52 protein-coding genes and 1 tRNA gene (2 of these 53 only partly in view) are annotated in these 56,565 nt (G+C 74.9%); 22 read left to right on the top strand and 31 right to left on the bottom strand.

Annotation, left to right across the window (positions count from 1 at the left end; translation table 11 throughout):
* Positions 1-433 carry the 5' end (the start) of a sugar transferase gene (locus ACH436_RS07225; protein ID WP_430559514.1) on the bottom strand. 1,076 nt of this gene lie to the left of the window's left edge, so the window shows 433 of its 1,509 coding nt (coding positions 1-433); the start codon lies at positions 431-433; its stop codon lies off the left edge, out of view.
* A gap of 244 nt (positions 434-677) precedes the next feature.
* Between ACH436_RS07225 and ACH436_RS07220 the strand changes: the two genes are divergently transcribed.
* Positions 678-935 (top strand): DUF2530 domain-containing protein, encoded by a 258-nt coding sequence (locus ACH436_RS07220; protein ID WP_430559513.1) that lies wholly within the window; start codon positions 678-680, stop codon positions 933-935.
* Between the two features lie 62 nt (positions 936-997).
* Here the strand turns inward: ACH436_RS07220 and ACH436_RS07215 are convergent, their stop codons facing one another.
* The 6 genes from ACH436_RS07215 to ACH436_RS07190 all read right to left on the bottom strand — a co-directional run bounded on the left by ACH436_RS07215 (position 998) and on the right by ACH436_RS07190 (position 8,492).
* Entirely contained in the window at positions 998-1,828 is an 831-nt protein-coding gene (locus ACH436_RS07215; RefSeq protein ID WP_430559512.1) for a GSU2403 family nucleotidyltransferase fold protein, read from the bottom strand.
* Complete coding sequence (locus ACH436_RS07210) at positions 1,806-2,885, bottom strand: hypothetical protein (protein WP_430559511.1); 1,080 nt, start codon at positions 2,883-2,885, stop codon at positions 1,806-1,808. The genes ACH436_RS07215 and ACH436_RS07210 overlap by 23 nt, the downstream gene beginning before the upstream one ends.
* 54 nt (positions 2,886-2,939) lie before the next feature.
* On the bottom strand, positions 2,940-6,164 hold the full coding sequence (locus ACH436_RS07205) for a sacsin N-terminal ATP-binding-like domain-containing protein (RefSeq protein ID WP_430559510.1): 3,225 nt from the start codon (positions 6,162-6,164) through the stop codon (positions 2,940-2,942).
* Complete coding sequence (locus tag ACH436_RS07200) at positions 6,161-7,066, bottom strand: DUF3027 domain-containing protein (RefSeq protein WP_430559509.1); 906 nt, start codon at positions 7,064-7,066, stop codon at positions 6,161-6,163. Before ACH436_RS07200 ends, ACH436_RS07205 begins: the two co-directional genes overlap by 4 nt.
* Positions 7,067-7,138: 72 nt before the next feature.
* Positions 7,139-7,522: a cold-shock protein gene (locus ACH436_RS07195; RefSeq protein WP_430559508.1), complete on the bottom strand. Its 384-nt coding sequence runs from the start codon at positions 7,520-7,522 to the stop codon at positions 7,139-7,141.
* Positions 7,523-7,778: 256 nt separating this feature from the next.
* Positions 7,779-8,492, bottom strand: a complete 714-nt coding sequence (locus tag ACH436_RS07190; protein WP_430559507.1) for a TetR/AcrR family transcriptional regulator — start codon at positions 8,490-8,492, stop codon at positions 7,779-7,781.
* A 122-nt stretch (positions 8,493-8,614) separates the two neighbouring features.
* Here ACH436_RS07190 and ACH436_RS07185 point away from each other — a divergent pair, with 122 nt between their 5' ends.
* The 4 genes from ACH436_RS07185 (at position 8,615) to ACH436_RS07170 (ending at position 14,999) form a co-directional block, all read left to right on the top strand.
* On the top strand, positions 8,615-9,538 hold the full coding sequence (locus ACH436_RS07185; protein WP_430559506.1) for an NAD-dependent epimerase/dehydratase family protein: 924 nt from the start codon (positions 8,615-8,617) through the stop codon (positions 9,536-9,538).
* A 120-nt stretch (positions 9,539-9,658) separates the two neighbouring features.
* The gene (locus ACH436_RS07180) at positions 9,659-12,190 is read left to right on the top strand and encodes a helicase-associated domain-containing protein (RefSeq protein ID WP_430559505.1); all 2,532 of its coding nucleotides are present in this window, start codon (positions 9,659-9,661) and stop codon (positions 12,188-12,190) included.
* Positions 12,191-12,271: 81 nt separating this feature from the next.
* On the top strand, positions 12,272-13,957 hold the full coding sequence (locus tag ACH436_RS07175; protein ID WP_430559504.1) for a DNA repair helicase XPB: 1,686 nt from the start codon (positions 12,272-12,274) through the stop codon (positions 13,955-13,957).
* 46 nt (positions 13,958-14,003) lie between these two features.
* On the top strand, positions 14,004-14,999 hold the full coding sequence (locus ACH436_RS07170; RefSeq protein ID WP_430559503.1) for a TIGR03557 family F420-dependent LLM class oxidoreductase: 996 nt from the start codon (positions 14,004-14,006) through the stop codon (positions 14,997-14,999).
* A gap of 55 nt (positions 15,000-15,054) precedes the next feature.
* Here the strand turns inward: ACH436_RS07170 and ACH436_RS07165 are convergent, their stop codons facing one another.
* A complete protein-coding gene (locus ACH436_RS07165) occupies positions 15,055-15,984 on the bottom strand; it encodes a formylglycine-generating enzyme family protein (protein ID WP_430559502.1) in 930 nt (309 codons plus the stop codon).
* A 74-nt stretch (positions 15,985-16,058) separates the two neighbouring features.
* Between ACH436_RS07165 and ACH436_RS07160 the strand changes: the two genes are divergently transcribed.
* Positions 16,059-18,140, top strand: a complete 2,082-nt coding sequence (locus tag ACH436_RS07160; RefSeq protein ID WP_430559501.1) for a TPM domain-containing protein — start codon at positions 16,059-16,061, stop codon at positions 18,138-18,140.
* A gap of 93 nt (positions 18,141-18,233) precedes the next feature.
* Complete coding sequence (locus ACH436_RS07155) at positions 18,234-18,986, top strand: PspA/IM30 family protein (RefSeq protein WP_430559500.1); 753 nt, start codon at positions 18,234-18,236, stop codon at positions 18,984-18,986.
* A gap of 100 nt (positions 18,987-19,086) precedes the next feature.
* On the opposite strand, the gene ACH436_RS07150 is transcribed toward ACH436_RS07155, so the two are convergent.
* Complete coding sequence (locus ACH436_RS07150; protein ID WP_430559499.1) at positions 19,087-20,160, bottom strand: lytic polysaccharide monooxygenase; 1,074 nt, start codon at positions 20,158-20,160, stop codon at positions 19,087-19,089.
* 149 nt (positions 20,161-20,309) lie between these two features.
* On the opposite strand from ACH436_RS07150, the gene ACH436_RS07145 reads away from it, so the two are divergent.
* Entirely contained in the window at positions 20,310-20,924 is a 615-nt protein-coding gene (locus ACH436_RS07145) for an NYN domain-containing protein (protein ID WP_430559498.1), read from the top strand.
* A gap of 75 nt (positions 20,925-20,999) precedes the next feature.
* On the opposite strand, the gene ACH436_RS07140 is transcribed toward ACH436_RS07145, so the two are convergent.
* A complete protein-coding gene (locus ACH436_RS07140) occupies positions 21,000-22,250 on the bottom strand; it encodes a winged helix DNA-binding domain-containing protein (RefSeq protein WP_430559497.1) in 1,251 nt (416 codons plus the stop codon).
* 102 nt (positions 22,251-22,352) lie between these two features.
* Between ACH436_RS07140 and ACH436_RS07135 the strand changes: the two genes are divergently transcribed.
* From ACH436_RS07135 to ACH436_RS07120, 4 genes are all read left to right on the top strand, one after another.
* Complete coding sequence (locus ACH436_RS07135; protein ID WP_430559496.1) at positions 22,353-23,090, top strand: response regulator transcription factor; 738 nt, start codon at positions 22,353-22,355, stop codon at positions 23,088-23,090.
* The gene (locus ACH436_RS07130; RefSeq protein WP_430559495.1) at positions 23,087-24,724 is read left to right on the top strand and encodes a sensor histidine kinase; all 1,638 of its coding nucleotides are present in this window, start codon (positions 23,087-23,089) and stop codon (positions 24,722-24,724) included. The genes ACH436_RS07135 and ACH436_RS07130 overlap by 4 nt, the downstream gene beginning before the upstream one ends.
* A 111-nt stretch (positions 24,725-24,835) precedes the next feature.
* A complete protein-coding gene (locus tag ACH436_RS07125) occupies positions 24,836-25,540 on the top strand; it encodes a hypothetical protein (protein ID WP_430559494.1) in 705 nt (234 codons plus the stop codon).
* Positions 25,541-25,655: 115 nt separating this feature from the next.
* Positions 25,656-25,946 carry a WXG100 family type VII secretion target gene (locus ACH436_RS07120; RefSeq protein ID WP_430559493.1) on the top strand — a complete coding sequence of 97 codons (291 nt, stop codon included), beginning with the start codon at positions 25,656-25,658 and terminating at the stop codon, positions 25,944-25,946.
* A gap of 89 nt (positions 25,947-26,035) precedes the next feature.
* Here ACH436_RS07120 and groL read toward each other — a convergent pair whose 3' ends face one another.
* From groL to ACH436_RS07100, 4 genes are all read right to left on the bottom strand, one after another.
* Complete coding sequence (groL, locus tag ACH436_RS07115) at positions 26,036-27,661, bottom strand: chaperonin GroEL (RefSeq protein WP_430559492.1); 1,626 nt, start codon at positions 27,659-27,661, stop codon at positions 26,036-26,038.
* A 351-nt stretch (positions 27,662-28,012) separates the two neighbouring features.
* Positions 28,013-28,216, bottom strand: coding sequence for a cold-shock protein (locus tag ACH436_RS07110; protein ID WP_416344544.1), 204 nt, complete (start codon positions 28,214-28,216; stop codon positions 28,013-28,015).
* A gap of 142 nt (positions 28,217-28,358) precedes the next feature.
* On the bottom strand, positions 28,359-29,048 hold the full coding sequence (locus ACH436_RS07105; protein WP_430559491.1) for a LytR C-terminal domain-containing protein: 690 nt from the start codon (positions 29,046-29,048) through the stop codon (positions 28,359-28,361).
* Positions 29,049-29,154: 106 nt separating this feature from the next.
* The gene (locus ACH436_RS07100; protein ID WP_430559490.1) at positions 29,155-29,508 is read right to left on the bottom strand and encodes a DUF3263 domain-containing protein; all 354 of its coding nucleotides are present in this window, start codon (positions 29,506-29,508) and stop codon (positions 29,155-29,157) included.
* A 226-nt stretch (positions 29,509-29,734) separates the two neighbouring features.
* On the opposite strand from ACH436_RS07100, the gene ACH436_RS07095 reads away from it, so the two are divergent.
* Together ACH436_RS07095 and ACH436_RS07090 are read left to right on the top strand one after the other, a co-directional pair.
* Complete coding sequence (locus ACH436_RS07095; RefSeq protein WP_430559882.1) at positions 29,735-30,385, top strand: uracil-DNA glycosylase; 651 nt, start codon at positions 29,735-29,737, stop codon at positions 30,383-30,385.
* 79 nt (positions 30,386-30,464) lie between these two features.
* Positions 30,465-31,367 (top strand): SGNH/GDSL hydrolase family protein, encoded by a 903-nt coding sequence (locus tag ACH436_RS07090; protein ID WP_430559489.1) that lies wholly within the window; start codon positions 30,465-30,467, stop codon positions 31,365-31,367.
* Between the two features lie 63 nt (positions 31,368-31,430).
* On the opposite strand, the gene ACH436_RS07085 is transcribed toward ACH436_RS07090, so the two are convergent.
* From ACH436_RS07085 to ACH436_RS07075, 3 genes are all read right to left on the bottom strand, one after another.
* Positions 31,431-31,506, bottom strand: a tRNA-Thr gene (locus tag ACH436_RS07085).
* A 50-nt stretch (positions 31,507-31,556) separates the two neighbouring features.
* Entirely contained in the window at positions 31,557-32,393 is an 837-nt protein-coding gene (locus tag ACH436_RS07080) for a DsbA family protein (protein WP_430559488.1), read from the bottom strand.
* Between the two features lie 124 nt (positions 32,394-32,517).
* Positions 32,518-34,308, bottom strand: a complete 1,791-nt coding sequence (locus tag ACH436_RS07075) for a serine/threonine-protein kinase (protein ID WP_430559487.1) — start codon at positions 34,306-34,308, stop codon at positions 32,518-32,520.
* Positions 34,309-34,876: 568 nt separating this feature from the next.
* Here ACH436_RS07075 and ACH436_RS07070 point away from each other — a divergent pair.
* The 4 genes from ACH436_RS07070 to ACH436_RS07055 all read left to right on the top strand — a co-directional run bounded on the left by ACH436_RS07070 (position 34,877) and on the right by ACH436_RS07055 (position 40,029).
* Positions 34,877-36,343 carry a trehalose-6-phosphate synthase gene (locus tag ACH436_RS07070; protein WP_430559486.1) on the top strand — a complete coding sequence of 489 codons (1,467 nt, stop codon included), beginning with the start codon at positions 34,877-34,879 and terminating at the stop codon, positions 36,341-36,343.
* On the top strand, positions 36,340-37,215 hold the full coding sequence (otsB, locus tag ACH436_RS07065; protein ID WP_430559485.1) for a trehalose-phosphatase: 876 nt from the start codon (positions 36,340-36,342) through the stop codon (positions 37,213-37,215). Before ACH436_RS07070 ends, otsB begins: the two co-directional genes overlap by 4 nt.
* Positions 37,216-37,441: 226 nt before the next feature.
* Positions 37,442-38,566, top strand: a complete 1,125-nt coding sequence (locus tag ACH436_RS07060) for an ABC transporter ATP-binding protein (protein WP_430559484.1) — start codon at positions 37,442-37,444, stop codon at positions 38,564-38,566.
* A 95-nt stretch (positions 38,567-38,661) separates the two neighbouring features.
* Entirely contained in the window at positions 38,662-40,029 is a 1,368-nt protein-coding gene (locus tag ACH436_RS07055) for a DUF4032 domain-containing protein (RefSeq protein WP_430559483.1), read from the top strand.
* A gap of 134 nt (positions 40,030-40,163) precedes the next feature.
* Here ACH436_RS07055 and rlmB read toward each other — a convergent pair whose 3' ends face one another.
* From rlmB to ACH436_RS07040, 3 genes are read right to left on the bottom strand one after another with little or no spacing between them, the layout of a single operon-like run.
* Positions 40,164-41,153, bottom strand: coding sequence for a 23S rRNA (guanosine(2251)-2'-O)-methyltransferase RlmB (rlmB, locus tag ACH436_RS07050; RefSeq protein WP_430559482.1), 990 nt, complete (start codon positions 41,151-41,153; stop codon positions 40,164-40,166).
* A 28-nt stretch (positions 41,154-41,181) separates the two neighbouring features.
* Positions 41,182-42,606, bottom strand: coding sequence for a cysteine--tRNA ligase (gene cysS, locus ACH436_RS07045; protein WP_430559481.1), 1,425 nt, complete (start codon positions 42,604-42,606; stop codon positions 41,182-41,184).
* Positions 42,607-42,630: 24 nt separating this feature from the next.
* On the bottom strand, positions 42,631-43,830 hold the full coding sequence (locus ACH436_RS07040; RefSeq protein ID WP_430559480.1) for an alanine racemase: 1,200 nt from the start codon (positions 43,828-43,830) through the stop codon (positions 42,631-42,633).
* A gap of 136 nt (positions 43,831-43,966) precedes the next feature.
* On the opposite strand from ACH436_RS07040, the gene ACH436_RS07035 reads away from it, so the two are divergent.
* On the top strand, positions 43,967-45,391 hold the full coding sequence (locus ACH436_RS07035; protein WP_430559479.1) for a D-arabinono-1,4-lactone oxidase: 1,425 nt from the start codon (positions 43,967-43,969) through the stop codon (positions 45,389-45,391).
* Positions 45,392-45,418: 27 nt separating this feature from the next.
* Here ACH436_RS07035 and ACH436_RS07030 read toward each other — a convergent pair whose 3' ends face one another.
* Together ACH436_RS07030 and ACH436_RS07025 are read right to left on the bottom strand one after the other, a co-directional pair.
* Entirely contained in the window at positions 45,419-46,549 is a 1,131-nt protein-coding gene (locus ACH436_RS07030; protein WP_430559478.1) for a sensor histidine kinase, read from the bottom strand.
* Positions 46,542-47,252 (bottom strand): response regulator transcription factor, encoded by a 711-nt coding sequence (locus tag ACH436_RS07025; RefSeq protein WP_430559477.1) that lies wholly within the window; start codon positions 47,250-47,252, stop codon positions 46,542-46,544. Before ACH436_RS07025 ends, ACH436_RS07030 begins: the two co-directional genes overlap by 8 nt.
* An 87-nt stretch (positions 47,253-47,339) precedes the next feature.
* Between ACH436_RS07025 and ACH436_RS07020 the strand changes: the two genes are divergently transcribed.
* Positions 47,340-47,975 (top strand): D-alanyl-D-alanine carboxypeptidase family protein, encoded by a 636-nt coding sequence (locus tag ACH436_RS07020; protein ID WP_430559476.1) that lies wholly within the window; start codon positions 47,340-47,342, stop codon positions 47,973-47,975.
* A 28-nt stretch (positions 47,976-48,003) separates the two neighbouring features.
* Here the strand turns inward: ACH436_RS07020 and ispF are convergent, their stop codons facing one another.
* The 3 genes from ispF to ACH436_RS07005 form a co-directional block, all read right to left on the bottom strand.
* Positions 48,004-48,504 (bottom strand): 2-C-methyl-D-erythritol 2,4-cyclodiphosphate synthase, encoded by a 501-nt coding sequence (ispF, locus tag ACH436_RS07015; RefSeq protein ID WP_430559475.1) that lies wholly within the window; start codon positions 48,502-48,504, stop codon positions 48,004-48,006.
* On the bottom strand, positions 48,501-49,229 hold the full coding sequence (gene ispD / locus ACH436_RS07010) for a 2-C-methyl-D-erythritol 4-phosphate cytidylyltransferase (protein WP_430559474.1): 729 nt from the start codon (positions 49,227-49,229) through the stop codon (positions 48,501-48,503). The genes ispF and ispD overlap by 4 nt, the downstream gene beginning before the upstream one ends.
* A gap of 79 nt (positions 49,230-49,308) precedes the next feature.
* Positions 49,309-49,791, bottom strand: a complete 483-nt coding sequence (locus ACH436_RS07005; RefSeq protein WP_079570762.1) for a CarD family transcriptional regulator — start codon at positions 49,789-49,791, stop codon at positions 49,309-49,311.
* Positions 49,792-50,063: 272 nt separating this feature from the next.
* On the opposite strand from ACH436_RS07005, the gene ACH436_RS07000 reads away from it, so the two are divergent.
* Positions 50,064-50,555 carry a hypothetical protein gene (locus tag ACH436_RS07000; protein ID WP_430559473.1) on the top strand — a complete coding sequence of 164 codons (492 nt, stop codon included), beginning with the start codon at positions 50,064-50,066 and terminating at the stop codon, positions 50,553-50,555.
* Positions 50,556-50,679: 124 nt separating this feature from the next.
* Here the strand turns inward: ACH436_RS07000 and ACH436_RS06995 are convergent, their stop codons facing one another.
* Positions 50,680-51,282 carry a TetR/AcrR family transcriptional regulator gene (locus ACH436_RS06995; RefSeq protein ID WP_430559472.1) on the bottom strand — a complete coding sequence of 201 codons (603 nt, stop codon included), beginning with the start codon at positions 51,280-51,282 and terminating at the stop codon, positions 50,680-50,682.
* Between the two features lie 66 nt (positions 51,283-51,348).
* Here ACH436_RS06995 and ACH436_RS06990 point away from each other — a divergent pair, with 66 nt between their 5' ends.
* Positions 51,349-52,239 carry an oxidoreductase gene (locus tag ACH436_RS06990; protein ID WP_430559471.1) on the top strand — a complete coding sequence of 297 codons (891 nt, stop codon included), beginning with the start codon at positions 51,349-51,351 and terminating at the stop codon, positions 52,237-52,239.
* Positions 52,240-52,249: 10 nt separating this feature from the next.
* On the opposite strand, the gene pstB is transcribed toward ACH436_RS06990, so the two are convergent.
* The 5 genes from pstB to ACH436_RS06965 all read right to left on the bottom strand — a co-directional run.
* Positions 52,250-53,029, bottom strand: coding sequence for a phosphate ABC transporter ATP-binding protein PstB (pstB, locus tag ACH436_RS06985; RefSeq protein WP_430559470.1), 780 nt, complete (start codon positions 53,027-53,029; stop codon positions 52,250-52,252).
* Positions 53,030-53,078: 49 nt separating this feature from the next.
* Positions 53,079-54,044 (bottom strand): phosphate ABC transporter permease PstA, encoded by a 966-nt coding sequence (gene pstA / locus ACH436_RS06980; RefSeq protein WP_430559469.1) that lies wholly within the window; start codon positions 54,042-54,044, stop codon positions 53,079-53,081.
* A complete protein-coding gene (gene pstC, locus ACH436_RS06975; RefSeq protein ID WP_430559468.1) occupies positions 54,044-55,027 on the bottom strand; it encodes a phosphate ABC transporter permease subunit PstC in 984 nt (327 codons plus the stop codon). The genes pstA and pstC overlap by 1 nt, the downstream gene beginning before the upstream one ends.
* A gap of 132 nt (positions 55,028-55,159) precedes the next feature.
* A complete protein-coding gene (locus ACH436_RS06970; protein WP_430559467.1) occupies positions 55,160-56,269 on the bottom strand; it encodes a phosphate ABC transporter substrate-binding protein PstS in 1,110 nt (369 codons plus the stop codon).
* A gap of 243 nt (positions 56,270-56,512) precedes the next feature.
* Positions 56,513-56,565, bottom strand: the 3' end of a protein-coding gene (locus ACH436_RS06965; protein WP_430559466.1) for a response regulator transcription factor. The gene runs 664 nt beyond the window's last position; 53 of the gene's 717 nt are visible here — the last part of the coding sequence; the start codon falls outside the window, past its right edge; its stop codon occupies positions 56,513-56,515.

The raw sequence follows: 56,565 nt of genomic DNA, 5'->3' as shown, positions 1-56,565 counted from the left end.
CCGCGACGAGCAGGAACGTCGAGATGCCGGGCCGCGAGAGCAGCAGCGCCAGCAGCGCGAGCGGCGCCACGAGCCGCCACGACGCGTCGAACACCCGCTGGTACTCGGCCGGGCCGGAGGCGAACACCCGCACGTCGTACGCGCGGCCCACCCACAGGCTGCCCAGCCACGCCACGACGAGCACGACGACGCACAGCACCTGGTCGCCCAGCACCGACGGGGTGGCGTGCTGCGCCACGACGACGCCGCGCACGAGAGCGGCGACCACCGCCGCGACCACGACCACGACGACGTCGGTGCGGACCAGGCGCCGCCGGTACTCCGTCTGCCAGGAGCCGGCCCGGAAGGAGTCGCGCACCTCCTTGAGCCGGGCCGCCCGGAGGGCGGCGGTGCGCGACCGCATGGGCTGGCCGATCTCCGAGACGGTGATCACGGCGGCCTCCTCTCCCCGGTCGGGCACCGCACGCGTGCGCGGTGGCGTCACCAAGGTAGGAGCGTCCGGAGGCGTTCGGAGAGCCCTTCGGGGGCCTTTCACCCCGCCTTTCACCCGGCCGCGATTTCACCCTCTGACCAGCGGTTTCACCCGCACTTCAGCCGGGTCCCGGCGTCATGCCCGGGGTGCCCGGGACGACTGCCGCCGCGGGCCACCGATCCTGTCCGGGCCCTAGGATGGGCGGGTGCCCTCCCTCGTCCGCCTGCTGACCCATCCCGAGGAGCGCCGTCCCGGTCCCCCGCCGCTGCGGGTGGACCTGCGGCGCGTGGTGCTCGGCGGCATCGGGCTGTGGGCGGTGGCCCTCGTCGCGACGGTCGTCGTGTACGTCATGGGCGGCGCGACCGAGGAGGCGGTCGTCACCTGCGTGGCGGGCATCCTCCTCGGCGGCGCCGGGCTGCTGTGGGAGCGCAAGCACCGCGGCGAGTACCGCGGCGAGGACTGACTCCCGGGGCTTGTCGGCTCGACACACGATGGCGCCGTCCGCCCGGGATCGTGTCGCCGTGGTCAGTTCGACGAGCCCAGCGCAGCGACCAGATCGGCAGCAAGGAACGACGCCGAAGCAGCGACGAAGGCGGGATCCCCGATTCCCTCCTCGGCTCGTCCGGCCATGGTCGAACCGAGTGCCTCGGAGGACTCGGCGAAGAGCGTGCGAAGGTACGCCATCGCCTCGCGAGTGACCTCGCGGCTCAGCGGATCGCCCAGGAGGCGGGCGGCTCCAGCACGCAAGTCCTCCGTCTCCACGGCACGCAGGATCCGATAGACGTCGTGGGCGTCCTTGTCGTTGAGGCGTTGCGGCACCGCTACCCGCTCACCGATCTTGTGCAGCTTGGCCACGAGCAGCGCCGTCGGCCCCGCGACGTGCGCCTCGATCCGCCGATCGTCCTCCGGGTCCAGAGCCGTGACCGGCATGCGCGAGCGATCGACGACCGCCGCTTCGAGCCCCCGCGCACGACGTGCCGATCTGTTGCCGTGAGGGGGGATCCGCGCGCCACGGCGTCCTCCCGCCCCTGCCAGGTCCTCGGGCACCATGATGTCGACCGGGATCCCGGTGCGGTTCACCCACGCACCGGGCTGCCCCGAAGCATCAGGGAAGAAGCCCGCGGCGGTCATCGCGTTCTCGATCCGAGGATCGTCCGGGAGGACTCGCGGGTCGACCGCGACGTCGCTGTCCTTCGTCGCCTCGGCGAGCGCCACGTCGAGCCGGCCCGTATGCATGTAGACCGCCTGCGCACCGACCACGACGACCGCGTCGAGGTGCGGCTCGAGCGCCTCCAGGGCGTCCAGCAGCGCGGAGCGCGCGCGAACGAGGAGGTCAGCGTCGCCAGCGTTGTTCATTGCTCTCCATCCACGTCACCAGTTCCTCCGCTTCGGCCGGCGCTCGGCCCGGACCGGTCATGAGATCGACGGCGACCTGGGCGGGAGCCGCGAGGCGAAGGCCGTCCAGCTCCCGCCGTGTGCGTTCGAAGACGACGTCGTAGGCGGGCGACGCGAGGAGGACGTTGGCCCCCGAATCGGTCTCACGCAGCCCCAACGCCTCGGCAGCTTCGCGTGGGTCGCGCACATAGAGCCATGCCGACCGCGCTGGTGCGTAGGGCGCCCACGCACCCGCGGCCAGCGACCCGGTCACGGCATAGGTGGCGACAGGACCGCGCCGGACCTCGTCGAGGAGGCGCTCGATGCCCCGGGGAGCTATCCATCGCGTGACGGCGTTCTCGCGCGCGAACCCGTAGTCCTTGCTCCAGGCGCGAAGGAGCTCGGGCCAACGTGGCACCCGGATCCAGCCCTCGTCTCGCTCGACGAGGCTCTCCGACTCGAGGTACTCGAGAACCCGGTACGCCGAGCCGGTCGCCGCCTGGGACGCACCGACGAGTTCCCTGATCCGCCACGGACCAGGCAGGTCGATCAGAGCCCTCACCACCTTCGCGGCCGGCGCTCCTCGGAGGGACTCGCGCGGGCGCCCCGGCCCGCGCCACGGATCGCGGTCCGCCCCCTTGTCCGCCAGGAAGAGGCCCGGTCGCGACATCGTGACGCGGATGTTCCCCGTGGCATCGACGTAGGAGAGCCCCAGCTCGGCGAGCCGCCGACGCACCGATTCCGACAGGTAGCGCGAGGCCACCAGGCCGCCGCCGTCGGGAGCCCGGCCGCCTTCCGGCGCCAGACGACGTCCGAGGGCGGCGACGTCTCTCGTCGCGACCGAGGCCTTGACCTCAGAGTTGAGGGACGCCGCCGTCCCGTCCGGAGCCCGGAGACTGAGGACGAGGTCTGGCCCGTCCCCTGAAGAAGGCCGGCCAACGCTCAGGACCCACCCCTCCGGCAGGCGCTCCCGCAACGCGGACGCGACGAAGTCGGCGATCTCGCGCTGCGTCGGAGGAGCAGCAGGTCCCGCAACCATGTTCAGACAATATCGCCGTTCCGCTGTCAACGGAACAGGGGTATTTGCCGAACATCAGCCCCAGGCCGTCGTGACCCAGAGCTCCGCGGCGCGCTCGGGGGCGGCGAGCACGGTGGCCAGCAGCGCGCAGCGGTCGGGCCGGCCGAGGACGTCGGCCAGTGCCGCGGCGAGCCCGGCCCGGTCGGTGGCGTGCGCGCGACCGTCGGCGTCCACCCACCACGGCACGGGGCTGCCCGCCACGGACAGCCGGCCGTGCTCGAACCACACCGCCGGCAGCCGCGGGTCGAGGGCCGCGACGCGTTCGTCGAGCTCCCGCTCCCGCCCGGGGCCGTCCGGCGCGGGCAGCCCGTCCTCCCCCACGACCGGCAGGTCGAGCAGGTCGGCCACCGCCGTGACCTCGGCCGCGGGCACGGGCAGCACCGCGCCCAGCACGGCCCAGCGCGCCGTCCCTGCCACCTCGACGTCGTCGGCCCGGCGCACCACCACGTCGCTCGCGTCGAGCGCGGGCAGCCGGTCAGGCAGGGGGTCGAGCGCGGCCGCCCGGGCGGAGGGCGCGAGCCGCACCGCGAGCCCGGCGAGCCCGCGCCACACACCCAGCGCGACGGGCAGCGGCACGGACGTGCCGACGTCGGGCAGCCGCTCGAGCGCGGCCGGCCAGTCCAGCGGATCGAGGCGGTCGAGGCCGTCGACCACGCCCAGGGCGCGGCGCACCTCGGGGTCGAGCGCCGCGACGGCGGGCGGCGCGGGCGGCAGCAGCGGAACGCCGTCGTGCGCCGCGAACGGGGCGCCCAGCCGGTCGCGCAGCCACCACGCCGTGTACGACGGCGCCCCCGCCACGGGGGTGACGAGCGCGCGGCGCGCGTCCGGGTCCGCGGCGATCGCGGCGAGCACGCCGGCCCACGGGTCGTCGTCGCGCGCGTCGTCCTCCGGGCCACGGGCCGCCCCGTCCGCGTCCACGGCGTCGAGGTCCGCGACCGCCTCCACGTCCCCGACGTCGACCCCCGGCCCGACGCGGTCCGAGAGGAACGCGAGGTAGTCCGCCCAGCCGGAGAGCCAGCCGGCCGGGTCGTCGGGCCCGTGCTCGGGCTCCGGGTCCGCAGGATCGGGCGTGAGCACGTCGGCCACCCGGTACGTGTCGACGTCGGAGCGCACGCCCAGCGCGACGAGCAGCGGCGCCGGGTAGTACGCGACCGCGGCCCGCGTGACCGGCGCGAGCCCCGGCATCGTCTCGGCGGCCCACGACCCGGGCAGCACCGCCTCGCGCGCGGGGCGCCAGCCGTCCTCCGTGGGCACCGGCAGCTCGCCGAGCCAGAACGGGAAGTCGTGCCCGCCGCCCGCGTGCGCCAGCCGCGCCAGCGCGAGCACGTTCTGCACCACCTCGCGCGGGCCCTCGTCCACCGGCCCCACGAGGGTGGGTGCGGCGACCGCGCCCGTCTCCGGCACCTCGTCCGCGCCGTCGAGCAGCGCCTCCGACGCCGCCAGCGCGAGCGCGCGCACGCCCGCGTCGTCGAGCAGCGCGCGCGGGCTCGTCGACGACGCCCCCGCGCGCACCAGCAGCCGGTGCGCCGCGTCCGGGTGCACCACGCGCACGCCGAGCGTCCGGGCGACGGCCGCCAGGGCGGGGTCGTCGTCGTCCTCCGGCAGCACGACCGTGCCGCGCACCCCGGACGCGGTGCGCCCGTCCGCGAGCGGCACGCGCGCGCCGGCCAGCGCCTCCAGGACCCCGGGGTCGGCGGCGTACGGCTCGAGCGCGTCGCACAGCGCGTACCAGCGCGGGGCGGGCAGCCCGCCGGGCAGGTCGGCGACGACGTCGGCGAGCGTGGTGGGCGTCGCGCCCAGGCGTCGCGCCACACCCTGCTGCCCCGTGGTGAGCGCCACGAGGCCCGGCACGACGCCGGCGAGCACCCCGACGATCCGCGGGTCGTCGCCCGCGGCCCCGACGAGCACCGTCGCGTCGGCCGGGGCGACCAGGGCGGCGACCGGCTCGTCGTCCCCGCCGGACGTCGTGGCGTCGGGTGGGGCGGGCAGGAGCGGGGTCGACCGCAGCGCGTCGAGGGCGGCGTCACGGACGGCGGCGTCGAGGTCGCCGGCGGGCATGCCGCCGGGCACCAGGTGGAGCACGTCCGCGCCCCGCTCGGGCGCCAGCCCGGCCAACAGGTCGGCGTACGCGCGACCGGCCTCGGCCGTGAGGCGGTCGGTCAGCGGCCCCGGCAGCACACGGCGGCGGCCCGGGTCCACGGGGAACGACGCGACCAGCAGCGCCGGGAACGTGAGCGGCACGTCCGTCGGGGTGGGCGCGTGCAGCACGGCGCCGTCGTCCGACTCAAGGCGATCGGTGCCATCGGTGCCGCCGTCGTCCCGGCGCACCGCCCACGCGACGGACCAGCGCGGACGCCGCTGCTCGAGCGGCAGGTCGGCGGTCTCGTCCTCGCCCACCTCGCCGGAGCGGCGCAGCACCACCCACCGGTCGTCGACGTCGGCCAGCACCCGCGACGTCGCGGCCGGCCCATCGTTGTGGGCGACGGTGACCGAGGCGAGGGCGGGCAGCGCCAGGAGCAGCGCGTCGTCGACGGCGTCGAGCTGGGCGCGGACGGACTCCACCGCGTCGTCGTCGCGCAGCACCAGCTCGACGACGGTGGCGAACTCGCCCCACTCGTCGTCCTCGTCGGGCGCCTCGCCCAGGGCGGGCGCCGGGAACGGCAGGCGCAGCACGGGCAGGTCGTCGCCCCGCCCGGCGACGGCGTCCCGCAGCGGCGAGCCCTCGGGCGCGACGTCGTCGAGCAGGTCGCGCGTCGCGTCGAGGGAGAACCGCACCCCGCCCGTCGTCGAGCGCACCGTGGCCTCGTCGGCGACCGCCCGCACCGCCGCGAACCCGACGCCGAAGCGGCCGACCTCCCCGGCCGGCGGCGTGTCGCCGGGCTCGGGCGGCCGGGAGTCCTCGACCCGCGGGGCCGACTTCGCCGAGGCGCGCAGGGACGCGAGCGAGGCGACGCCGTCGGCCGTCAGCGGCGCACCGGTGTTGGCGGCGACCAGGACGGCGACCCCGCGCGGGTCGTCCTCCAGGGCGGTGAGACGCAGCAGCAGCCGGCCCGGCTCGCCGGCGCGGGCGGCCGCGTCGGCGGCGTTCTGCGCGAGCTCCACCACGACGCGAGCGCGGTAGTAGCCGCGCGCGTGGTCCTCCTCCGCGTTCGCGTCCTCCCGGAAGCGCGTGCCCGACCCGAGCCACGCCTCCGTGACCGCGTGCCGCAGGGCGGCGGTCCCGAAGACGTCGCCCGTCACTCGGCGTCGGGGCGCTCGGGAGCGGCGTCCGCCTCCGCGGCGTCGGTCGTGCCCGCGTCCGTCGAGGGCGCCGGCGCGGGCTCCGCCGCCGAGGCGCGCGGCTCGACGGCCACGGCCTCGACCCGGAGCTCGTCGATGAGCGGCGCGTCGGCGGGCCAGTCGCTCGGCGCGTGCGGGGCGTCGGTCTCCGAGTGCGCGCCGCAGCCGTGGTCCAGCGAGACGACCTTGCCGTCGTCCGGCGACCACGCGTTGGCGCAGACGCCGAAGAGCTGGCCCAGCGGCCCCTGCAGCGGCACGAGGAAGCCGCACGACGTGCACTCCGCCGGCGACGCGACCGCGCCGGGCGCCGTCGGGCCGCGCGACCCGCGGTACCAGCGCTCGGCCGCCTCGTCGCGGCCCTGCGGAGACAGCACACGCTCGCGCGCGAGGGCGAGCTCGTCGATCGCGACGGAGTCGAGCTCCTTGTCGCCGGTGGCCTTCCAGCCCGGCTCGAGGCGGGGGTCGTCGGCCTTGAAGGGCAGGGTGTCGCCGGGGCCGATGTCGCCGGGGCGCAGCCGCTCGGCCCACGGGAGCCAGGCCGGGGCGAGCAGGGCGTCGTCGCCCGGCAGCAGCTCCACCTCGCACACCGTGGCGACCTTCCCGCGCGGCACGCGCGCGAGCGTCACGGTCCAGTGCCAGCCGCGGTAGCCGGGCATCGTCGCGGCGAACCGGTGGGACATGAGGCGCTCGCCCTCGGCGACCGCCCCCAGGTGCTCACCGACGTCCGCCGGCGACGACGCGCCCTCCTGCGCGGCCTCGCGCGCCAGGTCGACCGCGCCGAGCAGCACGGCGTCCTTGCGCGCGCGGGAGCTGACCCGCGTCGTGCGTGCGGGGGCGTCAGCGGCAGCGGCAGCGGTCACCATGTCGTCGTCCTCTTCGTGCTCGTCATGTCCTCGTCTCGGGCCCTCGCGTCGGGCGTGGTCGGCGGCCGAGCGTCAGGAGTCGAGGTCGTCGGCGACGGCGCGCAGCAGCGTGGCGACACGCTTGCCCGACGCGGCGTCCGGGTACTTGCCCCGCTTCAGCTGGTCGCCCACGCGGTCGAGCACCTTGATGAGGTCCTCGACGATGCCGGCCATCTCGGACGGCGCCTTGCGCTTGGCCTTGGCCACCGACGGCGCAGGGTCCAGCAGCTTCACGGACAGCGCGGACGGGCCGCGGCGGCCGTCGGCCACCCCGAACTCGACCCGGGAGCCGGGCTTGACGCTCTCGACGTCCGAGGGCAGCGCGGAGGCGTGCAGGAAGATCTCCCCACCGTCCTCGCTGGCGATGAAGCCGAACCCGCGCTCCGCGTCGTACCACTTGACCTTGCCGGTGGGCACCTGAACCTCTTCGTGCTCGTCGTCGACTACGGCCCCGCGCCGGTGCGCGGAGCCGGGTCCGGCCGGTGCTCGGGCGCGCGCCCGGCACACGGCCAGGGGCTCAGGCTACCGGCCGGTGCCGGACCGTGCCGCATCGGTCCGGCCCGGCCGACACCCCCCGTTCGCGCCGAACAGGCGGTTGACACCGTTATGGACCGATTTCGTCGCTCATTACGGTGTCAACCGCCTGTTCGGCGCCGGGCCCGGGCGGCGACCGTCAGCGGAGGCCGAGGTCGGCGGCGAGGCGGAGGGCGACGGCGTCGTACCACTGCTCCGGGTCGGCGACGGAGCCCACGAGGTGCCCGAAGATCTCGAACGAGGCCGTGCCGAACAACGTGGTCCAGGCCATGAGCGTGCGGGCGACCAGCTCCGTGGGCGCGCCGTCGACGATGCCGCGCGCGGCGACGAACTGCCGCGCCGGCTCGACGACGGCGGTGGCGTCGGGGGCGCCGTCCGGCGCGGGGCGGGGGACGGCACCGGCCGCGGCGGCATGCGCCACGACCGTCACCAGCACGCGGACGACGCGCGTGGCGGGGTCGACGGTGTCGCGCGGCGCGGCGTACCCGGGCACGGGCGTGCCGTAGAGCAGGCCGAGCTCCGCGGGGTGCGCCACGGCCCACGACCGCAGCGCGCGGCACGCGGCGAGCCAGCGGGCGGTGACGTCGTCGCGGTCGGCGACGGCGGCCTCCGCGTCCTCGACGGCGCCACCGAGCTCGTCGTAGCACTCGACGATCAGCGCGGTGAGCAGCGCGTCCCGGCTCGGGAAGTAGCGGTAGACGGCGGAGGAGACCATCCCGACGTCGCGGGCGACGGCGCGCAGCGACAGGGCAGCCGGGCCGTCGGTCGCGAGCCGGGCCCGGGCGGCGGCACGGATCTCGCGGGTGAGCGTCTCGCGGGCGAGCGCACGGGCGGTGCGGGGGGCGTCGGCCATGCGCCTCAGCCTGGCATGCGAGAGCGCTGTCCACAAATAAGAGCACTGCTCTTGTCAAACGTCACCGGCGATGCCATGCTCCTCCTGACAGAGAGCACCGCTCTCGGATTGGAGCACCAGTCATGACTGATCGCCACCTCGTCGTCGGCGCGGGCCCCGTCGGCCGGCACGTCGCCGCACTGCTCGCCGAGCGCGGCTCCGACGTCACCGTCGTCACGCGCAGCGGCCTCGACACCGGGATCGCCGGCGTCGCGCACGCCGCCCTCGACGCGTCCGACGCCGACGCCCTGACCCGCGCGGCCGACGGCGCCGACGTCCTGTACAACTGCGCCAACCCGGGCGACTACACGCAGTGGGAGCGCACCTGGCCACCGCTCGCCGCCGCCTTCCTCGCCGCGGCCGAGCGATCCGGCGCCGTCTACGCGATCACCGGCAACCTCTACCCGTACGGCCCCGTCGACGGCCCGATGACCGAGGACCTGCCCGACGCCGCCACCGACCACAAGGGCGTCCTGCGCGCCCGGCTGTGGTCCGACGCCCGCCAGGCGTTCGAGGACGGGCGGCTGCGCGGGGCCGTCGAGGTCCGCGCGTCCGACTACATGGGCCCCGGCGTCGGCGGCAACGGCCACGTGTCGCGCGTGGTGCCCGCCGCGCTGGCAGGCAGGCGCGTCACGATGATGGGCCGCACCGACCTGCCGCACACGTTCACCGACGTGGCCGACGTCGCGCGTACGCTGGTCGCCGCGGCCGAGGACCCGGGCTCGCACGGCCGCACCTGGCACGTGCCGAGCAACGCCCCGCGCACCCAGGCCCGCGCGCTGAGCGACGTGCTCGCCGCCGCCGGGCACCCGCCCGTCCGCGTGCGCTCGCTGCGCGGACCCGCGCTGGCCGCCGTCGCCGCCGTCTCCCCGTTCATGCGCGAGCTGCGCCAGCTCATCTACCAGTGGGAGCGGCCCTACGTCCTCGACGACTCGGCCGCGCGGGCCCGCTGGGGCATCGAGCCCACCCCGTGGGAGGAGGTCTGCCGCCGCACCGCCCGCGGCTGACGACCGCCACCCGCGCCGTCGCCGAACAGGCGGTTGACACCGTTATCGCGGCCGGACCGGTCCGATAACGGTGTCAACCGCCTGTTCGGCGACGAGGGGGCGGCGCGTAGCATCGAGCAGATGGCCAGCACGTCGCCCCGGGGCACGGCGGAGGCCGACGTCGCGGACGGCGCCGGCGCCACGGGCGCGCCCCGCACCTTCACCGAGGCGATCCGCACGCGCGACGACGCCGGCCTGCTCGCGCTCCTGCGCGCCCGGCCCGACCTGGCCACGCCGTCCCCGTCCACCCTGCGCTCGCTGGCCGCCCGCGCGTCCAGCCGCACCGCCCTCGAGCGCGCCCTGGCGCACGCGGACGCCCGCACGCTCCAGGCACTCGAGGCCGTCGTCGCGCTCGCCGGGAACGCACCGGTGTCGCCCGACGACGTGCGCCACGCGGTGGGCGCCGACAGCGTCGCGCCGGCGGGGCCGGACGAGGACGCGATCGACGCCGGGTCGGTGGTCGAGCGCGCGCTCGACGACGCGCTGGCCGCGGCGCTGCTGTGGGACGCGGGCGAGCCGGGTCGCCCGGACCTGCGCCCCGCGCCGGGGCTGGACGACGTCCTCGGCCCGCACCCGGCGGGCCTCGGCCCCGCCCGCCCCGGCGGGGGCCTGCCGCCGTCCGGGGACGGCCGGGCCACGGAGGCCGGGGACGCCCCCGGCCTCCCCCTGCCCGACCTCCCCCGCGGCGGCCGCGAGGTGCTCGAGGCGCTGACGTGGGGCCCGCCGATCGGGCTGGTCCCGGCGCCCGGCACCCCGGCGCGCGCCGCGGTGGACGCCCTGGTCGACGCGCGGCTGCTGCTGCGCACCGACTCCCGGCACGTGACCCTGCCCCGGGACGTCGGTCTGGCGCTGCGCGGCGGTCGTACGCACCGCTCCCCCGAGCTCGCGCCGCCCCGCCCGGACGGCCGCGCGGTGCCGCAGGCGGTCGCCGACGCGGAGGCCGCGAGCGCCGCGCTCGAGCTCGTCCGCCGGGTGGACCTGCTGGTCGCCGCATGGGACGACACGGCCCCGGCGGTGCTGCGCAGCGGCGGCCTCGGCGTGCGCGAGCTGCGCCGCACGGCCCAGGCGCTCGGCGCGGACGAGGCGGAGACGGCGTTCGTCGTCGAGCTGGCCGCGGCCGCGGGCGTGGTGGCCGACGACGGCGAGGCGCCGCCGTCCTACCGGCCCACGACCGTCGCCGACCGCTGGGAGGGCATGGACGACGCGGAGCGCTGGGCGCTGCTCGCCGCGGCGTGGGCGGGCTCGCGGCGCACGCCGTGGCTCGTGGGCTCCCGCGACGAGAAGGGCAACCTGCGGGCGCCGCTGTCCGGCGACCTGCATCGCGGCTGGGTGCCGCGGCTGCGCCGTCAGGTGCTCCAGGTGCTGGCCGCGCAGCCGGGCACCGCGCTCGACGTCGACGCCGTCATGACGGTGCTGCGCTGGCACGCGCCGCGCACGGTGCCGCCGGAGCAGGCGGTCGCGGGCCTGCTGGCCGAGGCTGCCCTGCTCGGGGCGACGGGCGCGGGCGCGCTGTCGGGTCCGGGCGCCGCGCTGCTCGCCCACGTGTCGGAGTCCGCGCCCGCCCCGGCGCGGCCGGACGGCCTCGAGGGGGCGTTGCGCGCGGCGCTGCCGCCGGAGGTGGACGAGGTGCTGCTGCAGGGCGACCTCACCGGCATCGTCCCGGGCCGGCCGTCGCAGGCGCTCGCGCTCCTGCTGGAGCGGTCCGCGGACGTCGAGTCGCGGGGCGCCGCGACCACGGTGCGCTTCTCGCCGTCGTCGGTGACGCGCGCGCTGGACCACGGCACGACGGCGGACGAGCTGCTCGACGCGCTCGCTGGCCGCTCGCGGGTGCCGGTCCCCCAGCCGCTGGAGTACCTCGTCAGGGACACGGCGCGGCGGCACGAGTCGTTGCGGGTGGGGTCGGCCGGGTCGTACGTGCGCGCGGCCGACCCGACGGTGCTGGCCGGTCTGGTCGCGGACCCGCGGCTCGCCCACCTGGGGCTGGTGCGCCTCGCCCCGACGGTGCTGGCCGCGGCGGTGCCCGCCGCCGAGCTGCACGACGCGCTGCGCGCCCGCGGCCTGCTGTCCGCCGTCGAGGGTCCCGACGGCCGCGTGCTCAGCACCCGCCTGCGGCGCCCGCCGCGGCCGGACCGCACCGCGAGGGACGCGCGCCGTGGCCCGTCCGCGGAGCCGGAGTCCACGTCCGACGACGCGCGCCGGAACCTCGTCGCCCGGCTGCGCGCCGCGGACGCCGGCGACGAGACGGCCGTGGACCGGCTGGCCGCCGGGCTCCGCGCCGCGGCGCCGCCGAGCGGCGGCCCCCATCACGGTCAGGCCAGCGGCCGCAACGGCGGCACGGGCGCGCCGTCGCCCACCGGCGGCGGACGGGCGCCGAGCACCGGCGGCCCCCGCCCCACCGAGCCCGGCGACGCGCTGGCGACCCTGCACGACGCCCTGCGCGACGGCCGCGTCGTGTGGATCGAGATGGTGGGCGCGTCGGGCACGCTGGAGCGGCGCGCGCTCAAGCCGCTGCGGCTCGACGGCGGCCGGCTGCGCGCACTGGACCCGGCGCGCGAGGCGGAGCTCACCGTCGCCGTCCACCGCATCGCCGGCGTGGAGCCGGTGGACGGCTGACCTGGGCGGACACCCGCCCGGAACAAGCACGCGGACGCCAGGCGTTGAGACGCTGGATCGCCACCCCTCGGAAGGAGCCGCATGACCGACGGCCCGCTCATCGTGCAGAGCGACAAGTCCATCCTGCTGGAGGTGGACCACCCGCGCGCCGACGACGCGCGCCGCGCCATCGCCCCGTTCGCGGAGCTGGAGCGCGCGCCGGAGCACGTGCACACGTACCGCCTCACCAGCCTGGGGCTGTGGAACGCGCGCGCCGCGGGGCACGACGCGGAGCAGGTCGTGAACACGCTCATCGAGTACTCGCGCTACCCGGTGCCGCACGCGCTGCTCATCGACGTCGCCGAGACCATGGGCCGCTACGGCCGCCTCACCCTCGCCACCCACCCCACGCACGGCCTCGTGCTCGAGTCGACGGACCGGGCCGTGCTCGCGGAGGTGCTCAAGTCCAAGCGCACCGCCGGCCTGGTGGGCGACCGCGTCGACGAGCAGACCGTCGTCGTGCACCCCTCCGAGCGCGGCCACCTCAAGCAGGTGCTGGTCAAGCTGGGCTGGCCGGCCGAGGACCTCGCCGGGTACGTCGACGGCGAGAAGCACGAGATCGAGCTCTCCCCCACCACGCACCCGCGCACCGCGCACGAGGAGCCCAAGGCGTGGGAGATGCGCCCGTACCAGGCGCAGGCCGTGGACGGCTTCTGGCACGGCGGCTCCGGCGTCGTCGTGCTGCCGTGCGGCGCCGGCAAGACGATCGTCGGCGCGGGCGCGATGGCGAAGTCCGGCACGACGACGCTCATCCTCGTGACCAACACCGTCAGCGCCCGGCAGTGGCGCGACGAGCTGGTGCGCCGCACCACCCTCACCGAGGACGAGATCGGCGAGTACTCGGGCTCCCGCAAGGAGATCAAGCCCGTCACGATCGCCACCTACCAGGTGCTCACCACCAAGCGAAAGGGCGTGTACAGCCACCTCGAGCTGCTCGACGCCCGCGACTGGGGCCTCATCCTCTACGACGAGGTGCACCTGCTGCCCGCGCCGATCTTCCGCATGACGGCGGACCTGCAGGCCCGCCGCCGCCTCGGCCTCACCGCCACGCTGGTGCGCGAGGACGGCCGCGAGGACGAGGTGTTCAGCCTCATCGGCCCCAAGCGGTACGACGCCCCGTGGAAGGACATCGAGGCGCAGGGGTACATCGCGCCCGCGGACTGCGTCGAGGTGCGCCTCACGCTGCCCGAGCACGAGCGGATGCTGTACGCGACGGCCGAGCCGGAGGACAAGTACCGCCTCGCCGCGTGCGCCCCGGGCAAGAACCGCGTCGTCGAGCGGATCGTGGCGCAGCACCCGGACGACCAGGTGCTCGTCATCGGCCAGTACCTGGACCAGCTCGAGGAGCTCAGCGCCCACCTCGACGCCCCGCTCATCACGGGCGCGACGACGGTCCGCGAGCGCCAGCGCCTGTTCGAGGAGTTCCGCTCCGGCGAGATCAGCCGCCTCGTGGTGTCGAAGGTCGCGAACTTCTCCATCGACCTGCCGGAGGCGTCGGTCGCGATCCAGGTGTCCGGGTCGTTCGGCTCGCGCCAGGAGGAGGCGCAGCGGCTGGGGCGCGTCATGCGGCCCAAGGCGGACGGCCGGACGGCGCACTTCTACGCCGTCGTCGCCCGCGACACCGTGGACCAGGACTTCGCCGCCCACCGGCAGCGGTTCCTCGCCGAGCAGGGGTACGCCTACCGCATCGTCGACGCGGAGGACCTGGACTCGCCCGCCCCCGCCTGACCTCCGCGGCGTGCGGGCATCCGGGGCCCGTGTGCACCGTGGCCGCATGACCCGATTCGGCTACACCCTGATGACCGAGCAGGCCGGACCGAAGAGCCTCGTCGAGTACGCCGTGCGCGGCGAGCGGGCCGGCTTCGACTTCGAGGTGATGAGCGACCACTACTTCCCGTGGCTGGACGCGCAGGGCCACTCCCCGTACGCGTGGAGCGTGCTGGGTGCGGTGGCGCACGCGACCGAGCGCGTGGGGCTCATGACGTACGTGACCTGCCCGACGCTGCGTTACCACCCGGCCGTCGTGGCGCAGAAGGCGGCGACGGTCGGGCTGCTCTCCGACGGCCGGTTCACCCTCGGCCTCGGCGCCGGCGAGAACCTCAACGAGCACGTCGTCGGGGCCGGCTGGCCCGCGGTCGACGAGCGGCACGAGCTGCTGGCGGAGGCCGTGGAGATCATCTCCGTGCTGTTCAGCGGCGACCTCGTCAGCTACCGCGGCGACCACTTCCAGGTCGACTCGGCACGGCTGTGGGACCTGCCGGACGAGCCCGTGGAGATCGGCGTGGCCGTCTCGGGCCGCCAGTCGGTGGAGCACCTCGCGCCCCTGGCCGACCACCTCGTGGCGACCGAGCCGAAGCCGGGCCTGATCGAGCGCTGGGACGCCGTCCGCGAGGACGCCGCCCTCCCGCCGTCGCGCAAGATCGGCCAGCTGCCGATCTCCTGGGACCCGGACCGGGACGCGGCGGTGGCCCGGGCGCACGAGCAGTTCCGCTGGTTCGGTCTCGGCTGGCCCGTGAACGCGAACCTCCCCACCACCGAGGCGTTCGAGCGGGCCACCACGTTCGTGCGCCCCGAGGACGTCGCGGCGTCCGTCCCGTGCGGCCCGGACCTGGACGCGGTCGTGGAGGCCGCCTCGGCCTTCTGGGAGGCGGGATTCACCGACCTGGCGCTCGTGCAGATCGGAGACGAGCGCCAGGAGCAGTTCCTCGAGGAGGCGGCCGGCCCGCTCCTCGAGCGGCTGCGCGCCGCCGCCCCGGGCGACGCCGCCTGATCGACGGCGCCTGCGCCTCGGCGGCGGAGGGCCGGTCGGTGCCGGTCAGGGCCCGTCAGGGCCGGTCGGCGTCGGCGACCACGCGGAACCCGGTGTTGCCCGACGACGAGTCCCCGGTGTTCCGCGTGCGCGCGGCCACGCGGTAGCGGTTGCAGTACGAGTCGTGGCACAGGTACGAGCCGCCCCGCACCACCCACACGTCGCGGGCGCGCGGGTCCCACGCGGTGGAGGTCCACTCCCACACGTTGCCGGCCACGTCGTGCAGGCCGTAGCCGTTGGCCGGGAACGACCCCACGGGCGCGGTGCCCACGTACCCGTCCTCGGCCGTGTTCACCCGCGGGAACGTGCCCTGCCAGATGTTGCACATGTGACGGCCGCCGGGGGTGAGCTCGTCGCCCCACGCGTACCGCTGCCGGTGCAGGCCGCCACGGGCGGCGTACTCCCACTCCACCTCGGTGGGCAGGCGCGTGCCCGACCAGGCGCAGTACGCGAGCGCGTCCTCGCGGGACACGTGCACCACCGGGTGGTCCCCGCGGTCCTCGGCCGTCGACCCCGGCCCCTCGGGGTGGCTCCAGTCGGCGCCGTCGACGGCGATCCACCAGGGCGTGCCCGCCGCGGTCCCCCGCACCTCGGCGCCCTCGCGCACGAACAGGTGGAACACGAAGCTCCACCCGAACTCCTCCGCCTGGGTGCGGTAGCCCGTGTCCGCCACGAAGCGGGCGAACTCGTCGTTCGTCACCGTCGTGGGCGCCACGCGGAACGCCCCCACGGCCACGGGCCGCACCGGCCCCTCGCCGTCGCCCGGGTTGACGTCCGGGTCCTCGCTGCCCATGTCGAAGGTGCCGCCCGGCAGCGGCACCAGGCCCGCCGCCACCCGCTGCGCGGCCTCCGCGCTGCGCGGCGCGGACCGCCGTGCCGAGGGCAGGGACAGGCGCAGCGGGGCGGGGCCGTGGCCGGGGGCGGAGCGTGGATCGGCGTCGGTCACGGCTCGATCGTACGGTCCCGCGCGGGGCCCCCGCCGCGATTGCGTCGCCTGCCACGGCGCGACACGATCAGGGCGTGATTCCCCGTGCACCCGCCGCTCCGCGCCGCGGCGCAGCGGCCGTCGGCGCCTGCGTGCTGGCCGTCCTGCTGGCGCTCGCCGGCACCGCCCTGACCGCGCTCGACGCCTCCGCCGTCCCGCCCCTCACCCAGCTCGACAGCGAGATCACCGACCAGTCGGGCGTGCTCGACGGCGACGAGGCGCAGGTGCAGGCCGCGCTCGACCAGCTGGCGGACGAGACGCCGTACCAGCTGTTCGTCGTCTACGTGGACTCGTTCGACGGCACCGACGGGCGCGACTGGGCGAACCGCACCGCGACGGACGCGGGGCTCGGGGTGAACGACCTCCTGCTGGCCGTCGCCACGCAGGACCGCGCGTACGGGCTGTCGGTCGACACCAACAACGGCCTGTCGAACGCGCAGCTCGACCAGGTGGAGGAGGTCACCGAGGACCACCTGCGCGACGACGACTGGGCGGGCGCGGCGATCGCCGCCGCGGACACGATCCGCACCGGCGGCACGACGTCGTCCGGCGGCGCCGCGGGCTGGGGCGTCGCGGCCGCGGTGGGCGGCGTCGCCGTGGCGGGCGGCGTCGGCGGCTGGCTCTGGGTCCGCTCGCGCCGCAGGAAGGAGGGCGCCGCCGCCCCCGCGGGGCCCGGGGACCTGTCCGCCGTGCCGACCCCAGAGCTCGAGCGCCGCGTCGGCACCGCGCTCGTCGAGATCGACGACGCCCTGCGCACGTCGGAGCAGGAGCTCGGCTTCGCGCAGGCCGAGTTCGGGCTCGAGGCCACGCAGGAGTTCTCCGCGGCCCTCGAGACCGCCAAGGCCGACGTCGCGCAGGCGTTCCACCTGCGCCAGGAGCTCGACGACGAGGTGCCGGAGGACGAGCCGCGGCGGCGCCAGCTGCTGGCCCGCGTCCTCGAGCTCACCGAGCACGCCGGCGCGTCGCTGGACGCGCAGACGGACGCGTTCGACGAGCTGCGGGCCCTGCAGCAGCGCGCCCCCGAGCTGCTGGACGAGACCGAGCAGCGCGCCGGCGAGATCGAGGCCCGCGTCCCGGTGGCGCGCGAGACGCTGGACGGGCTCGCGGCCTCCTACCCGACGTCGGCCCTGGCGTCGGTGCGCGGCAACCCCGACCAGGCGACCGCCCTGGTGGCGCACGCCCGCGAGGCCGTGGCCTCCGGCCGCACCGCGCTCACGGGCCGCACCCGGGCGGCCGCCGTCGCCCACCTGCGCGCCGCGCAGAACGCGCTCGGGCAGGCCGCGACGCTGCTGGACGCCGTGGACCAGGCGGGCGCCCAGCTCGCCACCGCGGGCGCCGACCTGGACAAGGGCCTCGCGTCGATCGGCCAGGACGTGACCGACGCCGCCCGCCTCGTCCCCGCCGGCGCACCCTCCGACGGGGCGGCCGGCACCGCGGACCGCGCCGCCGTCGCCGCGGCCCTCGCCGAGGCCGAGGCCGCGATGACCCAGGCCCGCGACGCCCGCTCCGGGGGCGACCCCCTCGCCGCGCTGCACCGCCTCACCGCGGCCGAGGCCGCGCTGGACGCCGCCCTCGCCCCGGCCCGCGAGAAGGCGGAGGCGGACGCGCGCGCCCGCGCCCTGCTGCGCGACACGCTCGGGCGCGTGGACTCGCAGGTACGGGCCACGCAGGACTACGTCGCGACGCGCCGCGGCGCCGTCGGGCCCGAGGCGCGCACCCGCCTGGCCGAGGCCGCGCGGCTGGTCGCCGAGGCCCAGGCGCTCCAGGCGCAGGACCCGACGGCGGCCCTCGAGCGCGCCCAGCAGGCCGAGCGGTACGCCCAGCAGGCGACGCAGCTCGCCGAGCAGGACACGTCGTCGTGGGGCGCGAACCAGGGCGGGCAGGGCGGCCCGAACGTCGGCGGCATGGTGCTGGGCGGGATCCTGCTCGACTCCGTGCTGCGCGGGTCCGGCGGCGGCATCGGAGGCGGGTTCGGCGGCGGCTACGGCGGCGGTCGGCGTGGCGGGCGCGGGGGCAGCTTCGGCGGCGGCTTCGGAGGCGGGCGCGGCGGCGGTGGCTTCGGCGGCGGGCGCAGCAGCGGCGGCCGTGGCGGGAGGTCACGCGGCGGGCGCTTCTGACCCGCACGGCGCGGGCCGGAACCGGCTCGGGGCGGCACACGTTCTGGCAGGCAGCACACCACCTCAGCAGGGCGACGGAAGGAAAGCACGACCATGACGCAGAAGCAGAGCATCCTCGGGCGCATCAGCCAGCTCGCGAAGGCGAACATCAACGCGCTGCTCGACCGCGCCGAGGACCCGCAGAAGATGCTGGACCAGCTGGTCCGCGACTACACGAACAACATCGCGGAGGCCGAGCAGGCCATCGCGCAGACCATCGGCAACCTGCGCCTGGCCGAGCAGGACTACAACGAGGACGTCCAGGCGGCCAGCGAGTGGGGCACCAAGGCCCTCGCCGCGTCGCGCAAGGCCGACGAGTACCGCGCGGCCGGCAACTCCGCCGACGCCGACAAGTTCGACAACCTCGCCAAGGTGGCGCTGCGCAAGCAGCTCGACGCCGAGTCCGAGGTCAGGACCGCGCAGCCGATGATCGAGCAGCAGCGCGTCACGGTCGAGAAGCTCAAGACCGGCCTGGCCGCGATGAAGGACAAGCTGGGCGAGCTGAAGTCCAGGCGCGACCAGCTCGTCGCCCGCCAGAAGGCGGCGCAGGCGCAGCAGACCGTGCAGGGGGCGATCAGCTCCATCAACGTGCTCGACCCGACCAGCGAGCTGGCCCGCTACGAGGAGACCGTGCGCCGCGAGGAGGCCATGGCGATGGGCCAGGCCGAGGTCGCCGCGGCGTCCCTCGACTCGCAGTTCGCCGAGCTGGAGGCCTCCGACAAGGACATCGAGCTCGAGGCCCGGCTCGCCGCCCTCAAGGCCGGCAGCTCGCCGTCGCCCCAGATCTCCCCGACGACGGAGCACTGACCCGCCCGCCCCGACGCAACGAGCGTGCTGACTTGTTCCTCACCCCGGAAGGTTGAGGAACAAGTCAGCACGCTCGTTGCTGTTGCGGTGTAGGGCCGGGTCAGGTCGCGGAGCACTCCGCGGTCGCGTCCCCGGGTGTCCCGGAGCCGATGAGGCCGAAGCCGGCCGTCCCTCCGGCGCCGAGGGCGCCGTTCCACGCCGCGTTCGTCACCGTGCCACCGGAGAGCACGCCGTTCCACACCTGGTCCACCGACAGACCGCCCAGGTCCACCGCCCAGCCGTCGAGCGGCTCCGTCGCCGTGACGGTGACGTCGGCCTGGTAGCCGCCGGACCACGAGTTCGTGACGCGCACCTCGGCCGTGCAGGCGCCGGCCTCGCCGCCGTCCTCACCGCCGTCGTCGCCCCCGCCGTCCTCGCCGCCGTCGTCGCCACCGCCCGGGCCCTCGCCGACGATGTCGCCGCCGCCGATGTTGATGTCGGAGCACAGGTAGTACGGCTGGTCGGCGTGGCTCGCCTGCCAGATGGTGTACAGCACGGCGCGGCCGTCATACCCGGTCAGGTCGACGTCGGTCACGTACGGCGACTGGGTCGGGTACGAGTCCGTCACCTTGATGAGGTCGAGGTCGTCCCAGGTGAGCGGTTCCGTCGTCGGGTCGTAGCCCGGCTTGGAGACGTAGATCCGCAGATAGTCGGCACCATGGTTGGCGCCGTCGGTCAGCGTGAGCGTGAACTGGTGGTCGACGCCGGTGGCGTACCAACCGCCAGGGGTGTCGAGGTAGTCGTAGCGGCCCCCTTCGGTCTGTCCGCCCGAGCAGAGCTGCCCGTCGGGAATCAGTTCCTCGTGACGCCCGCCGATGCCCTCGTGGTAGAGGCCGTTCCAGTTCCACATGGCGGCCGGCTCGGCCTGCCAGGCGCCCCAGCACATGGGGTCGAGCTCGGCCATCTCAGGGTTGAGGTGGTCGTCACCCCACCGTTCGAGGCACCCGTAGTTGCGGGTGGGCGGGTCCGTGACGGAGCCGTGGGCGCCGGCGCTGCCGGCCCCGGCGGTGGTGACGGCGGCGACGGCGAGCGGCGCGACGAGCGCGGCCGCGGCCGCCGTCGCGACCTGGCGCCAGCGGCGGGCGCGGGTGGCGCCGCGGTCGGCCGTGCCGGTGCGACGAGTGGTGCGGGACATCGGTGTCCTCCTGTCTCGTGGCTCTTCCTGGTTTCTCGGGGGTCCCGGTCGCGGCGTCGCGACCCGGCCGCCTGCCATTCGGTCACCGACCGGGGGCCGGGTCCACGCCACGAATCGTTTTTGGGGGCCGTGCCGATACGCTGAGGGGCATGTCTCCCGCCTTCTCCGCCCCGGCCCCCGCGAGCGCTCCCGCCCCCGCAGAGCCCACGGGCCGCCGCACCTACCTCCTGGTGGACGGTGAGAACATCGACGCCACGCTCGGCATGAACGTGCTGAACCGGCGGCCGAACCCCGAGGAGCGCCCCCGCTGGGACCGCATCTCGACGTTCGCGCAGAAGCTGTGGGACCAGGACGTCGTCCCGCTGTTCTTCCTCAACGCCAGCAGCGGGCAGATGCCGATGGCGTTCGTGCAGGCGCTGCTCGCGATGGGCTACAAGCCCATCCCGCTGGCGTCGTCGGGCACCGAAAAGGTCGTCGACGTCGGTATCCAGCGCACGCTCGAGGCGCTGGCGGACCGCGACGGCGACGTCCTGCTCGCGAGCCACGACGGCGACTTCCTCCCGCAGATCGAGGCGCTGCTCGGCGACGACCGGCGCGTGGGGCTCCTGGCCTTCCGCGAGTTCGTCAACGGGCAGTTCGCGCAGCTCGCGGAGCGCGGGCTGCAGATGTTCGACCTCGAGGGCGACGCCGCCGCGTTCACCGCCCCGCTGCCGCGCGTGCGGATCATCCCGCTCGACGAGTTCGACCCGCTGCGCTACCTCTGACCGTTGTGAGCGCGATTTCGGGGACTATCCGCTCGTGGATAGTCCCCGAAATCGCGCTCACAACCATCGGGCGGTTCAGGCGGGAGCGAGCAGCTCCTTGTAGAGCGGGGTCGTGTAGCCGGGGGTGAACGTGCTTCCGCCCAGGACGCCGCGCAACCGCTCGGCCTCGGCGGCGACGGCGGCCTCGCCGTCCGACCCGACGTCCTCGAGCAGCCGCCACGCCACCTCGCCGTCCGGCCGCACGACCCACAGCCCGACGACCCGCCCCTGCCACCACACGGTGGCGCCCGCGTTCCCGGCGCTGTCGAAGATCTGTGCGCGGTGCGGGCCCAGGTACCAGTCGCGGGCGGTCCAGCCCATCGTGGTGGGGTCCAGGGTGGGCAGCAGGGCCGCGTGCCCGGCGACGACGGCGTCCAGGGCGGGGTCGAGGTCCGCGTCCAGGTCGGCGCCGCGCAGCATGACGCCGTCGGCGACGACGGGGTCCCCGCCCGGCGCGCCGACCTCCACCTCGACCTCGCGCACGGGGAGCGCGGCGACGGCCCGGCGCGCCTGCCCGAGGTTCCAGCCGGTCCACCAGCGGAGGTCCGCCACGGTGGCGGGCCCGAACGCCTCGAGCCACGCGCGGGCGAGCTCCACCCGGGCCGACTCCTCGTCCATCGCGGGGATCCCGTCGGGGCACCAGTCGGACATCGGGGACCACACGTGCCGCGGCGACGACCACGCCCCGCGCGGCTCGCCGCGCACCACGGATCCCTCGGCGGACAGCACCGACAGCAGCGGCGACGTCATGGTGCGGCGCACGTCCCACGCCTTGTCCGTGGTGGGCAGGAACGCCGTGCGCAGCAGGGGCGCCGCCCGGGCGAGCTCGGCGCCGTCGAGCGGCCCCGCGCCCAGGGCCGCGTGCACCTGCGCCTCGGCGGCTGCGAGCAGCGCCTCCGGGTCGTCGACGACCGGGTCGGTGGGCAGCGTCGCGAGCTCCTTGAGCAGCCGCGTCCGTAGCCGCGCCGCGACCGGGGCCGACGCCGCCGCGTGCACGACCGGCACCAGGTCGCGCGGCACGACGAACATCGTGCGCCGCATGGCGAGCACCTTGACGAGGCTGCGCCGCCCGAACAGGGCGTCGCGCACGTCGTCGAGCCCCAGCGCGGGCACCCGCGCGAGGACCGCGAGGTGCACGCTCGGCGCCTCCGTCGCGTGCAGCGCGACGAGCCGCCGGGTGACCTCCTCCGGCGTGGTGGCCGCCGGGACCCCCGGCCGGTCCACGCCGAGCGCGAGCTGCCGCACGACCAGGCGCCGCCGGCGCTGCTCCCCCGTGATCCGCACCACGCCATCATGGTCGGGGCCACCCACAGGCGCGCCCGCCCGGGCGCCAGGACCGTCCTAGGCCTTTCCCAGGCAACGCTCAGACCCCAGACGCACACTGAGGTCATGAGCGCACCCGAGGCACGTCTCGTCGTCGTGGACGACGAGCCCAACATCCGCGAGCTGCTGTCCACGTCCCTGCGGTTCGCGGGGTTCGAGGTGCACGCCGCCGGTGACGGGAACGGGGCGCTGCAGCTCGTCCGCGACGTCGAGCCCGACCTCGTCGTGCTCGACGTGATGCTGCCCGACATGGACGGCTTCACCGTGACCCGCCGCATGCGCTCCACCGGCCGGCACACCCCCGTGCTGTTCCTCACCGCCCGTGACGACACGCAGGACAAGGTGCAGGGCCTCACCGTCGGCGGCGACGACTACGTCACGAAGCCGTTCAGCCTGGAGGAGGTCGTGGCCCGCATCCGCGCCGTGCTGCGCCGCACGCACGCGGGCGAGCCGGAGGACGACGCCGTCCTGCGCGTCGGGGACCTGGAGCTCGACGAGGACTCGCACGAGGTGCGCAGGGCCGGCGTCGAGATCGACCTGTCCCCCACCGAGTTCAAGCTGCTGCGCTACCTCATGCTCAACGCGGGCCGGGTGCTCTCCAAGGCGCAGATCCTCGACCACGTGTGGCAGTACGACTGGGGCGGCGACGCGAACATCGTCGAGTCCTACATCTCCTACCTGCGCCGCAAGATCGACAACCTCACCGTCACCGGCCCCGACGGCGACGACGTGACGCTGCCGCCGCTCATCCACACCAAGCGCGGCGTCGGCTACCTGCTGCGGGCGCCCCAGGCCCCCCGATGAGCGCGCCCCCGCCCGGCGCCCCGGGCGCCACGGACGCGTCGCGCCCGGACCCGGGAGCGACGACGGCGGACGGCCGGGCCCTGCCCGCCGACCCGCGGTCGGCCCCCGACGCCCCCGTCACGCCGGCCGCTCCCGTCGCTCCGGCGCCCGCGCGGTCCCGCCGCTGGGCGTGGCTCGAGCGGCTGCCGCTGCGCACCCGGCTCGTCGCCATCACGGTGCTGGTCCTCACCGCCGGGCTGATCCTCGCGGGCGTCCTGACGCGCACCGTCGTCTCGGGCTACCTCGTCGACCAGGTGGACCAGCAGCTGCGGCAGTCCGCGGAGGGCGTCGCGACCCTCACCCTGCGGCAGACCGAGTCCCCCACCTCGGGGCCGCCCACCGACTACGTCGTGATCTTCCGGGACGCGGCCGGCGACTCCAGCAGCGACCCCATCGGGTGGCAGCCCAACATCGACCGCTACGGCACGCCGGACATCCCGTCCGCGACGTACACGGAGGTCCAGGCCCGCCACGGCGACCCCTTCACGGTCGACGGCTCGGGCGGCACGTCCCCCACCCAGTGGCGGGTGGTCCCGGGCGTCTACCAGGTCAACGGGCAGCTCGTCCAGGTCTACGTCGCGCTGCCGCTGTCCGGCGTCGACCACACGGTCGCCTACCTCACGCGGTCGTTGCTGTTCTCCGCGCTCGGCATCGTGCTCCTCGGGGGCGCGATCTCCTTCCTGCTGGTGCACCGGTCGCTGCGGCCCCTGCGGCAGATCGAGACGACGGCGGCGGAGATCGCCGCGGGCGACCTGTCGCAGCGCGTCCCCGAGCGCCCCACGTCCACCGAGGTCGGCTCGCTGTCCGCGTCGCTGAACACGATGCTCACCCAGATCGAGCGCGCGTTCTCCGCCCAGGAGGAGTCGGAGCGCCGGATGCGCCGGTTCGTCTCCGACGCGAGCCACGAGCTGCGCACGCCGCTCGCCACGGTCAAGGGCTACGGCGAGCTGTACCGCCTCGGCGCGCTCGACACCCCCGCCAAGGTCGACGACACCATGGACCGCATCGAGGACTCGGCGCGCCGCATGAGCACGCTGGTCAACGACCTGCTGGTGCTCGCACGGCTCGACGAGGGCCGACCGATGCGCCAGGACCCGGTGAACCTCGCCGCGATGGCCCGCGACGCCGCCCAGGACCTGCACGCCCTGGACCCGACGCGCGAGGTCGCGGTGACCGGGCTGACCCCGGGCGCGCCCGCGCCGTCCGACGTCGTCGTCACGGGCGACGCCGACCGGCTGCGCCAGGTGCTCACCAACCTCGTGGGGAACGTGGCGCGCCACACACCCGCCGGCTCCCCCGCCGAGCTGGCGGTGGGCCGTGCCCCCGACGGAGGCGCCGTCGTCGAGGTCCGCGACCACGGCGCGGGCATCACGCCGGAGCAGGCGAGCCGCGTGTTCGAGCGGTTCTACCGCGCGGACTCGTCCCGCAACCGGGAGTCCGGGGGCTCCGGGCTGGGCATGGCGATCGTCGCGGCGATCGTGGGCGCGCACCAGGGCCACGTGTCGGTGAGCGAGACGCCGGGGGGCGGGATGACCGTGCGAGTTCTTCTCCCCCCACCGGACGGCTACGATGGCGCGTCGTCCTCCTCAGCCTGACCGCAAGGCACTGCCAGGGCTCGGCCTCGGTGCGATGTCGCCCCGCGGTCGTAGTCTGACGAGGACGACAGTCCGAGTCCGACGACCGAAGGTCTGATTGCGATGGGCGTCATGAGCGCCGACGCGCCCCAGTGGTTCCTCTCCGCGTTCGTGCGCACCTGCCACGGTGCGGGCGCCACCGCCGACGACACGGAGATCCGCTCCGTCGGGGAGGACCTCATCGACCGGTGGTCCGCCCCGGAGCGGCACTTCCACAACCTGCGCCACCTGGCCGACGTCCTGCACCGGGTGGACGAGCTGTCCCAGGAGACGCACGAGCCCGACCTGGTGCGCCTCGCCGCCTGGTACCACGGCGCCGTGTTCGACGCGACGCGCAAGGTCGCGCAGGCGAACCAGGGCGGCGAGCAGACCACGGTGAGCGCGAACCTCGCGCGCACCCAGCTCACGCAGCTCGGCCTCCCCGAGGCCGCGGTGGAGCGGACCGCGCGCCTGGTCGACTCGATCGACCGGCACAAGCCGCTGCCCGACGACGTCGACTCCGCGGTCCTCAACGACGCGGACCTGGCGATGCTGGCCGCCGAGCCGCAGCGCTACAAGGCCTACATGGCGAACGTCCGCGCGGAGTACTCGCACATCCCGCTGGCCGACTACCTCGACGCCCGCGTCCGCGTCCTGACCAAGTTGCTCCAGCGCCCGTCGCTGTACTTCAGCCCGATGGGCGCGGCATGGGAGGAGGCGGCGCGGCAGAACCTCGACGGCGAGCTCCACCGGCTGCTCAAGGAGCGGCGCCTCCTCGAGGAGACGCAGGCCTCCTGACCTCCTCGACCCATCCTCGTCCACAGCCTGTGGACGACGACGGCCCGTCGTCACGCCCGCTCCGTAACGTCGTCGTCGGCAACCCCGTGGGGGGCACGACGACGAAGGAGGACACGTGCGGTACGAGGTCGACAGCGATCGGGTCGCGCAGGCGAGCGCGGCGGTGAACGGTTCCGTGGCGGCGATCCGCTCCGAGGTGGGCGCGATGATGCGGCACCTGCAGGACCTGCAGTCCAGCTGGCACGGCGGCGCGGCGACGCAGTTCGCGGGCGTCATGGGCCAGTGGCAGGCCACGCAGACGCAGGTCGAGGCGGCGCTCGACGCCGTGACGGCGGCCCTGTCGTCGGCGTCGCGGACCTACGCGGACGCCGAGGCACAGGCGACGCGGCTCTTCGCGGCGCGCTGACCGGGCCGCAGCCGACCCGGGACGACGACGGGCCCCCACCCCGCAGGGTGAGGGCCCGTCGTCGAACCGTCAGGCTGACGGACTCCGGATCAGAAGTCCATGCCGCCCATGCCACCGTCACCGGCGGGCGCGGCCGAGGCCGGCTCCGGCTTGTCGGCCACGACGGCCTCGGTGGTGAGGAACAGCGCGGCGATCGACGCGGCGTTCTGCAGCGCGGAGCGCGTGACCTTGACCGGGTCGTTGACGCCCGCGGCCAGCAGGTCCTCGTACACGCCGGTCGCGGCGTTGAGGCCCTCGCCGGCGGGGAGGTTCTTGACCTTCTCCGCCACGACGCCGCCCTCGAGGCCGGCGTTGATCGCGATCTGCTTGAGCGGGGCCGAGATCGACGCGGCGACGATCTGCGCACCGGTCGCCTCGTCGCCCTCGAGCTCCAGCTTCGGGAACGCGGCGGCACCGGCCTGGATCAGCGCGACGCCACCACCGGCGACGATGCCCTCCTCGACCGCGGCCTTGGCGTTGCGGACGGCGTCCTCGATGCGGTGCTTGCGCTCCTTGAGCTCCACCTCGGTGGCCGCGCCGGCCTTGATGACGGCCACGCCGCCGGCCAGCTTGGCGAGGCGCTCCTGGAGCTTCTCGCGGTCGTAGTCCGAGTCCGACTTCTCGATCTCGGAGCGGATCTGGTTGACGCGGCCCGAGATGAGCTCGGCGTCGCCCGCACCCTCGACGATCGTGGTCTCGTCCTTGGTCACGACGACCTTGCGCGCCTGGCCCAGCAGGTCGAGGGTCGCGTTCTCCAGCTTGAGGCCCACCGTCTCGGTGATGACCTGGCCGCCGGTGAGGATCGCGATGTCCTGCAGCATGGCCTTGCGGCGGTCGCCGAAGCCCGGGGCCTTGACGGCGACGGACTTGAAGGTGCCGCGGATCTTGTTCAGCACGAGGGTGGCCAGGGCCTCGCCCTCGACGTCCTCGGCGATGATGAGCAGCGAGCGACCGGCCTTCATGACCTGGTCGAGCACCGGCAGCATGTCCTTGACGTTCGAGATCTTCGACTCGACGATCAGGACGTACGGGTCCTCGAGGACGGCCTCCTGGCGCTCCGGGTCCGTCTCGAAGTAGCGGGCGAGGAAGCCCTTGTCGAAGCGCATGCCCTCGGTGAGCTCGAGCTCGAGGCCGAACGTGTTCGACTCCTCGACCGTGATCACGCCCTCCTTGCCCACCTTGTCGAGGGCCTCGGCGATGAGCTCGCCGATGGAGGCGTCGCCGGCCGAGATGGCGGCCGTGGCGGCGATCTGGTCCTTGGTCTCGATCTCGACCGCGGCGTTGAGCAGCTGCTCGGTGACGGCCTCGACGGCCTTCTCGATGCCGCGCTTGACGGCGATCGGGTTGGCGCCGGCGGCGACGACGCGCAGGCCCTCGCGCACGAGCGCCTGGGCGAGCACGGTGGCGGTGGTGGTGCCGTCACCCGCGACGTCGTCGGTCTTCTTGGCGACCTCCTTGACGAGCTCCGCGCCGATCTTCTCGTACGGGTCGTCGAGCTCGATCTCCTTGGCGATGGAGACACCGTCGTTGGTGATCGTGGGGGCGCCCCACTTCTTGTCCAGGACGACGTTGCGACCCTTGGGGCCGAGCGTGACCTTCACGGTGTCGGCGAGCTGGTTGAGCCCGCGCTCCATGCTCCGACGAGCTTCCTCGTCGAACGCGATGATCTTGGCCATGGGGACTGATCCTCCGCTGGTGGCTGAGATGGCCGGCCGGCGCCCGCGACGGACGACCCACCCCGCGGCGTTCAGGTCACGCACGCGCGGAGGGTCTCACCGAACGACCCGAATGCTTCACCCGCGGCCCAGGAGCACGCCGCCCCGGGGGGCGGCTGTCACTCACAGGCCGAGAGTGCTAAGCCATTATTGGCACTCTCGGGTGGCGAGTGCAAGACGTTCGCCGAGGGCGTGCACCGCGCCCGGTCCGGTCAGGTACGACGAAGGCCGGCACCCCGGACGCGTCCCTGCGTCCTCGTGGTGCCGGCCTTCGTGACGACCTGCCGGTCGACGGCGTGGTCGACGGCGTGGTCAGAGCGGGCGGACCTGCTCGGCCTGCGGACCCTTCTGCCCCTGGCCGACCTCGAACTCGACGCCCTGCCCCTCGTCCAGGGTGCGGTACCCGTCGGTCTGGATGGCGCTGTAGTGGACGAACAGGTCCTGCCCGCCCGCGGTCGGGGTGATGAACCCGTACCCCTTCTCCGCGTTGAACCACTTGACGGTGCCCTGGGCCATGTACCTCTCCTCGTGCTTCTCGGCCGCGGGGCAGGCACCCCACGGTGAACGGGAGCCTAGTAGCGGCGATCACGGCAAGGGAAGCACCGATGTCCGGAATGTCGGCATGCGAGATGCCGACATCCCGGGTGTGCGGCGCCGATCAGCCGACGGGCGACTTGAGGACCACCCACACGGCCTGCTCGCTCGCCGTGACGTCGTCGGACTGCTGCACGTTCGCCGGGTCGACGCCGAGCGCCTCCGCGACGGCGCTGGCGGTGTCCGCGCGGTCCGCGCCGTACAGGACGGTGGTGTCGGCGTAGGCACCGGCGAGCTCGACCGGGGCGTTCACGGCGTCGTCCGCGCTGACATCGGCGAACCCGCCGTCGCCCGTGAGGACGCCCTGTCCCGCGGCGGCCTGGCCGGCGCCCGCGCCGTCGTTGTAGACGGTCACCGCGGCCGCGAGGTTCGCCGCGGCCGGGTCGCCGGGCAGCTCGGTGGCGGCCTCCTCGGACTCGCCGTCGGTCGGCTCCTCCGAGGCGGCGTCGCCCTCCTCGCCGTCGGCCGGGGCCTCCTCGCCCTCCGCGGGAGCGTCCTCGGACGCGTTGGCCTCGGGCTCCTCGGCGCCCGCACCGGCGGACTGCTCGGCCGCGGGGGGCGCGGCCGGCTCGCCGTCGTCGGACAGGAAGGAGACGATGCCGACCGCGAGGCCGCCGCACACGACCACGATCAGCAGGAACGGCCACACCGAGCTCCACCCGCTGCGCGGCTCGCGATGCACACCGACCGGCGTGCCCTCGGGCCCGCGGACGTCGAACTCGTCGGGCGGGTAGGGGTAATGGCTCTTGCTCACGGCGGACAGGGTAGCCGCTCCGGGTGGCCGCCCGTCCAGGAGGCTCTCAGCGAGCCCGGGCCCGCCCGGCCAGTTCCGGTCACGGGGGCGTCGTCGGCCCCGCCGTTCAGCCCTGGCCGTCGGAGAGGCGCCGCGCCGAGCGTGCGCGTTGGCGCGTGGAGCGCATGCGGCGCAGCCGCTTGACGAGCATCGGGTCGTGCGCGAGCGCCGCCGGGGTGTCGATGAGGGCGTTCAGCACCTGGTAGTACCGCGTCGCGGACAGCCCGAACAGCTCGCGCACCGCCTGCTCCTTCGCCCCGGCGTACTTCCACCACTGCCGCTCGAAGGCGAGGATCTCGCGGTCACGGTCGGAGAGGTCGTCGTCCGCCGGCGCCGCGGTGGGTGCCGCGGACGCCCCGGTCGCCGTCGCGCCCGACGCCTCCGGGTCCGGTTGGACCTCCTGGACCAGGATCTCGCTCATGGCGTCCCAGTATGGCGCGTCCGCGCGCCCGCCCCGACGACGTCGCCCCGCGCGCCGCGATCCCGCGACCGTGCACCGTCCGGGAGCTGTCAGGACGAGCGCCCGGGATATCGCACGCTCGTCCTGACAACCGGGCGGGCGGGTGCGCTAGCGTCGCGGCGTGGACACCCCGACGACGAGCAGCCCCGGCACGACGACGCAGGAGCGACCGCCGCTCGACCAGGTCATGGCCCCCGACTGGGCGGCCGCGCTGACCGACGTCGAGCCGCAGATCCACGCGATGGGCGACTTCCTGCGCGCGGAGCTCGCCGCCGGCCGCACGTACCTGCCCGAGGGCCCGAACATCTTCGCCGCGTTCTCCCGCCCGCTCGCCGACGTGCGCGTCCTCGTCGTCGGCCAGGACCCCTACCCCACCCCCGGGCACCCGATGGGGCTGTCGTTCTCCGTGCAGCCGGACGTGCGCCCCGTCCCGAAGTCGCTGGTGAACATCTACACCGAGCTCGCGGACGACGTCGGCGTCCCCACGCCGTCGAACGGCGACCTGCGCCCCTGGGCCGACCAGGGGGTCATGCTCCTCAACCGGGTGCTGACCGTGCGGCCCGGCACCCCGGCGTCGCACCGCGGCAAGGGGTGGGAGCAGATCACCGAGGCCGCGATCAAGGCGCTCGTCGCCCGCGGCGGCCCGCTCGTCGCGATCCTCTGGGGCCGCGACGCCGCGTCGCTCAAGCCCTGGCTGGGCGACGTGCCGACCGTCGAGAGCGCGCACCCCAGCCCGCTGTCCGCGTACCGCGGCTTCTTCGGCTCGCGCCCGTTCTCCCGCGTCAACGCGCTGCTCGAGGCGCAGGGCGGCGCACCGGTGGACTGGCACTTGGCCTGACGACGAGGGACGAGCACGAGGCGCGGGGCACGGTCGGGCTTCGTCGCCCCGGGCGCCCCACCGCCGCGCGAGGAGCACAATGGCGGACGTGACCACGCAGGCCCCCACCCCGACCCCTGACGGCACGACCCCCGGCGACGCCCCCGCCACCGCTCCCCCGTGGTCGCGCTACGTCGCGATCGGGGACTCGTTCAGCGAGGGCCTGTGGGACCCGTACCCGTTCGACGACGGCACGCCGGCCCCGGCGGGCACGGAGTCGGTCGCGAAGCAGCGCGGCTGGGCCGACCGGCTCGCCGGCTCGCTGTCGGCCCGCCGCACCGCCGCCGGTGCGCCGGGCCTGGAGTACGCCAACCTCGCGATCCGCGGCCGCCTGCTGCGGCACATCCTGGCCGAGCAGCTCGACGTCGCGCTGGCGATGCGCCCGGACCTGGTGTCGTTCGTCGGCGGGGGGAACGACATCCTGCGCCCGCAGGCCGACGTCGACGTGCTGTCCGCGCAGCTCGAGGAGGGCGTCGCCAAGCTCCGGGCCGCGGGCGCCGACGTCCTGCTCGGCACGGGCTTCAAGGCGGGCGCCGGCCTGAGCTGGACCCGCGGGCGCGTGGGCCAGTACAACGCGAACATCTGGACCATCGCGCGCAAGCACGGCGCGCACGTGCTGGACCTGTGGGGCCTCGACCCGCTGTTCGACCTGCGCATGTGGGCCGATGACCGCATCCACCTCACGCCCGAGGGGCACCGCCGCGTCGCCGACGCCGCGCTCGTCGGCCTCGGGCTGGAGCCCGACGACGCCGACTACGCCGTCGCGCTCGACCCCCTGCCCCCGGCGGCGTTCGTCGAGCGGGCCCGCGCCAACGCGCAGTGGGCGCGCACGCACGTCGTCCCCTGGGTGCAGCGGCGGATCAAGCACACGTCCAGCGGCGACGGCCGGGCACCGAAGTGGGGCGAGCCCGCCGCGTGGCCCCCGGCGGACGACGCTCGGTAGCCGCACGCGGACGACGACGGGGCGGACGGTGGCCCGGGCCACCGTCCGCCCCGTCGTCGTGGGTGGAGCCGCCTGTCGGATTCGAACCGACGACCTTCCGTTTACAAGACGGGAGCTCTACCAGCTGAGCTAAGGCGGCGGGAGCGCGGCACAGCCTACCGGTGCGGGCAGGCCGTGCCGCGCGTCAGATCAGCTGCCCGCGGAGGTCGCGGCCTGCTTCAGGGCGCCCGGCGTGCCCCAGCCGTCGAAGCGCTCACCGTCGACCACCACGGTCGGCGTCCCGAAGGACCCGGACTGCGGGTTCTGCAGCGCCTCGTCCGCGGTGGCCTCCTGCGTGGCGGAGTGGACGTACTGCCCGAACGTCTGGCGGGCGGTGCCGTCCTCGATGGCGGACGCGACGTCCGCCGGCGCGCCGGCCTCCTCGGCGTACGACGCGAGCTGCTCGTCCGACAGGCCCTCGGTGTTCTCGGCCGGCTGGTTGGTGAACAGCGCCGCGTGGAACGCGGGGAACGCCTCGGGGGCCTTGTCGGCGACGTAGGCCGCCGCGGCGCCGGAGCGCGTCGAGTAGTCCGTGCCGGCGGACAGCCGGTCGAGGATCGAGACCGGGTGGTAGACGACGGTCGCGTCCCCGGCCCCGACCATCTCGTCGATGTCGGCGGCGTTGACCTGCTCGAACTGGCCGCACACGGGGCACATGTAGTCGAGGTACACGTCGATGACGGGCGCGTCGTCGTTGGTCGTCCCTGCCGCGTTGTCGGCGCCGACCGGGATGCCGCCGTTCTCCTGCGCCGTGACGGGCTTGGTCACCTGCGCCAGGGGGACGTCGTCGACGTCGTTCTTCGCGCCCTGCTGCAGGATCATCCAGACCACGACACCGAGCGCGACGAGCGCGGCGGCGAGCACGGACAGGGTGATGATCCGGTTGCGTCGGTCGCGCTGCTGCTCCTTCTCACGCAGGGCCAGCGCCTCGGCGCGCGCCGCGTCGCGGCGCTGCGCCTTCGTCATGTTCGGGTTCTTCGTCGACATCGTGTCCTCGAGGATCTCGGGGGTCGGACGGCGCGGCAGCGCCGGACGGGGCGAAGCCTACCCGCGGCACCTGGACGTTCCCCGGGAGCGTCCTGCCGGGCCGGCCGACGTCAGCGCCGAGGAGTCAGGGGATCTCGGGCGGACCGCTGAGGGGCCACCACTCGATCGTCGGGTCGGAGAGCACAGGTGCGACGAGGATCACGGTCAGCACCAGGCAGAGGCCGACCACGACGGCGGCCCCGACGCGGCCCGGCGCGATCTTGCCCAGGATGATGCGCCCGCCCTCGCGGGCGGTGCCGCCCGCCGGCCCGAACCACGTGGCGAGCAGCGCGACGACCATCACGCCGGCGAGGACGCCGTTGAACACGATGTCCTCGTTCATCCCGCCCTGGGAGCGCGCCTCGAGGTCCCCGCGCGGCAGGAGGATGAGGTGGCCGGCCCCGAACAGCCACCAGCCGGCCAGCAGCGTCAGCAGCCCCGCGCACGCGCCGACCAGCACCGCGGGGATCGACCCGAGGATGCCCAGCAGCGCGTGCCAGGGGAACAGCAGCGTGCCGACCAGCCCGTCGGAGCGGCGCACGCCCTTGTGCTCGCGGCGCGTGTGCAGCCGGTCGCCCGACGTCGCGACCGCCCGGCACACGAGGACGAGCACGACGAGCGCGCCGAACCCGATGAGCGGGCGCGTGGCGGCGAGGGCGACCAGCGGCAGCGCGACGGCGACGGCGGTCCCGGTGCGCCGGCGGTGCACAGGGCGCTCGTACGGGCCCGGGGGCTCGGGCGGCAGCTCCTCGACCAGCTGGTCGTAGCCCTTGTAGCGGACGTCGCCGACCGGGATCGCGCGCGTGGCGCCGTCCTGCGCCTGCAGCCGGTCGCGCTCCAGCGCGGTCATCGTCTGCGTGGGGTCGTCGGCGTCGACCGGCGTCGCCACGGTGGGACGGTCCGGTGCGACGGGCGGCGGGGGCGGCGGGCCGCCCTGCGGCATGCCCGGCCCGCTGCCGGGGGCGACGGGGACGGCGCCCGTCGGGGGGTAGGACGCCGGGGCCGCGGCGGCCGCGACGGCCTGCGTGGGCAGGCCCACCCGCTGCGTCTCGTCGGGCTGCACGATCCGCTGCGTCGCGTCGGGCCCGGCCCAGGGGTCGGGGGCGCCGCCCAGGGCGTCGTCGAGGTCCCGGCGCAGGGCGCGGGCCACCTCGGTGGGCCCCCAGCGACGCGCCGGATCGGCCTGGAGCGCGCCGGCGAGCGCCCGCGCCGTGCGGGCCGGCAGGCCGTGCAGGTCGGGCCGCCCCTCCCGCGAGCGCCGCAGCACCAGCTCGGTGGGCCGGACGCCGAACGGCGACCGGCCGGTGGCGGCGAACGACAGCAGCGCCGCCCAGCTCCACCAGTCGGTCTCGGCGACGGGAGCGCCGCCGTCGAGCAGCTCGGGCGCGATGTAGCCGGGGGTCCCCATGACGAACCCCGCGGACGTGGTGCGGGTGTCGCCCGGGCCCTGCGCGATACCGAAGTCGATGAGCACCGGCCCCTCGGCGGTGATCATCACGTTCGAGGGCTTGAGGTCGCGGTGCACGACGCCCGCGTCGTGCACCGCCTCGAGCGCGGCGGCGAGCTGGTCGGCGAGCGAGAAGACGTCGGCGGCGTCGAGCGGGCCGCGCTCGTCCACCTCCTCCTCGAGCGTGACGCCGTCCACCAGCTCCGTCACGACGAACGCGTACGGGCCCTCCAGCTCGGCGTCGAGCACCTGCGCGACGGCGGGGTGCCGCAGCCGTTGCAGCGCCGCGGCCTCGCGCCGCAGCCGCTCGCGCCCGGCGGGGTCGGCGTCGACGTGCGCGTGCAGCACCTTGAGCGCCACCCGGGCGCCACCGCCGTCGACCGCCTCGTAGACGGCGCCCATCGCGCCGCTGCCGAGCGGTCGCACCACGGTGTACCCGCCGACCTCGGCTCCCTCGGCGAGCCCGCCGTCGCGGGTGCGGGGAAGGCGCGGCGCACGGTCCGGCGCGCCGTCGCCGTACGGCCCGGAGACCGCGGGGGCACCAGGGGCACCAGGGGCACCAGGGGCACCAGGGGCACCAGGGGCACCAGGGGCACCAGGGGCACCAGGGGCACCAGGGGCACCAGGGGCACCGCCGTCGTGCGCGGCCGACGGGGGCCCCGGCACCGGGTTCCGCCCCGGGACCTGCATCGCGTCGACCTCGCCCATGGGGCACACCGTAGCCGCCCCCACCCCCCGGGGCGCGCCGTGCCGCGCGGGTCCGCGCCAGGTCACGGCGGCATCGGGGCCGGGTCACGTCGCGGGCCGGCACGGGTCACGGCGTCGGTCACGGCGTGGCTCGCCGAGCCGCCCGGTCCCCTCCGGCGGCGCGGGCGGGGAGTGTGACGTCGGTCCGCGCCGGGGCGAGGCCGGTGCCCCCTCGGTACCCTGTCCGGGGAGGACGTTGTCCCATGGAGTCCTTGATGGATTCCTGCCAGAACTCGTGGAGAGAGGTCCCTTGACAGGCAAAGGTTCGTCAAGCAGCCAGCGTCGGAAGGGCGACGGGTACGACCTCGTCGTCGTCGCCAACCGACTCCCTGTCGACTTCACGGTCGACGCCGACGGCGGGGTGGACTGGCAGCGCTCCCCCGGCGGCCTGGTCACCGCCCTCGAGCCGGTGATGCGCGAGGCGGAGGGCGCCTGGGTCGGCTGGTCCGGCGCCCCCGACCTCGAGCACGCGCCCTTCGAGGCCGACGGCATGCTCCTGGTGCCGGTCTCCCTCAGCCAGGGCGACATCGAGCGGTACTACGAGGGGTTCTCCAACGACACCCTCTGGCCGCTGTACCACGACGTCATCTCCCCGCCGACGTACCACCGCCAGTGGTGGGACGCCTACCGCCGCGTGAACCGCCGGTTCGCCGAGGCCGCGGCCGAGCAGGCGGCCGAGAACGCGGTCGTGTGGGTGCACGACTACCAGCTCCAGCTGGTGCCGAAGATGCTCCGCGACCTGCGTCCGGACCTGCGGATCGGGTTCTTCGACCACATCCCGTTCCCCGCGGTGGAGCTGTTCCAGCAGCTGCCGTGGCGCACCCAGATCGTCGAGGGCCTGCTCGGCGCCGACCTCATCGGCTTCCAGCGCGGCGGCGACGCGTCGAACTTCGTGCGCTCCGTGCGCCGCCTCACGAAGCACACCACCCGCGGGCCGATCATCACGGTCGCGGAGGAGGACGGCCGCCCCGCGCGGCACGTGCGGGCCGCGGCCTTCCCCATCTCGATCGACTCCCACCACTTCGACGCGCTGGCCCGCGAGCCGGAGGTGCAGGCCCGCGCGAAGGAGATCCGCGCCGACCTCGGCGACCCGAAGGTCATGATGCTGGGCGTCGACCGCCTCGACTACACCAAGGGCATCCGGCACCGCATCAAGGCGTACGGCGAGCTGCTGCAGGACGGCCGGCTCGACGTCGAGGGCGCGACGCTGGTGCAGGTCGCCAGCCCCAGCCGCGAGAACGTGGGGGCGTACCAGGACCTGCGCGAGCACGTCGAGGTCCTCGTGGGCCGCATCAACGGCGAGTTCGGCGAGCTCGGCCACTCCGCGATCCACTACCTGCACCACTCCTACCCGCCGGACGAGATGGCCGCGCTCTACCTGGCGGCCGACGTGATGCTCGTGACGTCGCTGCGCGACGGCATGAACCTCGTGGCGAAGGAGTACATCGCGGCGCGCTCGGACGAGCAGGGGGTGCTGGTCCTGAGCGAGTTCACGGGTGCTGCGGACGAGCTCGCGCCCGGGCCGCTGCTGGTCAACCCGCACGACATCGACGGGATGAAGGACACCATCGTCGCGGCGGCGCACATGCCCCCGCGCGAGCAGCGCCGCCGGATGCGCCGGCTGCGCCGCAAGGTCATGGCGGACGACGTCGCGAAGTGGTCCGAGACGTTCCTCGGCGTGCTCACGGCCATGCCTCCCCGGTCGAGCCACGTGTGAACGAGGACCTGCAGGAGGGGCGGGCGGGCACGGCCGACGACGCGCCCGCCGTGGCGGCCGTCATGGCGTTCGCCCGCCCGGCGGACGGGCCGCCGTCGCGCACGGCGCGGGTCGTCGCGCTCGACTTCGACGGCACGCTCGCGCCGCTGGTCGACGACCCGGCCGCGTCGCGCATGACGCCGGCCGCGCGGGCGGCGGTGGAGCGCCTCGCCGACCTGGCCGCCCGGCCGGTGCCGCCCGGGGGCGACGAGCTGCGGCTCGCCCTCGTCTCCGGACGCAACCTCACGGACCTGGCCGCCCGGTCGGGCGTCCCGGCCGGCACCTACCTGGTGGGGAGCCACGGCGCGGAGACCGGCCGCGTGGGCGCGCACGGTGTCGACGCGGTGCCGCTGCGCCTCACCGACGCGCAGGCCGACGCCCTGGAGCGGCTGCGCGAGGGGCTCCAGGACGCGATCGACGGGCGGCGCGGCGCCTGGGTGCAGGACAAGCCGAGCGCCGCCGTCCTGCACACCCGCCGGTGCGGGCCGGACGACGCGCGTGCGGCCGCCGCGGACGCCGACGCCGTGGCCGCGCGGCTGGGCCTGCACGCCATGCACGGCAAGGACGTGGTGGAGATCGCCGTCCTGCCCACCTCCAAGGGGGTCGCCCTCGACCGGCTGCGCGAGGAGCTGGAGGAGGGCGACGAGCACCTGCGCACGCGGGTGCTGTACGCCGGCGACGACACGACCGACGAGACCGCGTTCGAGGTGCTCCGGGCGGGCGACCTGGGCGTCAAGGTGGGCCCCGGGCGGACCCTCGCGTCCGAACGGGTGGACGACGCGGACGCGCTGGCCGCCCTCCTGGACCGCCTGGCGGACGCCCTCGAGGGCTGAGGACAGCCCTTTCCGGGCCCTCGCGAGGCCCTGACCTGGGCTGTGTCAGAACTCACGCCCGGGGCATGTACGATCATCCCGGCGCACCGGCTCCGCGGCCGTCCGGCCGAGCCCCCGGGGCGCACGACAACAGAATGTGTCACCGCCGACACGGCAGCGTGAAAGCAACGGCACCCACCCACAACGGATCGTCCGGCACGTACCTGCCGGTGGAGGGATTGCAACCATGGCTACGGTCACTTTCGACCACGCGACGCGGATCTACCCGGGCACCGAGCGCCCTGCGGTCGACCAGCTCAACCTGCACGTCGAGGACGGCGAGTTCCTCGTCCTCGTCGGCCCCTCGGGCTGCGGGAAGTCCACCTCGCTGCGCATGCTCGCCGGCCTGGAGGACGTCAACGGCGGCAGCATCCTCATCGGCGACCGCGACGTCACGGACGTCCAGCCGAAGGACCGCGACATCGCGATGGTGTTCCAGAACTACGCGCTGTACCCGCACATGTCGGTGGCGGACAACATGGGCTTCGCGCTGAAGATCGCCGGCACCCCCAAGGCCGAGATCCGCCAGCGTGTCGAGGAGGCCGCCAAGATCCTCGACCTCACCGAGTACCTCGACCGCAAGCCGAAGGCGCTCTCCGGTGGTCAGCGTCAGCGTGTCGCCATGGGCCGCGCCATCGTGCGTCAGCCGCAGGTGTTCCTCATGGACGAGCCGCTGTCGAACCTCGACGCCAAGCTCCGCGTGCAGACCCGTACGCAGATCGCGTCGCTCCAGCGCCGCCTGGGTGTCACGACCGTCTATGTGACGCACGACCAGACCGAGGCCCTCACCATGGGCGACCGCATCGCGGTGCTCAAGGACGGCCTGCTGCAGCAGGTCGGCACGCCCCGCGAGATGTACGACACCCCGGCGAACGTCTTCGTCGCCGGCTTCATCGGCTCGCCCGCGATGAACATCGCCACCTTCAAGGTGGACGACGGCATCGCGCACGTCGGCGCCGCGAAGGTGCCGCTGGAGCGGTCGGTCGTCGAGCAGATCACGGACGCCGACGGCGGCAAGATCACCATCGGCTTCCGCCCCGAGGCGCTCGACGTGGTCCCCGAGGCCACCGAGAACTCGATGCCCGTGTCGGTGAACCTCGTCGAGGAGCTCGGCTCGGACGCCTTCGTCTACGGCACCCTGGTGGGCCCCGCCGCCGAGGAGGCCGAGGTCCGCTCGGGCGCCGGCGACAACCAGGTGATCGTGCGCATCAACCCGCGCAACGTCCCCATGAAGGGCGACAAGATCTACGTGACGATCAAGCCGGGTCAGTCGCACCTCTTCTCGGCCGCGACGGGCAACCGCCTCAACTGAGCCTGAGACAGTGCACCGCCGAGGGGCGGGTCCGGCTGCTGCCGGGCCCGCCCCTCGTCGCGTACCCTGACGAGCCGGAGCGCCGCGGGTGGGACATGGGCCCGCTCGCGGGGCGTACCGGGCCAAGATCCCGCTCACACACCTGGAGCGACGTGGAACAGCTGCAGATCACCTCGGCGACGCCGGACTCCGCGCTGCTCGACCTGCCGTGGCGCACCCCCCTGGCCGACTGGCCCGCGGACGTGCTCGCCGCGCTGCCCCGAGGCATCTCGCGGCACGTCGTGCGGTTCGTGCGGCTCGACGGGCGCGTGCTCGCGATCAAGGAGATCAGCGAGTCGGTCGCGTTCCGCGAGTACGAGCTGCTGCGCCAGCTGCGCAAGCTCGAGATCCCGGCCGTCCGCCCGGTGGGCGTCGTCACGGGACGGCGCGACGAGGCCGGCGAGCCGCTCGAGGCCGCGCTCGTCACGGAGCACCTCGCGTTCTCCCTGCCGTACCGGGCCGTGTTCAGCCAGGCCCTGCGCCCCGACACCGCGGCACGCCTCATCGACGCGCTCGCCGTGCTGCTGGTGCGGGTGCACCTGGTCGGCTTCTACTGGGGCGACGTGTCGCTGTCGAACACGCTGTTCCGGCGTGACGCCCACCAGTTCGCCGCCTACCTCGTGGACGCCGAGACCGGCGACCTGCACCGCGAGCTCTCCCGCGGGCAGCGGGAGTACGACGTCGACCTGGCGCGCACCAACATCATCGGCGAGCTGTTCGACCTCGAGGCGGGCGAGCTGCTCGACGAGGAGGTCGACGCCGTCGCGATCGGTGACGCCCTCGTCTCCCGGTACACGGAGCTGTGGGAGGCGCTGACGGGCGTCGAGTCGTTCGGGGCCGACGAACGCTGGCGCGTCGCCGCGCGTATCGAGCAGCTCAACGACCTGGGCTTCGACGTCGGCGAGCTGTCGATCACGACCGACATCGACGGCACCACGGTGCGCATCCAGCCCCAGGTGGTCGACGCCGGGCACCACTCCCGCCGCCTGTTCCGCCTCACCGGGCTCGACGTGCAGGACAACCAGGCCCGCCGCCTCCTCAACGACCTCGACTCCTACGTGGCCGCCACGGACCGCCAGGACGACGACCCGCAGATGGTCGCGCACGACTGGTCGCAGAACGTCTTCCAGCCCACCATCCGCGCCGTCCCGCGGGAGCTGCGCCGCAAGCTCGAGCCGGCGCAGCTGTTCCACGAGATCCTCGACCACCGCTGGTTCATCTCCGAGCGGGCGGGGCGGGACGTCCCCATGCCGGAGGCCACGGCGTCCTACGTGGAGAACGTGCTGCGCCACCGCAGGGACGAGAAGGCGATCCTCGGCCTGCCGCCGGGCGAGCCCGACCGCGAGGGCGACGTGGACATCGTCGACATGGGCGCCGCGCCGGACGCCGCCCCCGAGGACGACCACTTCCACCTGTCCACCTGATCCCGGGCCGCCCTGCGCGGCGTTGCGGATCTCGCCGAGGTAGTGCGAAGCCCGCCGAGGTAGTGGTCTGGACCACTACCTCGGCGGGCTTCGCACTACCTCGCGGGAGGTTGGACTACCTCGCGGCGCAGGACCTACTCGGCGGCGCTGCGGGCCTGGGCGACCTCGTAGAGCGTGATCCCCGCGGCGACGCCGGCGTTCAGCGACTCGACGTCCGACGAGATGGGGATGGACGCGACCGCGTCGCAGGTCTCGCGGACCAGGCGGGACAGGCCGTGCCCCTCCGAGCCCACGACGAGCACCAGCGGGTCGGTCGCGAACGCGAGGTCCCGCACGGTCGTGTCCCCGCCGGCGTCGAGCCCGACGACGAAGGCGCCGGACTTCTTGAGGTCCGTGAGCGTGCGGGACAGGTTGGTCACCTTGGCCACCGGGACGCGGGCCGCGGCCCCGGCGGACACCTTCCACGCCGACGCCGTCACGCCGGCGGACCGGCGCGACGGGACGACGACGCCGTGCGCGCCGAACGCGCCGGCGGACCGCAGCACGGCGCCCAGGTTGCGCGGGTCGGTGACGCCGTCGAGGGCGACGATGAGGGGCGGCTGCCCGGCCGCGGCGGCGGCGTCGAGCAGGTCGTCGATGTCGGCGTACTCGTACGGCGGCACCTGCGCGGCCACGCCCTGGTGCACGGACCCCTCGGTGAGGTGGTCGAGCTCGGTGCGGCTCACCTCGAGCAGCTGCACGGAGCGGGTCGAGGCCAGCTCGAGGATCTCCCGCGTGCGGTCGTCGTGGTCGAGGCGCGCGGCGAGGTGCACCGCCGTGACGGGCACGTCGGTGCGCAGCGCCTCGAGCACGGCGTTGCGGCCCGCGACCACCTCGGCGCCGCCGGTGGGGCGGCGGGTGCCGCGCACGACGCCCTTGCTCGCGCCCTTCTGCGACTGCGCGGTCTGCCGCTTCTCGGCGGCCACCTTGCGCTTGTGCGCGGGGTGGTAGGTGCGGTCCTCGGCCTTCGGCGTCGGGCCCTTGCCCTCGAGCGCCTTGCGGCTGTGCCCGCCGGTGCCGACCTGCGCGCCCTTCTTGCTGCCGGCCTTGCGGACGGCGCCGGGACGTCGGGTGTTGCCTGCCATGGTGTCTCTTCTCAGGTGGTCGAGCGGGTCAGTCGGTCAGCGTCCAGCGGGCGCCGTCCGCGGAGTCCTGCACGACGACGCCGGCCGCCGCGAGGCGGTCGCGGATGGCGTCGCTGGTGGCCCAGTCCTTCGCGGCGCGCGCGGCGACCCGCGCGTCGAGCTCCGCGGCGACGAGCGACTCCAGGGCGGCGCGGGCGGTCGAGTCGTCGGCGCCCGAGGCCCACTGCGGGTCGAGCGGGTCGAGGCCCAGGACGTCGAGCATGCCGCGCAGGGCGACGAGCTCGGCGCGCGCCGCGGCGTCGTCGCGCGACGCCAGGGCGCTGTTGCCGGCGCGCAGGTGCTCGTGCACGACGGCGAGGGCCGCCGGCACGTTGAGGTCGTCGTCCATCGCCTCGACGAAGCCGGCGGGCAGCTCGGCCTTCGCCACCTCGTCGGCGGGCACGGCCCCGACGCGCTCGGAGGCGCGGTCCACGAAGCCGGTCAGCCGCTCCCAGGTGGTGCGGGCCTCGTCGAGGGTGTCGGGCGACCACTCGAGCATCGACCGGTACTGCACCGCCGCGAGGGCGTAGCGGATCACCGGCGCGGGCGCCTGACCGAGCAGCTCGCTCACGAGCAGCCCGTTGCCCAGCGACTTGCTCATCTTGACGCCCTGCTGGGTCACCCACGCGCAGTGCATCCACCGCTGCGCGAAGCCGTACCCGGCCGCGCGCGACTGCGCCTGCTCGTTCTCGTGGTGCGGGAACCGCAGGTCGAGGCCGCCGCCGTGGATGTCGAAGGTGTCGCCCAGGTAGCGGCGCGCCATCGCGGAGCACTCGAGGTGCCAGCCCGGCCGGCCGCGGCCGAACGCCGTCTCCCAGGAGGCCTCCACCGGCTCGCCCGGCTTCGGCGCCTTCCACAGCGCGAAGTCGTGCGGGTCCCGCTTGGCGGACGCCGCAGCGTCGTCGGCGGCCGGCTCGGGGTTGAGGTCCTCGAGGCGCTGCTTGGTCAGCTCGCCGTACGCGGGCCACGACCGCACGTCGAACCAGACGTCGCCGGGGCCGGTGGTGTACGCGTGCCCCCGGTCGACGAGCCGCTGCATGAGCTCGGCCATGTCGGGCACGTGACCGGTGGCCCGCGGCTCGTACGTCGGGGGGATGACGCCCAGCGCGTCGTAGGCGCGCGTGAACATCCGCTCGTGCGTGGCGGCGTGCGCCCACCAGGCCACGCCGGCCGCGGAGGCCTTGGCGAGGATCTTGTCGTCGATGTCGGTGACGTTGCGGATCAGCGTGACCCGCAGGCCCGAGCGCTCCAGCCAGCGGCGCAGCACGTCGAACGCGATGACGGGGCGCAGGTGGCCGATGTGGGGCGGGGCCTGCACGGTGGCGCCGCACAGGTAGATACCGACCTCACCCGGGTTCAGGGGGACGAAGTCGCGCACGTCGCGCGTCGCGGTGTCGTACAGGCGCAGGCTCACCGGTCCAGGGTACCGGCCGGTCCCTCAGCCGAAGGTGTGTCCCTCGCCGCGGTAGGTGGGGACGGACTCGACGATCGTGTCGCCCCGCACCAGGTGGACGACGTCGAACCGCTCCATGAGCTCGCCCGCCTTGGCGTGCCGCATCCACACCCGGTCGCCGACGGCGAGCGGCGCCGCGCCGCGGCCCCGCCGCAGCGGCGTCATGACCTCGCCCGCGCCCTCGGTGCCGGTGAGCGACCAGCCCGGCGTCGCGACCCGCGGGAGCCGCGAGCGCCCCGCGGGACCGGACGCGACGTACCCGCCGCCGAACGCCGTCGCCCAGCCCGGGGCGGGCACCCGTGCGACGTCGATCCCGAAGAACGCGGAGGGCCGGGGGTCGAAGGCGCGGTACCCGTCGAACAGCCCGGGGACGAACAGCCCTGAGCCCGCGGTGACCTCGGTGACGGTGGGCCCGGCCGACGACGTCTCGAGCGAGCCCGTGCCGCCCGAGTTCACCAGCTCCACGTCGCGGCCGACGGCGGCGCCCACGGCCTCGACGACCGCCGTCCTGCGGCCGTACAGCTCGGCCACCGACAGCTTCTTGACCAGGCGGACGGCCGGGTTGGTGTCGGGCAGGCCGGCGACCTGCGCCTCGTAGAACATGAGCCCGCGCAGCCGGGCGCCGGGCAGCGCCTCGACGCGGCGGGCGAGCGCGGCGACGTCGTCCGGGGTGCGCAGGGGCGAGCGCCGCGTCCCGAGGTGCACGTGCAGCGGGCCGGCGTCGAGCCACAGCGACGCGTCCACGTCGAGGCAGACCGCGACGTCGGGCAGGTCGCCCGTCCCGGCCGGGACGGCCGCGGTGCGCAGGGCGGCGTCCAGGAGGGCGAGCTGGGCGACGTCGTCGACCATGAGCGTGACCTCGCGCCGCGCACGGGCGTCGACGGCGAGGCGCGCGAGGGCGTCCCGGTCCACGGTGGGGTACCCGACGAGCACGTCGCGCACGCCCTCCTGCACGAGCCACAGCGCCTCGGCCAGGGAGAACGCCATGACGCCCTGGAAGCCGGCGTCGAGCGCCCGGACCACGAGGGAGCGCACCCGCACGGACTTGCTCGCCACCCGCACGGGGACGCCCCGTGCCCGGCGGCGCAGGTCCGCGGCGTTGGCGTCGAACGCGTCGAGGTCGACGACGGCCAAGGGGGCCGGCAGGTGCGCGGTGGCACGGGCCAGCCGCTCCGTCTGGGACATGACCGCACGGTACACCTGCCGCGACACGGCACGGTCGGCCCCGCCAGGGTGATCCTGGGGGCCGCTCCGGCGGGCGCCCGACGATCCGCCCGCAGAGGGATCCGCCCGGGCGCCCGCGCGTGGCAGAGTGTGCCGCGTGACCTCGAGCACCGTCGCCCGCACACCGGCCTCCGCCACCCCCGACTCCCCCCTGCGCACCTGGGGAGGCACGCACTCGTGGCAGCCCGCGCGCCGCGTCACGCCGCGCGACGAGGGCGAGCTCGGCGCGGTGGTCGCCGCGGCCGCCGCCGAGGGGCTGCGGGTGCGCGCGATGGGCGCGGGCCACTCCTTCACCGCGGCCGCCGTGACCGACGGCGTGCACCTGGGCCTCGACCGTCTCGCCGGGATCGAGGCCGTGGCGCCGCAGCCGGACGGCACGTCGCTGGTCACGGTCCGGGCGGGCACCCGGCTGCACCACCTCAACCGCCTGCTCGCGGCGCTCGGCCTGGCGATGCGCAACCTCGGCGACATCGACCGCCAGTCCGTCGCGGGTGCGATCTCGACCGGCACGCACGGCACCGGCGCGCGGCTGGGCGGCCTCGCGACGCAGGTGCGCGGCGTCCGCGTGGTCACGGGGGACGGGACGGTCCGGTCGGCGTCGGACGCCGCGGCGCCCGGCAGCCCCGAGCGCGAGCTGTTCGAGGTGGCCCGGCTCGGCCTCGGCACCGCGGGCGTCCTGTCGGCCGTGACCCTCGAGGTGGTCCCCGCGTTCTGGCTGCGCGCGCAGGAGGAGCCCTGGCCGCTGGACCGGGTGCTGGAGCAGCTCGACGAGTACGTCGACGGCAACGACCACGCGGAGTTCTACTGGTTCCCGGGCACGCGCCGCGCCCTGACGAAGCGCAACAACCGCGCGACGGCCGACGAGGTCGACGCCTGGGCCGCGGCCCGCGCCGGCCGCCTGGGGGCCGTCCGCACCGCCGGCGCCCGCACCCGCGCCCTGCTCGACGAGGAGGTGCTGTCCAACGGCGCCTTCGAGGTCGTCAACCGGCTCGCGCTCGCCGCCCCGGGCCTCGTCCCCCGGCTCAACGCGGTCAGCGCGCGGGCGCTCGGCGCCAAGACCTACCTGGCGCCGTCGGCCGACGTCTTCGTCACCCGGCGCCGCGTGCGGTTCGTCGAGATGGAGTACGCCCTGCCCCGCGCGGCGCTGCGGGGCGTGCTCGACGAGCTCGACGCCTGGCTGCGCGCGTCCGGGGAGCCCGTCCCCTTCCCCGTGGAGGTGCGCTTCGCCGCGGCGGACGACGTCTGGCTCTCGACGGCGCACGGTCGTGAGACGGCGTACGTCGCCGTCCACCAGTACGCGCCCATGCCGTACCAGCGCTACTTCAGCGCGGCCGAGCAGATCTTCGCCGCCGCGGGCGGGCGGCCGCACTGGGGCAAGCTGCACACCCGCACGGCCGAGCACCTGGCCGACCACTACCCCCTGGCGGACGTCGCCCGCGTGCGCGCCGCCGTCGACCCCGGGGGCGTCTTCCGCAACGACTACACCGACACCGTCCTCGGCCCGGTGGACGAGGCGCGCTGACGGCGCCGGCGCACGTCGCCCCAGGCGTCAGGCCGACGGCCACCACGCCGGCGGGGCGACCTGCTCCCCCGGGAGCCGCACGGTCACGCGCAGCCCGCCGCCCGGCCCGGGGGCGAGCGCCACGGTGCCGCGGTGCGCCTCGGCGATGCTCCGCACGATCGCGAGACCCAGGCCGACGCCCCCGTGCTCCCCGTGCGTGCGCCCGCCGCCGCGCTGGAACGGCTCGACGAGCGTCGGCACGAGGCGCGGGTCGAGCGGGTCACCCGTGTTCTCGACGGTGAGGACGACGTCGTCGCCCCGCACCCCCGTGTCCACCCGCACCGTCCCGCCGTCGGGCAGGTTGTGCACGACCGCGTTGTGCACGAGGTTCGTGGCGAGCTGCAGCAGCAGCGCGTGCGACCCCAGGGTCGGGGCGGCCTCGCCCCCGACCCCCACCTCCACGGAGCGCGCGTCCGCCAGCGGCAGCAGCGTCTCGGCCGCCTCCTCCGCGACCAGCGACAGGTCGACGGGCTCGAGGGCGAACGCCCCGCGGTCGGCCCGGCTGAGCAGGAGCAGGGCCTCGGTGAGGTCGATGGCCCGCGCGTTCACGGCGTGCAGGCGGTCCAGCACCTGGGCGGTGTCGCGCTCCGGGTCCCGGCGGGCCACGTCGAGGATCGCCTGCGTCGTGGCGAGCGGCGTGCGCAGCTCGTGCGAGGCGTTCGCCGCGAAGCGCTGCTGCTCGGCGACCTGCGCCTCCAGCCTCGCCAGCATCGTGTCGAAGGCGTCCGCGAGCTCGCGGAACTCGTCGTGCCGGCCGGGCAGGCGGACCCGGTGGGAGAGGGACCCCGCCGCGGCCCGGCGGGTCGCGTCGGTGAGGCGGCCGAGCGGGGCGAGCATCCGCCCGGCGAGGAACCACCCGCCCACCAGCCCGACCACGAGCAGGAAGACCATCGCCCAGGCCGCCCGCGGGGCGAACGCCCGCTCCAGGTCGGAGCGGTTGGGCACGAACTGCCCGGCCCCGGGACGGGACGGGGCGACGTCGAGGAGGATCGTGTCCGGCACGTAGCGCAGCAGGAAGACCCACACGACGGCGAGGAGCAGCGCGCCGGCCACCACGAGGAACCCCGCGTAGCTGAGCGTGAGCCTCAGCCGGACGCTCGGCCCGGGGCTCCTAGCCATGCCGGGCCTCGTCGCGGCCGGCCTCGCCCCGCGCCTCGTCGTCGGGCGGGGCGATGCGGTAGCCCACCCCGGGCACGGTGGCGATCACCCACGGCTCCCCCAGCCGCTTGCGCAACGCCGAGACGGTGATCCGCACGGCGTTGGTGAACGGGTCGGCGTTCTCGTCCCACGCCCGCTCCAGCAGCTCCTCGGCGCTGACGACCCCGCCCTCGGCCGCGACGAGCACCTCCAGCACCGCGAACTGCTTGCGCGTGAGCGCGACGTAGCGCCCGTCGCGGTAGACCTCGCGCCGGAACGGGTCCACACGCAGCCCGGCCAGCTCGCGCACCGGCGGCCGGCTGTGCGCGCGACGTCGGTCCAGCGCCCGCAGCCGCAGCACGAGCTCGCGCATCGCGAAGGGCTTGGTGAGGTAGTCGTCGGCGCCGAGCTCGAACCCGGTGGCCTTGTCGTCCAGGCGGTCCGCGGCCGTGAGCATGAGGATCGGCAGGCCGCTCCCGGACGCGACGATGCTCGCGGCGATCTCGTCCCCCGACGGGCCGGGGATGTCCCGGTCGAGCACCGCGATGTCGTAGGAGTTGACGCTCAGGAGCTCGAGGGCGGTGTCGCCGTCGGCCGCCACGTCCGCCGCGATCGCCTCCAGCCGCAGCCCGTCGCGGACGGCCTGCGCCAGGTAGGGCTCGTCCTCGACGATCAGCACACGCATGCCCTCGATGCTACGGAGCGGGACATGTCGTCCGCGTATCGAGGAGCGCATACGGCCGGGCAACAGCGGCCCGGCTCGACTGGGGGCATGCTCCACCTCCGACACGACCCCGCCCCGCCCGTCCGGGCCCGCCCGATGCTCGCCGTCGCCCTGGCGGCCGCCGCCGTGGCCGGCCTCGCCGGCTGTCAGGCGACGCCTGACCCACCCACGACGACGTCCGTCGCTCCGGCGAAGGCCCCGACCGACGACGTCGGGGACGGCGCGCGGCAGGGCGAGGCGGCGGGTCAGGTCCCCGACGGCACCACCGTGTTCGACGACGCGCTCCCGGCCCTGGCAAACCTCGACCCCGCGCTGCTCGCGGCCCTGCAGCAGGCCGCGGCCGACGCGGAGGACGACGGCGTCACGTTCTTCGTGAACAGCGGCTGGCGCTCGGCGGGGTATCAGGACCGGCTGCTGCGCGAGGCGGTCGCCCAGTACGGCTCCGCGGCCGAGGCGGCCCGCTGGGTGGCGTCGGCCGACACGTCGTCGCACGTGACCGGCGACGCCGTCGACCTGCAGCAGACGGGCGGCAGCCAGTGGGTGGCGGACCACGGCGCCGCGTACGGGCTGTGCCTCGTCTACGCGAACGAGCCGTGGCACGTCGAGCTGCGTCCGGACGCCGCCGACCGGGGCTGCCCGGAGCTGTACGCCGACCCGTCCCAGGACCCGCGGCTGCACGGCTGAGCGCGCGCCGGCGGGCGGCGGGGCCCGCTCAGCCCGTGGCGACCACCAGCGCGGTGGCGATCGCCGCGACTCCCTCGCCGCGACCGGTCAGACCCAGGCCGTCGGTCGTGGTGGCGCTCAGGGAGACCGGCGCGCCGGCCGCGGCCGTGAGCGCGGCCTCCGCCTCGGCCCGGCGCGGGCCGACCTTCGGCCGGTTGCCGATCACCTGCACGGCCACGTTGCCGATCTCGAAGCCCGCCTCCCGCACCCGGCGCGCGGCCTCGGCCAGCAGCACCGCCCCGGCGGCCCCCGCCCACTCGGGCTCGCTGGTGCCGAAGTGGGTGCCGAGGTCGCCCATGCCGGCGGCGGAGAAGAGGGCGTCCGCGGCGGCGTGCGCCGCGACGTCGGCGTCCGAGTGCCCGGCCAGGGGCCGCTCCCCCGGCCAGCGCAGACCGCCCAGCCACAGCTCGCGGTCGGACCCTTCGGGGGCGTAGGCGTGCACGTCGACGCCGAGCCCGGTGCGGGGCAGCCCCCGGGACGCCTCCGTCACGACGCCTCCCCGAGCAGCAGCGCCGCCACCTGCAGGTCGCGCTCCGTGGTGATCTTCATGGCCGCCTCCTCGCCCGGGACGACGTAGGCGGCCTCGCCGAGCGCCTCGACCAGCCCGGCGTCGTCCGTCGCCGCCCGGCCCTCCGCCCGCGCGCGGGCCGCGCCCTGCGCGTGCGCGCGCTCCAGGAGCGCGCGGTCGAAGCCCTGCGGCGTCTGCACGGCGCGCAGCTCGGCGCGGTCCGGTGTCTCGACGACGCGTTCTACGCCGAGCCCGCCGGCCGCCGGCACGGGCACGACCCGCTTCACCGTGTCGGTGACGGGCAGGCCCGGGACGACGGCCCCGTGGCCGGCACGGACGGCCTCGACCACGCGGCGCACCAGGAGGGGCGGGGCGAGCGGGCGCGCGGCGTCGTGCACGAGCACGACGTCGTCCCCCGGGGCGGCGAGCGCGAGGCCGGCGGCGACGGACGCCTGCCGGGTCGCCCCTCCCTCGACCACACGGACCGGCACGTCCACGTGCGGGTCCTGCGCGACGACGTCGCGCACCGCGACGTCGAGGCCTGCGGGGCAGGTGACCACCAGGGAGTCGACGACGCCCGAGGCGGCGAGACGGCGGGCGGCGTGCACCACGAGGGGGAAGCCCGCCAGGGCGACCAGGGCCTTCGGAAGATCCCGACCGAGGCGGGTGCCCGACCCCGCGGCGGTGAGGATCGCGAGCGTCGTCACGGCGTCACGGTACCGGAACGACGACGGCGACCCGCGGCCGGAGCCGGGGGTCGCCGTCGTGCAGCGCTGGTGACGGGCCTCAGGACGCGAGGACCTCGTCGATGATGGCGCCGGCCTTCTCCTCGTCGACGCCCTCGGCGAGCGCGACCTCGGACTCGAGGATCTGGCGAGCCTTGGCGAGCATGCGCTTCTCGCCCGCCGAGAGACCGCGGTCGGCGTCGCGGCGCGACAGGTCGCGCACGACCTCGCCGACCTTGATCACGTCGCCCGACGCCAGCTTCTCGAGGTTCGCCTTGTACCGGCGCGACCAGTTGGTCGGCTCCTCCGTGTAGGGCGCGCGCAGCACCTCGAAGACGCGGTCCAGCCCCTGCTGGTCGACCACGTCGCGCACGCCCACGAGGTCGACGTTCTCCGCCGGGACCTCGATCGTCAGGTCGCCCTGGGCAACCTTGAGCTTGAGGTACATCTTCTCCTCGCCACGGATCTTGCGCGTCTTGATCTCTTCGATCAGCGCAGCGCCGTGATGCGGGTAGACAACCGTCTCGCCTACTGTGAACGTCATCTGCAGATGTCCCCTTTCCCAGTCGACGATCTTATCACGGGGCGCCTGACACCCGTCTGCGCCAGCGCCTCCGAGACGCCCTGTGACGAACACGTTTCCGCAGGTCAGCGGCCTGGAAGCGCAATCATGGACGCGGCGCGCGCCCGGCATCGTTAGGATGTCCGCGGGCCCCCGCAGGGCCCGCCCTCCCCCGCCTGACATGGGGGAACCCTGATGCCCCGCGCCCGCGCGGCCACCCGCGCCCGCGAGCCGACGCCTTCGAAGGAGAGCTCGTGTCCCGCTCCGCCCGCCCCGCACGCCTCGTCGCCGCCGCCAGCGTCATGGCGGGCGCCCTGCTGCTGGCCGCCTGCTCCCCCACGATCACGACCAAGCCCTACGCCCCGTCCGACGGCGTGCGCGTGAACCTCACCGACCAGGTGCGCGGCATCAACCTCATGGTCGTCTCCGAGGGCGAGGGCGAGCCCGGCGCCCTGCTCGGCGCGCTGGCGAACGGCTCGGCCGAGGACGTGGACTTCGTGCTCGACACCGAGGGCACCCAGCCGATCTCCCTCACGGTGCCCGCCGGGCAGACCGTCTACCTGAGCGCGGACCAGGCGGGCGACCAGGCCGTGGACGTCCAGCTCGACACCGTGGCCACCCACCCGGGCGGCGACCTGGACGCCACCCTCTCCGGCGCCGGCGCCGACGAGGACTTCTTCCTGCCGGTCATGGACGGCACCCTCCCCGAGTACGCGGCCTGGGTGCCGAGCACCTCGGGCGTCTGACCTGACGACAGGAGGGGCGGGTCGCAGCACGTGCTGCGGCCCGCCCCTTCGTCGTTGCCGGCGACCTCGCACCCCTCCCGGCGCAGGGGACGACTCAGGGGACGACTCAGGGGCGGCGGTCGCGTCAGCGGGGGCCCGCCCCGTGCAGGAACTGGTCCACGGCGGCCTCGACGAGGTCGTCGCGCTGCCCCGGGTCGACGACGCCCCCGTTGACGAGCGCGGCGATCCCCTGGAGCGTGGCGAGCAGGACCGTCGAGGTCCGGTCGAGGTCGTCCCCGGCGAGCACCCCCTCGTCCCGCCCCTGGGCGACGAGCGCGTGCAGCAGCCCGAACGGCTCCGCCGCCGCGGCGAGGATCCGGTCCGCGCCGGGGCGGTGCTTCCCCGCGTACATCACCTCGAGCAGCGACGTGTTGTCGGTGGCGAACCGGGCGTAGGCCGCGGCACCCGCGCGCAGCCGCGGCTCGAACCGGTCGCCCGCGCCGTCCAGGGCGTCGCGCAGGGCGCCCTCGAGACGACCGAACCCGGACTCCGCGAGCGCGTCGAGGAGCGCCTGCCGGTCGGCGAAGTGCCGCCGGGGCGCCCCGTGGCTCACCCCGACCTCGCGGGCCAGGTCGCGCAACGAGAGCCGGTCGGGACCGTCGTCCCGGAGCCGGCGCTCGGCGGCGTCCAGCAGGGCCGTGCGGAGGCTGCCGTGATGGTAGGGGCGGTCGGCGGCGGGTTCGGGCACGGCCCGAGCCTAGCCCGACCATGTTGCCGTTGACCACATCTGTAGTCACTGACTACTTTGTAGTCCATGACTACTTTGACCCTCGCCCAGATCCCGCCCCAGACCGGCCGGACCGTCGTCGTCACCGGCGCCAGCAGCGGCATCGGCCGCGTCACCGCCCAGGTGCTCGCCGCACGCGGTGCGCGCGTCGTGCTCGCCGTCCGCGACGTCGACAGGGGCCGCGCGGCGGCCGCCACGATGACCGGCGACGTCGTCGTCCGCCCGCTCGACCTCGCCGACCTCTCCTCCGTCCGCGCGTTCGCCGCCGACCTCGACGGCCCCGTCGACGTGCTCGTCAACAACGCCGGGGTGATGGTGCCGCCGTTCTCCCGGACGGTCGACGGCTTCGAGCTCCAGCTCGGCACCAACCACCTGGGGCACTTCGCGCTCACGAACCTGCTGCTGCCCCGGGTGCGGCAGCGCGTCGTCACCGTCTCCTCGAACGCGCACCGGTTCGGCGCGATCGACTTCACCGACCTCAACTGGGAGCGCCGGCGGTACCGCCCGATGGCGGCCTACGGGCAGTCGAAGCTCGCCAACCTGCTGTTCACGTCGGAGCTCCAGCGCCGCCTCGAGGCCGCCGCGTCGCCCGTGATCGCCGTCGCCGCCCACCCCGGCATGGCCGCCACGCACCTGCTGACCGAGCGCCGCGGCCTGCGGAACCTGCTGTACCGGGTGTCCGTCCCGGTCGCGCAGAGCGCCGAGGACGGCGCCCTGCCGACCCTCCTCGCGACGGTCGGGGACGTGCCGGGCGACAGCTACGCCGGGCCGGGCGGGTTCCTCGAGGGCCGCGGGGCCCCGACGCTCGTGGGGCGCTCCGCGCGGGCGCGGGACGCCGCCGTCGCGCGCCGCCTGTGGGACGTCTCGGAGACGCTCACGGACGTGCGGTTCCCGGCGGACCTCGCCGGGGCACGGTGAGCGGGCCGGGTCACCCGAAGCGGCCGGAGACGTAGTCCTCGGTGGCCTGCTCGGCGGGCGTGGAGAAGATCGTGGACGTCTCGTTCATCTCGATGAGGCGGCCCGGCTTGCCCGTGCCGGCGATGTTGAAGAACGCCGTCCGGTCGCTGACGCGCGCCGCCTGCTGCATGTTGTGGGTGACGATGACGATCGTGTAGTCCTGCTTCAGCTCGCCGATGAGGTCCTCGATCGCGAGGGTCGAGATCGGGTCGAGGGCCGAGCAGGGCTCGTCCATGAGCAGCACCTGCGGCTTCACCGCGATCGCCCGCGCGATGCACAGGCGCTGCTGCTGACCACCGGACAGGCCGGACCCGGGCCGGTCGAGGCGGTCCTTGACCTCGTTCCACAGGTTCGCGCCGCGCAGCGAGCCCTCGACGAGCTCCTCGGCGTCGGACTTGCTGATGCGCCGGTTGTTCAGCCGCACGCCCGCGAGCACGTTGTCGCGGATCGACATCGTCGGGAACGGGTTGGGGCGCTGGAAGACCATGCCCACGTTGCGGCGCACCGCCACGGGGTCGATGTCGTCGCCGTACAGGTCGACGCCCTCCATCTCCACGGTGCCCTCCACGCGGGCGCCCGGGATCACCTCGTGCATCCGGTTGAGCGTGCGCAGGAACGTCGACTTGCCGCACCCGGAGGGTCCGATGAACGCCGTCACCGACTTCGGGTCGATCGTCATCGACACGTCCTGCACGGCGAGGAAGTCGCCGTAGTAGATGTTGAGGTCCTTCACGTCGATGCGCTGAGCCATCGTTGTTTCCTTCGTTCGAGCTGCGGGGGTGCAGAGGCGGGTCTGCGCGTCAGCGCAGCTTCGGGGCGAACCAGCGGTTCACGAGGCGGCCGAGGAGGTTGAGCACCAGGACGATGACGATCAGCACCAGGGCGGCGCCCCAGGCGTTCTGGATCGCGATGTCGGCGACGCACGAGGCGGTCGACGCACCGTCGGCGCAGGTGGCCAGGCCCTGGCTGTACTGGCGGTAGGCGAACACCGGCAGCGTCATCATCCGGCCCTCGAACGGGTCGAAGTTGATCGAGTCGGTGACGCCGACGGTGACGAGCAGCGGCGCCGTCTCGCCGATGACGCGGGCCACGGCGAGCAGGATGCCCGTGGTGAGGCCCGCCACCGAGGTGCGCAGCACGACCTTGACGATGGTGAGCCACTTCGGCACCCCCAGCGCGTACGACGCCTCGCGCAGCTCGTTCGGGACGAGCTTGAGCATCTCCTCGCAGGATCGCACGACGACGGGGATCATGAGCACCGAGAGCGCGACCGCGCCGACGATCCCCATGCGCACGCCCGGCCCGAAGAACAGCGTGAAGAGCGAGACGGCGAACAACCCGGCCACGATCGACGGGATGCCCGTCATGACGTCGACGAAGAACGTCACCGCACGGGCCAGCGCGCCGCGGCCGTACTCGACGAGGTAGATCGCGGTCAGCAGGCCGATCGGCACGGAGATCACGGTGGCGAGCCCCGTGATGATCAGGGTGCCCATGATGGCGTGGTAGATGCCGCCGCTGGGGTCGCCGCCGAAGATGTTGCGCATCGACAGGGACAGGAAGTCCATGCTGATGCGGCCCAGCCCGTTGTCGACCACGGTCCACACGAGCGAGACCAGCGGGATCATGGCGACCCCGAAGGCCGCCCAGATGAGCACCGTCATGATGCGGTCGGTGCGGCGGCGGCCCCGGTCGGCGGTGCGCAGCAGGGCGCGCACCTGCCCGCTCGCCTCCGGCGTGGACGTGGTTCCGGTCGTGGCGGTCATCAGTTGGCCCCCGAGAATTCCTTGCGCCGCGCGACGATCGCGCGAGCGCCCATGTTGACGGCCAGCGTGATCACGAAGAGCACCAGGCCCGTGGCGATCAGGGTGTTGACGGCGAGCCCGCTCGCCTCCGGGAAGTCGGCGGCGATGTACGCGGCGATGGTCTGCTGCTGCGCGCTCTCCAGGATGCGGAACGAGTACAGGAAGCCGGGCGACAGGATCATCAGCACGGCCATCGTCTCGCCGAGCGCGCGGCCGAGGCCCAGCATCGCTGCCGAGATGACACCCGAGCGGCCGAAGGGCAGGACCGCGGTCCGCACGAGCTCCCAGCGCGTCGCGCCGAGGGCGAGCGCCGCCTCCTCGTGCAGCTTCGGCGTCTGGAGGAAGACCTCGCGCGAGACGGCGGTGATGATCGGCAGGATCATCACGGCGAGCACCAGCGCCACCGTCGCGAGGACGCGACCGGTCGGCGACACGGCGCCCGCGAACAGCGGGAACCAGCCCAGGTACTCGTTCAGCCAGCTCCACACGGGCACCACGAGCGGGCTCAGCACGTAGATGCCCCACAGGCCGTAGATGACCGAGGGCACCGCGGCCAGCAGGTCGACCAGGTAGCCCAGCAGCTGGGAGAGCCGACGCGGCGCGTAGTGCGAGATGAACAGCGCGATGCCCATGGCCAGCGGGGTCGCGATGAGCAGCGCGAGTGCGGCCGCGAGCAGCGTGCCGAAGACGAGCGGCCCGACGTACTCGAGGAACGAGGTGTCCTCGGGGTAACGGGGCACGGAGGAGGCGAGCTCGGCGTCGCTCGCGGTGAGCGCCGGCCAGGCCTGCCAGAGCAGGAACAGCGCGACGGCGGCCAGGACCGCGAGGATCAGGGCGCCCGCGCCCACCGAGATCCAGCGGAAGGCCCGGTTGAACCCCCGGTCCGTGGTGCGACGGCGGCGCCGCGCGCTCCTCGCGGGCGCCGGTCTGGCGGTCGTGGTCACTCGTGCTCCTTGCTCGTGGTCGTGATCGTGGTCACGCGTGTCGTCCGTCCCTCGTGGGACGGGCCGAGCCGGCGGCCGGGGCCCGCCCTCGAGGGGCGGACCCGACCACCGGCGTCGGTGTCGGTCCGTTCGTCAGCCGGCCGTGATCGCCTCGATGCCCGGCAGGACGGCGTCGCGGATGTCGGCGGAGAGCGGCGCGGAGCCGGCGGTGTCCGCCGCGGCCTGCTGGCCCTCCTCGCTGATCAGGTAGGACATGAAGCCCTTGACGAGCTCGGCCTGGGCCTCGTCGCCGTACGTGCCGCAGGCGAGGGAGTAGGAGACGAGGACGATCGGGTAGGTGCCCGGGATGTCGCGCTGCAGGTCGATCGCGTAGACGTACTCGTCGGTGCCCTCGACGCGCGGGGACTGCGCCACGACCTCGGCGGCCGCCTCGGCGCTGTACGGCACGAACTCGTCGCCGACGCCCACGGCGACGGTCCCGAGACCGCTCACCTGCGAGGCGTCCGCGTAGGTGATGGTGCCCTCGCCGGCCTGCGCGGCGGAGATGACGCCGGAGGTGCCCTGGGCGGACTCCTGGCCCTTGATCGGCCAGATGCCCTCGGGCTCGTGGTCCCAGGCGTCCGGCGCCGCGGCGGCGAGGTAGGCCTGGAAGTTCTCGGTGGTGCCCGAGTCCTCCGAGCGGTGCACGACGGTGATGTCCGTGGCGGGCAGCTCGGCGTCGGGGTTGTCGGCGACGATGGCCTCGTCGTCCCACGTCGTGATCTCGCCGGAGAAGATCCCGGCGATGACCTCGGGCTTGAGGTTCAGGGAGTCGATGCCCGGCAGGTTGAAGGCCACCGCGATCGGGCTGATGTAGCCGGGGAACTCGATGACGCCGCCCTCGCCGCACTGGGCGGCGGCAGCCTCGAGCTCCTCGTCCTCCAGCGCGGCGTCCGAGCCGGCGAAGGCGAACGACCCGTCGGCGAAGCCGGTGCGGCCACCGCCCGAGCCCACGGGGTCGTAGTTGACGGTGGCGTCCGGGTTGGCCTGCTGGAAGCCGGCGCGCCATGCCTCCATGGCGGACTCCTGCGAGGAGGCGCCGCCGCCGCTGAGCTCGCCCGAGAGGGACGAGCCGCCGTCCTGCGAACCACCGGTGGACTCCGCGCCCGGCGCGGCCGGGTCCGAGCCGCACGCGGCGAGGGTCAGGGCCAGCGCGCCGACCGCCACGGCGGATCCAGCACGGGAGAATCGGCTGAGCTTCACGTCTCGTTCCATCCTGTTCACACGGAGGGACACCGGCGAAGTACCGGCGTTCGTCGGGAACGCTAGGCACGCAAGGTGGCTCGGGACCCAGGAGCAGGTGAACGAGGGGTGAACAGTGCAGGGCCGCTCGTCACCGGGGCCGAGGTGGTCCGAAGATCGCCGAGGTAGTTCGAGGGGGCGGCCCGCAGAATGGCGGGCCGCCCCCTCGAACTACCTCGGCGATCTTCGGACTACCCCAGCGGTCTAGGCGGGCTCGTCCGCCAGCTTGTACCCCAGGCCGCGGACGGTGAGCAGGA

Origin of the sequence: Isoptericola sp. NPDC019693, assembly GCF_044389085.1 — a bacterium.
Taxonomy (GTDB): Bacteria; Actinomycetota; Actinomycetes; order Actinomycetales; family Cellulomonadaceae; genus Isoptericola.
This window is presented reverse-complemented; position numbering and strand designations above follow the sequence as displayed.

What these genes read in the sequence shown, in the direction of transcription:
- ACH436_RS06990 (WP_430559471.1), top strand. Translation starts at nt 51,349, where the DNA reads ATGACTACTTTGACCCTCGCCCAGATCCCGCCCCAGACCGGCCGGACC.
- ACH436_RS07025 (WP_430559477.1), bottom strand. Translation starts at nt 47,252, where the DNA reads ATGCGTGTGCTGATCGTCGAGGACGAGCCCTACCTGGCGCAGGCCGTC.
- pstA (WP_430559469.1), bottom strand. Translation starts at nt 54,044, where the DNA reads ATGACCGCCACGACCGGAACCACGTCCACGCCGGAGGCGAGCGGGCAG.
- ACH436_RS07200 (WP_430559509.1), bottom strand. Translation starts at nt 7,066, where the DNA reads ATGGTGACCGCTGCCGCTGCCGCTGACGCCCCCGCACGCACGACGCGG.
- groL (WP_430559492.1), bottom strand. Translation starts at nt 27,661, where the DNA reads ATGGCCAAGATCATCGCGTTCGACGAGGAAGCTCGTCGGAGCATGGAG.
- ACH436_RS07020 (WP_430559476.1), top strand. Translation starts at nt 47,340, where the DNA reads ATGCTCCACCTCCGACACGACCCCGCCCCGCCCGTCCGGGCCCGCCCG.
- ACH436_RS07040 (WP_430559480.1), bottom strand. Translation starts at nt 43,830, where the DNA reads ATGTCCCAGACGGAGCGGCTGGCCCGTGCCACCGCGCACCTGCCGGCC.
- ACH436_RS07135 (WP_430559496.1), top strand. Translation starts at nt 22,353, where the DNA reads ATGAGCGCACCCGAGGCACGTCTCGTCGTCGTGGACGACGAGCCCAAC.
- ACH436_RS07190 (WP_430559507.1), bottom strand. Translation starts at nt 8,492, where the DNA reads ATGGCCGACGCCCCCCGCACCGCCCGTGCGCTCGCCCGCGAGACGCTC.
- ACH436_RS07130 (WP_430559495.1), top strand. Translation starts at nt 23,087, where the DNA reads ATGAGCGCGCCCCCGCCCGGCGCCCCGGGCGCCACGGACGCGTCGCGC.
- ACH436_RS07125 (WP_430559494.1), top strand. Translation starts at nt 24,836, where the DNA reads ATGAGCGCCGACGCGCCCCAGTGGTTCCTCTCCGCGTTCGTGCGCACC.
- ACH436_RS07030 (WP_430559478.1), bottom strand. Translation starts at nt 46,549, where the DNA reads ATGGCTAGGAGCCCCGGGCCGAGCGTCCGGCTGAGGCTCACGCTCAGC.
- ACH436_RS07110 (WP_416344544.1), bottom strand. Translation starts at nt 28,216, where the DNA reads ATGGCCCAGGGCACCGTCAAGTGGTTCAACGCGGAGAAGGGGTACGGG.
- ACH436_RS07080 (WP_430559488.1), bottom strand. Translation starts at nt 32,393, where the DNA reads ATGTCGACGAAGAACCCGAACATGACGAAGGCGCAGCGCCGCGACGCG.
- ACH436_RS07175 (WP_430559504.1), top strand. Translation starts at nt 12,272, where the DNA reads ATGACCGACGGCCCGCTCATCGTGCAGAGCGACAAGTCCATCCTGCTG.
- ACH436_RS07215 (WP_430559512.1), bottom strand. Translation starts at nt 1,828, where the DNA reads ATGAACAACGCTGGCGACGCTGACCTCCTCGTTCGCGCGCGCTCCGCG.
- ACH436_RS07145 (WP_430559498.1), top strand. Translation starts at nt 20,310, where the DNA reads ATGTCTCCCGCCTTCTCCGCCCCGGCCCCCGCGAGCGCTCCCGCCCCC.
- ACH436_RS07170 (WP_430559503.1), top strand. Translation starts at nt 14,004, where the DNA reads ATGACCCGATTCGGCTACACCCTGATGACCGAGCAGGCCGGACCGAAG.
- ACH436_RS07090 (WP_430559489.1), top strand. Translation starts at nt 30,465, where the DNA reads ATGGCGGACGTGACCACGCAGGCCCCCACCCCGACCCCTGACGGCACG.
- ACH436_RS07100 (WP_430559490.1), bottom strand. Translation starts at nt 29,508, where the DNA reads ATGAGCGAGATCCTGGTCCAGGAGGTCCAACCGGACCCGGAGGCGTCG.
- ACH436_RS07210 (WP_430559511.1), bottom strand. Translation starts at nt 2,885, where the DNA reads ATGGTTGCGGGACCTGCTGCTCCTCCGACGCAGCGCGAGATCGCCGAC.
- ACH436_RS07180 (WP_430559505.1), top strand. Translation starts at nt 9,659, where the DNA reads ATGGCCAGCACGTCGCCCCGGGGCACGGCGGAGGCCGACGTCGCGGAC.
- rlmB (WP_430559482.1), bottom strand. Translation starts at nt 41,153, where the DNA reads ATGGCAGGCAACACCCGACGTCCCGGCGCCGTCCGCAAGGCCGGCAGC.
- ACH436_RS07150 (WP_430559499.1), bottom strand. Translation starts at nt 20,160, where the DNA reads ATGTCCCGCACCACTCGTCGCACCGGCACGGCCGACCGCGGCGCCACC.
- ACH436_RS07155 (WP_430559500.1), top strand. Translation starts at nt 18,234, where the DNA reads ATGACGCAGAAGCAGAGCATCCTCGGGCGCATCAGCCAGCTCGCGAAG.
- ACH436_RS07005 (WP_079570762.1), bottom strand. Translation starts at nt 49,791, where the DNA reads ATGACGTTCACAGTAGGCGAGACGGTTGTCTACCCGCATCACGGCGCT.
- ACH436_RS07055 (WP_430559483.1), top strand. Translation starts at nt 38,662, where the DNA reads ATGGGCCCGCTCGCGGGGCGTACCGGGCCAAGATCCCGCTCACACACC.
- pstB (WP_430559470.1), bottom strand. Translation starts at nt 53,029, where the DNA reads ATGGCTCAGCGCATCGACGTGAAGGACCTCAACATCTACTACGGCGAC.
- ACH436_RS07185 (WP_430559506.1), top strand. Translation starts at nt 8,615, where the DNA reads ATGACTGATCGCCACCTCGTCGTCGGCGCGGGCCCCGTCGGCCGGCAC.
- ACH436_RS07095 (WP_430559882.1), top strand. Translation starts at nt 29,735, where the DNA reads ATGGCCCCCGACTGGGCGGCCGCGCTGACCGACGTCGAGCCGCAGATC.
- ACH436_RS07060 (WP_430559484.1), top strand. Translation starts at nt 37,442, where the DNA reads ATGGCTACGGTCACTTTCGACCACGCGACGCGGATCTACCCGGGCACC.